The 45,605-nt window shown below is 71.9% G+C and carries 47 protein-coding genes, 1 tRNA gene and 1 riboswitch; of the genes, 25 read left to right on the plus strand and 23 right to left on the minus strand.

The features are described from left to right. Window positions 1-47: 47 nt before the first annotated feature. Genes ACFCY7_RS22050 through ACFCY7_RS22060 form a run of 3 tightly spaced genes read right to left on the minus strand, consistent with a single transcriptional unit; the run spans window position 48 to window position 1,388 of the window. A complete protein-coding gene (locus tag ACFCY7_RS22050) occupies window positions 48-482 on the minus strand; it encodes a DUF6304 family protein (RefSeq protein WP_376487561.1) in 435 nt (144 codons plus the stop codon). Window positions 483-524: 42 nt separating this feature from the next. Then, window positions 525-764, minus strand: a complete 240-nt coding sequence (locus ACFCY7_RS22055) for a hypothetical protein (protein ID WP_376487562.1) — start codon at window positions 762-764, stop codon at window positions 525-527. 42 nt (window positions 765-806) lie between these two features. Further along, window positions 807-1,388, minus strand: coding sequence for a dihydrofolate reductase family protein (locus ACFCY7_RS22060; protein ID WP_376487564.1), 582 nt, complete (start codon window positions 1,386-1,388; stop codon window positions 807-809). 126 nt (window positions 1,389-1,514) lie between these two features. Here ACFCY7_RS22060 and ACFCY7_RS22065 point away from each other — a divergent pair, with 126 nt between their 5' ends. After that, window positions 1,515-2,090: a TetR/AcrR family transcriptional regulator gene (locus tag ACFCY7_RS22065; protein ID WP_376487565.1), complete on the plus strand. Its 576-nt coding sequence runs from the start codon at window positions 1,515-1,517 to the stop codon at window positions 2,088-2,090. A 16-nt stretch (window positions 2,091-2,106) separates the two neighbouring features. Here ACFCY7_RS22065 and ACFCY7_RS22070 read toward each other — a convergent pair whose 3' ends face one another. Both ACFCY7_RS22070 and ACFCY7_RS22075 read right to left on the minus strand, forming a co-directional pair. Further along, window positions 2,107-3,150, minus strand: a complete 1,044-nt coding sequence (locus ACFCY7_RS22070; RefSeq protein ID WP_376487627.1) for a family 2 encapsulin nanocompartment cargo protein polyprenyl transferase — start codon at window positions 3,148-3,150, stop codon at window positions 2,107-2,109. A 93-nt stretch (window positions 3,151-3,243) separates the two neighbouring features. After that, on the minus strand, window positions 3,244-4,659 hold the full coding sequence (locus ACFCY7_RS22075; protein WP_376487567.1) for a family 2B encapsulin nanocompartment shell protein: 1,416 nt from the start codon (window positions 4,657-4,659) through the stop codon (window positions 3,244-3,246). Between the two features lie 254 nt (window positions 4,660-4,913). Here ACFCY7_RS22075 and ACFCY7_RS22080 point away from each other — a divergent pair, with 254 nt between their 5' ends. Together ACFCY7_RS22080 and ACFCY7_RS22085 are read left to right on the plus strand one after the other, a co-directional pair. Further along, window positions 4,914-5,504, plus strand: coding sequence for an N-acetylmuramoyl-L-alanine amidase (locus ACFCY7_RS22080; protein ID WP_376487569.1), 591 nt, complete (start codon window positions 4,914-4,916; stop codon window positions 5,502-5,504). A gap of 28 nt (window positions 5,505-5,532) precedes the next feature. Further along, the gene (locus ACFCY7_RS22085) at window positions 5,533-6,423 is read left to right on the plus strand and encodes a 1-aminocyclopropane-1-carboxylate deaminase/D-cysteine desulfhydrase (RefSeq protein WP_376487571.1); all 891 of its coding nucleotides are present in this window, start codon (window positions 5,533-5,535) and stop codon (window positions 6,421-6,423) included. Between the two features lie 91 nt (window positions 6,424-6,514). On the opposite strand, the gene ACFCY7_RS22090 is transcribed toward ACFCY7_RS22085, so the two are convergent. Further along, window positions 6,515-8,107: a Na+/H+ antiporter gene (locus tag ACFCY7_RS22090; RefSeq protein ID WP_376487573.1), complete on the minus strand. Its 1,593-nt coding sequence runs from the start codon at window positions 8,105-8,107 to the stop codon at window positions 6,515-6,517. 39 nt (window positions 8,108-8,146) lie between these two features. On the opposite strand from ACFCY7_RS22090, the gene ACFCY7_RS22095 reads away from it, so the two are divergent. The 3 genes from ACFCY7_RS22095 (at window position 8,147) to ACFCY7_RS22105 (ending at window position 10,171) form a co-directional block, all read left to right on the plus strand. Beyond that, window positions 8,147-8,407, plus strand: a complete 261-nt coding sequence (locus ACFCY7_RS22095; RefSeq protein ID WP_376487575.1) for a UBP-type zinc finger domain-containing protein — start codon at window positions 8,147-8,149, stop codon at window positions 8,405-8,407. Between the two features lie 325 nt (window positions 8,408-8,732). Continuing rightward, window positions 8,733-9,146, plus strand: coding sequence for an anti-sigma regulatory factor (locus tag ACFCY7_RS22100; RefSeq protein ID WP_019889334.1), 414 nt, complete (start codon window positions 8,733-8,735; stop codon window positions 9,144-9,146). Next, window positions 9,143-10,171, plus strand: coding sequence for an RNA polymerase sigma factor SigF (locus tag ACFCY7_RS22105; RefSeq protein ID WP_376487577.1), 1,029 nt, complete (start codon window positions 9,143-9,145; stop codon window positions 10,169-10,171). Before ACFCY7_RS22100 ends, ACFCY7_RS22105 begins: the two co-directional genes overlap by 4 nt. A gap of 10 nt (window positions 10,172-10,181) precedes the next feature. Here ACFCY7_RS22105 and ACFCY7_RS22110 read toward each other — a convergent pair whose 3' ends face one another. Continuing rightward, a complete protein-coding gene (locus ACFCY7_RS22110; RefSeq protein ID WP_376487578.1) occupies window positions 10,182-10,601 on the minus strand; it encodes a hypothetical protein in 420 nt (139 codons plus the stop codon). Between the two features lie 178 nt (window positions 10,602-10,779). On the opposite strand from ACFCY7_RS22110, the gene ACFCY7_RS22115 reads away from it, so the two are divergent. Next, the gene (locus ACFCY7_RS22115) at window positions 10,780-11,748 is read left to right on the plus strand and encodes a diacylglycerol/lipid kinase family protein (RefSeq protein ID WP_376487580.1); all 969 of its coding nucleotides are present in this window, start codon (window positions 10,780-10,782) and stop codon (window positions 11,746-11,748) included. A 317-nt stretch (window positions 11,749-12,065) separates the two neighbouring features. Further along, complete coding sequence (locus tag ACFCY7_RS22120) at window positions 12,066-12,323, plus strand: WhiB family transcriptional regulator (protein WP_003953983.1); 258 nt, start codon at window positions 12,066-12,068, stop codon at window positions 12,321-12,323. A 150-nt stretch (window positions 12,324-12,473) separates the two neighbouring features. Here the strand turns inward: ACFCY7_RS22120 and ACFCY7_RS22125 are convergent, their stop codons facing one another. Next, complete coding sequence (locus ACFCY7_RS22125; protein ID WP_376487582.1) at window positions 12,474-13,940, minus strand: sensor histidine kinase; 1,467 nt, start codon at window positions 13,938-13,940, stop codon at window positions 12,474-12,476. A gap of 570 nt (window positions 13,941-14,510) precedes the next feature. Between ACFCY7_RS22125 and nagB the strand changes: the two genes are divergently transcribed. Next, complete coding sequence (nagB, locus tag ACFCY7_RS22130) at window positions 14,511-15,296, plus strand: glucosamine-6-phosphate deaminase (RefSeq protein ID WP_376487583.1); 786 nt, start codon at window positions 14,511-14,513, stop codon at window positions 15,294-15,296. A gap of 87 nt (window positions 15,297-15,383) precedes the next feature. Here nagB and ACFCY7_RS22135 read toward each other — a convergent pair whose 3' ends face one another. The 4 genes from ACFCY7_RS22135 to ACFCY7_RS22150 all read right to left on the minus strand — a co-directional run bounded on the left by ACFCY7_RS22135 (window position 15,384) and on the right by ACFCY7_RS22150 (window position 20,143). Beyond that, entirely contained in the window at window positions 15,384-16,913 is a 1,530-nt protein-coding gene (locus ACFCY7_RS22135) for a glycoside hydrolase family 3 protein (RefSeq protein WP_376487585.1), read from the minus strand. Window positions 16,914-16,922: 9 nt separating this feature from the next. Further along, complete coding sequence (locus ACFCY7_RS22140) at window positions 16,923-17,801, minus strand: carbohydrate ABC transporter permease (protein WP_376487587.1); 879 nt, start codon at window positions 17,799-17,801, stop codon at window positions 16,923-16,925. Beyond that, window positions 17,798-18,790 (minus strand): carbohydrate ABC transporter permease, encoded by a 993-nt coding sequence (locus ACFCY7_RS22145; RefSeq protein ID WP_376487589.1) that lies wholly within the window; start codon window positions 18,788-18,790, stop codon window positions 17,798-17,800. The genes ACFCY7_RS22140 and ACFCY7_RS22145 overlap by 4 nt, the downstream gene beginning before the upstream one ends. Before the next feature lie 75 nt (window positions 18,791-18,865). Then, window positions 18,866-20,143, minus strand: a complete 1,278-nt coding sequence (locus ACFCY7_RS22150; protein ID WP_376487591.1) for an extracellular solute-binding protein — start codon at window positions 20,141-20,143, stop codon at window positions 18,866-18,868. Window positions 20,144-20,595: 452 nt separating this feature from the next. Between ACFCY7_RS22150 and ACFCY7_RS22155 the strand changes: the two genes are divergently transcribed. The 9 genes from ACFCY7_RS22155 (at window position 20,596) to ACFCY7_RS22195 (ending at window position 30,391) form a co-directional block, all read left to right on the plus strand. Further along, complete coding sequence (locus ACFCY7_RS22155; RefSeq protein ID WP_033201233.1) at window positions 20,596-21,360, plus strand: GntR family transcriptional regulator; 765 nt, start codon at window positions 20,596-20,598, stop codon at window positions 21,358-21,360. Between the two features lie 185 nt (window positions 21,361-21,545). Next, window positions 21,546-22,511: an aldo/keto reductase gene (locus ACFCY7_RS22160; RefSeq protein WP_376487593.1), complete on the plus strand. Its 966-nt coding sequence runs from the start codon at window positions 21,546-21,548 to the stop codon at window positions 22,509-22,511. 91 nt (window positions 22,512-22,602) lie between these two features. Next, complete coding sequence (locus ACFCY7_RS22165; RefSeq protein WP_376487595.1) at window positions 22,603-23,586, plus strand: LuxR C-terminal-related transcriptional regulator; 984 nt, start codon at window positions 22,603-22,605, stop codon at window positions 23,584-23,586. Window positions 23,587-23,712: 126 nt separating this feature from the next. Next, window positions 23,713-23,967, plus strand: a complete 255-nt coding sequence (locus tag ACFCY7_RS22170) for a DUF3311 domain-containing protein (protein WP_376487597.1) — start codon at window positions 23,713-23,715, stop codon at window positions 23,965-23,967. Then, on the plus strand, window positions 23,964-25,592 hold the full coding sequence (gene mctP / locus ACFCY7_RS22175; RefSeq protein ID WP_376487598.1) for a monocarboxylate uptake permease MctP: 1,629 nt from the start codon (window positions 23,964-23,966) through the stop codon (window positions 25,590-25,592). Before ACFCY7_RS22170 ends, mctP begins: the two co-directional genes overlap by 4 nt. 74 nt (window positions 25,593-25,666) lie before the next feature. Continuing rightward, window positions 25,667-26,167: a GNAT family N-acetyltransferase gene (locus tag ACFCY7_RS22180; RefSeq protein ID WP_376487600.1), complete on the plus strand. Its 501-nt coding sequence runs from the start codon at window positions 25,667-25,669 to the stop codon at window positions 26,165-26,167. Between the two features lie 17 nt (window positions 26,168-26,184). Next, window positions 26,185-26,345: riboswitch (cobalamin riboswitch) on the plus strand. Between the two features lie 132 nt (window positions 26,346-26,477). After that, window positions 26,478-28,856 (plus strand): ribonucleoside-diphosphate reductase subunit alpha, encoded by a 2,379-nt coding sequence (locus tag ACFCY7_RS22185; protein ID WP_376487601.1) that lies wholly within the window; start codon window positions 26,478-26,480, stop codon window positions 28,854-28,856. Beyond that, window positions 28,856-29,872 carry a ribonucleotide-diphosphate reductase subunit beta gene (locus ACFCY7_RS22190; protein WP_376487603.1) on the plus strand — a complete coding sequence of 339 codons (1,017 nt, stop codon included), beginning with the start codon at window positions 28,856-28,858 and terminating at the stop codon, window positions 29,870-29,872. The genes ACFCY7_RS22185 and ACFCY7_RS22190 overlap by 1 nt, the downstream gene beginning before the upstream one ends. 105 nt (window positions 29,873-29,977) lie before the next feature. Continuing rightward, window positions 29,978-30,391 carry a DUF2809 domain-containing protein gene (locus ACFCY7_RS22195; protein ID WP_376487605.1) on the plus strand — a complete coding sequence of 138 codons (414 nt, stop codon included), beginning with the start codon at window positions 29,978-29,980 and terminating at the stop codon, window positions 30,389-30,391. Here ACFCY7_RS22195 and def read toward each other — a convergent pair. The 8 genes from def to ACFCY7_RS22235 all read right to left on the minus strand — a co-directional run bounded on the left by def (window position 30,367) and on the right by ACFCY7_RS22235 (window position 37,660). After that, the gene (gene def / locus ACFCY7_RS22200) at window positions 30,367-31,002 is read right to left on the minus strand and encodes a peptide deformylase (RefSeq protein ID WP_376487607.1); all 636 of its coding nucleotides are present in this window, start codon (window positions 31,000-31,002) and stop codon (window positions 30,367-30,369) included. The genes ACFCY7_RS22195 and def overlap by 25 nt on opposite strands. A 67-nt stretch (window positions 31,003-31,069) precedes the next feature. After that, window positions 31,070-32,050: a tetratricopeptide repeat protein gene (locus ACFCY7_RS22205; protein ID WP_367827445.1), complete on the minus strand. Its 981-nt coding sequence runs from the start codon at window positions 32,048-32,050 to the stop codon at window positions 31,070-31,072. A gap of 79 nt (window positions 32,051-32,129) precedes the next feature. Continuing rightward, window positions 32,130-33,419: an HD-GYP domain-containing protein gene (locus tag ACFCY7_RS22210; RefSeq protein ID WP_376487608.1), complete on the minus strand. Its 1,290-nt coding sequence runs from the start codon at window positions 33,417-33,419 to the stop codon at window positions 32,130-32,132. Next, entirely contained in the window at window positions 33,416-34,795 is a 1,380-nt protein-coding gene (locus ACFCY7_RS22215; RefSeq protein WP_376487629.1) for an HD-GYP domain-containing protein, read from the minus strand. The genes ACFCY7_RS22210 and ACFCY7_RS22215 overlap by 4 nt, the downstream gene beginning before the upstream one ends. Before the next feature lie 145 nt (window positions 34,796-34,940). Next, a complete protein-coding gene (gene rsrA, locus ACFCY7_RS22220) occupies window positions 34,941-35,258 on the minus strand; it encodes a mycothiol system anti-sigma-R factor (protein WP_376487610.1) in 318 nt (105 codons plus the stop codon). After that, the gene (locus ACFCY7_RS22225; protein ID WP_352186978.1) at window positions 35,255-35,911 is read right to left on the minus strand and encodes a sigma-70 family RNA polymerase sigma factor; all 657 of its coding nucleotides are present in this window, start codon (window positions 35,909-35,911) and stop codon (window positions 35,255-35,257) included. The genes rsrA and ACFCY7_RS22225 overlap by 4 nt, the downstream gene beginning before the upstream one ends. A 251-nt stretch (window positions 35,912-36,162) precedes the next feature. Beyond that, entirely contained in the window at window positions 36,163-36,807 is a 645-nt protein-coding gene (locus tag ACFCY7_RS22230; protein WP_376487612.1) for an alpha/beta family hydrolase, read from the minus strand. A gap of 37 nt (window positions 36,808-36,844) precedes the next feature. Continuing rightward, window positions 36,845-37,660, minus strand: a complete 816-nt coding sequence (locus ACFCY7_RS22235) for an SOS response-associated peptidase (RefSeq protein ID WP_376487613.1) — start codon at window positions 37,658-37,660, stop codon at window positions 36,845-36,847. A gap of 50 nt (window positions 37,661-37,710) precedes the next feature. On the opposite strand from ACFCY7_RS22235, the gene ACFCY7_RS22240 reads away from it, so the two are divergent. The 4 genes from ACFCY7_RS22240 (at window position 37,711) to ACFCY7_RS22255 (ending at window position 41,182) form a co-directional block, all read left to right on the plus strand. Then, entirely contained in the window at window positions 37,711-38,397 is a 687-nt protein-coding gene (locus ACFCY7_RS22240; protein ID WP_376487614.1) for a M50 family metallopeptidase, read from the plus strand. Window positions 38,398-38,417: 20 nt separating this feature from the next. Then, window positions 38,418-39,749 carry a 3-phosphoshikimate 1-carboxyvinyltransferase gene (gene aroA, locus ACFCY7_RS22245; RefSeq protein ID WP_376487615.1) on the plus strand — a complete coding sequence of 444 codons (1,332 nt, stop codon included), beginning with the start codon at window positions 38,418-38,420 and terminating at the stop codon, window positions 39,747-39,749. 3 nt (window positions 39,750-39,752) lie between these two features. Further along, window positions 39,753-40,766 (plus strand): ribosome small subunit-dependent GTPase A, encoded by a 1,014-nt coding sequence (rsgA, locus tag ACFCY7_RS22250; protein ID WP_376487616.1) that lies wholly within the window; start codon window positions 39,753-39,755, stop codon window positions 40,764-40,766. A gap of 92 nt (window positions 40,767-40,858) precedes the next feature. Then, a complete protein-coding gene (locus ACFCY7_RS22255; RefSeq protein WP_017236286.1) occupies window positions 40,859-41,182 on the plus strand; it encodes a multidrug efflux SMR transporter in 324 nt (107 codons plus the stop codon). Here ACFCY7_RS22255 and ACFCY7_RS22260 read toward each other — a convergent pair. After that, window positions 41,074-41,727 (minus strand): TetR/AcrR family transcriptional regulator, encoded by a 654-nt coding sequence (locus ACFCY7_RS22260; RefSeq protein ID WP_376487618.1) that lies wholly within the window; start codon window positions 41,725-41,727, stop codon window positions 41,074-41,076. The two genes, ACFCY7_RS22255 and ACFCY7_RS22260, sit on opposite strands and share 109 nt — an antisense overlap. A 139-nt stretch (window positions 41,728-41,866) precedes the next feature. Here ACFCY7_RS22260 and hisN point away from each other — a divergent pair, with 139 nt between their 5' ends. Both hisN and ACFCY7_RS22270 read left to right on the plus strand, forming a co-directional pair. Next, entirely contained in the window at window positions 41,867-42,676 is an 810-nt protein-coding gene (gene hisN / locus ACFCY7_RS22265; RefSeq protein WP_376487620.1) for a histidinol-phosphatase, read from the plus strand. A 182-nt stretch (window positions 42,677-42,858) separates the two neighbouring features. Continuing rightward, a complete protein-coding gene (locus tag ACFCY7_RS22270) occupies window positions 42,859-43,248 on the plus strand; it encodes a cyclic nucleotide-binding/CBS domain-containing protein (RefSeq protein ID WP_376487623.1) in 390 nt (129 codons plus the stop codon). Window positions 43,249-43,328: 80 nt separating this feature from the next. Here ACFCY7_RS22270 and ACFCY7_RS22275 read toward each other — a convergent pair whose 3' ends face one another. Further along, window positions 43,329-44,798, minus strand: coding sequence for a catalase (locus ACFCY7_RS22275; protein ID WP_376487624.1), 1,470 nt, complete (start codon window positions 44,796-44,798; stop codon window positions 43,329-43,331). Window positions 44,799-44,949: 151 nt separating this feature from the next. Between ACFCY7_RS22275 and ACFCY7_RS22280 the strand changes: the two genes are divergently transcribed. Continuing rightward, window positions 44,950-45,369, plus strand: coding sequence for a Fur family transcriptional regulator (locus ACFCY7_RS22280; RefSeq protein ID WP_033201249.1), 420 nt, complete (start codon window positions 44,950-44,952; stop codon window positions 45,367-45,369). Between the two features lie 159 nt (window positions 45,370-45,528). On the opposite strand, the gene ACFCY7_RS22285 is transcribed toward ACFCY7_RS22280, so the two are convergent. Continuing rightward, a tRNA-Ile gene (locus ACFCY7_RS22285) sits at window positions 45,529-45,600 on the minus strand. Between the last annotated feature and the right edge of the window lie 5 nt (window positions 45,601-45,605).

Consider the following 45,605-nt stretch of genomic DNA (forward strand, 5'->3'; position numbering starts at 1 on the left):
AGGGGGCGCCGCCGTTCCGTCCGTTCTTCCGCCGTGTACCGGCGCCGTCAGGCCGTCTGGAGGAGCCGGCGGCCGAAGTCCGCACCGGGCGGCAGCTGGCGCTTGACCCGGTCGAGCGCCCCGTCGAAGTCGCCTCCGGCGACGCACGCCTCGAAGGCGGCTCCACCGTAGTGCAGCGTCAGGCTGAGGTCCGCGCGCTCACCGAGCGTCAGGAGGCAGGCGAGGGTGGCCTGCTGGGTGGCGCCGTCCAGGAGGACGGGGAGCGGAAGGTCCCACTCCAGGACGCACCCGGTGAGGGCGTGCCCGCTCCGGCCGGCCGCGCCCTCGCCGGCGGCGCTCAGCACGGCGAAGCTCTCGCCGGTGTACTCGACCCCCCTGATCCGGGTGGCGACGTGCCGCCCGTCGGCCGTGATGACGATCGCTTCCGCGCCGCTGCGGTCCCGGTACCAGCCGGTCCAGACTTCTGTCGACTCCGATGACATGCGCGGACTGTAGCTGTCCGACCGGCTCCGGCGCGCGTCCGGTCACCCGGTGGCCGGACTTCTCCCGATCTCGCCGTTCTTGCCGGTCACGTGCGTGCTCGCGGCTTCCGCACCCTCGTACAGCACGCAGTCGGGGTTGCGGCAGGGCTGCACTTCCCATTCCGGCACCCAGGCCCCGAGGACCTTGTGCCGGGTGGCCATGACGGCACGCGTCCGACCGCAGGCCGGGCACTTCGGCTCGGACCGGGGGTCCCGCGTCGTGCGAGGCACCTCGTCACCCATGCCTCCAGGGTAGGTCGCCCCGCGCCGGAGCGCTTCCCGCCGTCAGCGCTTCCTGGTGTACGTACGGACGAGCACGCCGTTCTCGAAGGCGCGGACGTCGCCGAGTTCGAAGTCGCGGGGCTCGAAGCCGGCGCCGAACATCGGCATGCCGCTGCCGTAGACCTGCGGGTACGTCTTGATGACCAGTTCGTCGATCTCCTCGATGAGCTCGCCGGCGATGGTGGAGCCGCCGCAGAGGTAGATGCCCAGGGGGCTGTCCTCGGCCTTGAGCTCGCGGACGCGGCCGACGAGGTCGTCGGCGATCAGCTCGACGTCGGGGTGGGGCGTCTCGGTCAGCGAGCGGGTGGCGACGAACTCGCGCAGGTGGCTGTACGGGCTGGTGACGCCGATGTCCAGGGCGAGCTGGTACGACGCCCTGCCCTGCACGATGGTGTCGAAGTGCCTGTTCTCACTGTCGATCCCGAGCATCTCGCGCCCCTGCGTCGGGATGGTCTCGGGGTACTCGGTGCCCATCCACTGCATGTACGGGCCCTCGGTGAACTTGTACATCGACGTGGCGTCGCCCTCGGGGTCGCCGATGAAGCCGTCGATGGTGCAGGCGATGTAGTACGTGAGCTTGCGCAAACCGGTCCTCTTCGGGTGGATGACGTGGCCGCGTCTGCAACCACGACAGTTATAGTGCTTCACCTGTAGTGGTTGCGCAAGGCCTATTTTCGAAGAGAACGCATTCAGGACACGAGGGAGCCCGACGTGGCGAGAAACCCGGAACGCCGTACGGCACTGCTCGACGCCGCGATCGAGGTGCTGGCGGACGAAGGTGCCCGCGGGCTGACCTTCCGGGCGGTCGACGCCCGGGCGGGGGTCCCCACGGGCACCTCGTCCAACTACTTCCCCGACCGGGACCAGCTGCTCTCCCAGGTCGGCGACCGGATCTTCGTCCGACTGACCCCGGCCCCGGGCGACGCCGAGGCCGCCATGCGGCCCGCGCCCAGCCGGGAACTGGTGCTCGAACTGATGCGCTGGATCGCCCGGCGCCTCGCCGCCGAGCGCACCTGCTACCTCGGGCTCTTCGAGCTCCGGCTCGAAGCCGTCCGCCGCCCCGAGCTGCGGACCCAACTCACCAAGGTGCTCCGCTCCGACCTCGACGAGAACATCCGCGGGCACCTCGCCGCCGGGATGCCCGGGGACGCGGACACGGTCCGGCTGCTCTACTTCGCGCTCACCGGGCTGCTGCTCGACCACTTCACGGTCCCCGAACTCCACGGCGACCGGGACCTGGACGACCTGATCGAGACCGTGGTCACCCGGATCGTCCCCGCGGCCTGACCGGCCGCGCCCGGGATCAGCGCGTGCGCCGCGTGACGAACTCCGCGAGGGCGAGCAGGTCCCCGGCGGCCGCCAGGTCCGGCACCGCCTGGGCCAGGTACTCGACCGCGCGGCCCATCCGCTCGGCCGCCTGGGCCTGCGCCCAGTCGCGCCCGCCGGCCCGCTCCACCGCGTCCGCCGCGGCCCGTACCGCCGCCGCGTCCAGGGTCGGACGGGAGTAGAGCTCGGCCAGCTCGTCCCCGGCCGGGGTGCCCGAAGTCAGCGCCGCCACCACGGGAAGCGACTTCTTGTGGGCGGCGAGGTCGGCGCCGGCCGGCTTGCCCGTGCGGTCCGGGTCGCCCCAGATGCCGATGAGGTCGTCGATCAGCTGGAAGGCGAGCCCGGCCTCCCGGCCGAAGGCGTCCATCGCCGCGACCTCCTCCTCGCCCGCGCCCGCGTAGAGCGCGCCGAGGGCGCAGGAGCAGCCGAGCAGGGCACCGGTCTTGGCGGTGGCCATGGCCAGGCACTCGTCGAGGGAGACCTCGCGGGGGCCGCGCTGCTCGAAGGCGCAGTCCGCCTGCTGGCCGGCGCAGAGTTCGATGATGCAGGCGGCGAGCCGCGCGGACGCGGCCGCGGAGGCGGGGTGCGGGTCCTCGGCGAGCAGCCGCAGGGCCAGCGCGCTCATCGCGTCCCCGGCCATGAGGGCGTCCGGGATCCCGAAGACGGTCCACGCGGTGGGCCGGTGCCTGCGGGTGGGGTCCTCGTCGACGATGTCGTCGTGGAGCAGGGTGAAGTTGTGCGCGAGCTCCACCGCGGCCGCGGCCTTCACGGCCTGGGCCGTCTCGGCGCCGAGGGCGCGCGCCGCGGCGAGGACGAGCGCGGGCCTGATCGCCTTGCCCGCCTGCCCCGCGTCCGGGGTGCCGTCGGCCCGCTCCCAGCCGAAGTGGTACATCGCCACCCGCCGTATGGACCCCGGCAGGGACTCGACGGTCGAGCGCAGTTGGGGATGGACAGCGGTACGCGTCTGGTCCAGGAGCCGCACGGCCCCCTGACCGTCGGTGACGGCATCCGCGCTGGTCATGGTCACGGTCTCCTCCTTCGCATCCTTCGCGGCGGCGGGCCCGGAACGCCCGGGGGCGGGAGGGTTCGGTCCCCGCCCCCGGGCGTCGCCGGCTCACCGCCAGCGGCTGACCTCGACGTTCTCCAGGACGCCGAGCGCGTCCGGGACGAGGACCGCGGCCGAGTAGTAGGCCGTTACCAGGTACGAGATGATCGCCTGCTCGTCGATGCCCATGAAGCGGACGGACAGGCTGGGCTCGATCTCGTCGGGGAGGCCGGTCTGGTGCAGACCGATCACGCCCTGGTCGGCCTCGCCCGTACGCATGCAGATGATCGAGGTGGTGCGGGCGTCGGACACCGGGATCTTGTTGCACGGGTAGATCGGGACGCCGCGCCAGGTCGGGATCCGGTTGCCGTTGACGTCGATGGTCTCCGGCACCAGGCCGCGCTTGTTGAGCTCGCGGCCGAAGGCGGCGATGGCGCGCGGGTGGGCGAGGAAGAGCTTGGAGCCCCGGCGGCGGGAGAGCAGCTCGTCCATGTCGTCGGGGCTGGGGACTCCGTCGTGCGGCTGGATCCGCTGCTCGTAGTCGCAGTTGGAGAGGAGGCCGAACTCCTTGTGGTTGACGAGCTCGTACTCCTGGCGCTCGCGGAGCGCCTCGACCGTGAGCCGCAACTGCTGCTCGGTCTGGTTCATCGGCTGGTTGTACAGGTCGGCGACGCGGCTGTGGACCTTCAGCACGGTCTGGGCGACGCTCAGTTCGTACTCGCGGGGCGAGGCGTCGTAGTCGACGTACGTGTGCGGGACGACGGCCTCGCCGACGTGGCCGGCGGAGAGGTCGATGGCCGCCTCGCCGTAGGTGTTGGTGCGCTGGTCGGGCAGGGCGGCGACGGTCGCGAGGTGCGCGGCGAGGGAGACGGCGCGGTCGGCGAGGTTGCGCACGTCGTCCCGGGTGAGTTCGAGGACCGTGCAGGCCGTGGCGGCGCGGGCGGTCCACTCCCAGGTGGCGTCCTCGTCGATCAGCGAGGCCTCGCCGAGGTAGGCGCCGTCGGCGAGGACGCCGAGGACGGCCTCGTCGCCGTACGGCCCCTCGCCGATCTGCTCGATCCGGCCGTGCGCGAGGAGGTGCACGCGGTCGGTGGGGGCGCCGGCGGTGGCGATGACCTCGCCCGCCGCGTACTCCCGCTGGGTGCAGCGGGCCGCCAGTTCGGTGAGGGCTGCCTCGTCCTCGTAGCCGCGCAGGGCCGGGAGTTCGCCGAGTTCGGCGGGGATGACCGCGACGCGCTCTCCGGTCTGGACGAAGGTGACGCGGCCGTCACCCACGGAGTAGCTGAGCCTCCGGTTCACCCGGTACGTGCCGCCCTGCACCTGGACCCACGGCAGCGCGCGCAGGAGCCACCGGGAGGTGATCTCCTGCATCTGCGGGGCCGACTTGGTGGTCGTGGCGAGGTTCCGCGCGGCGGCGGTGCCGAGACTCTGCTGCGGCGCCTGCTGCTCCGCGCGGACGTCGTCGCCAACCGAACCAACGGACATGGAACTCCCTCTCGTATGACTGAGTTGCGAGACGAAGCCTTTCAGCACGGAGCGTGTCGGCGCCATTACACATTCGGGTGGGACTGTTCGACGATCTTCGGGGCATGTCACGTGATTTCCATCCGAACAGCGGAGCCCCACGGGCCTCCTGACGCACTGTCCGGATCGGCTCGCACACGGCCCGAACGGGGTGGCCACGGAGTGGCGGAGTCCGGTATTCCGGAAGTTCACCCGTCCCCCGAAGGGAGTCCGTCATGGCCTCACCCATGACCGCGAACAGGTTCCTCGGCGCGCTGCGCCACGAGGGCCTGACGGTCGTCCAGGTCGGCGACTGGTCCACCCACAACCGCAACCACAAGGGCCCCTGGGGCCCGGTGCACGGCGTGATGATCCACCACACCGTGACCCGGGGCACCGCCGCGACCGTACGGATCTGCCGGGACGGCCACCAGGCCCTGCCGGGACCGCTCTGCCACGGCGTCATCGCCAAGGACGGCACGGTCCACCTCGTCGGCTACGGGCGCGCCAACCACGCCGGGCTCGGCGACGACGAGGTGCTCCGGGCGGTCATCGCGGAGCGGCGGCTGCCCCCGGACGACGAGGCCACCACGGACGGCAACCGCCACTTCTACGGCTTCGAGTGCGAGAACCTCGGGGACGGCGTGGACCCGTGGCCGAAGGTCCAGCTGGAGGCCATCGCCAAGGCGGCGGCGGCCGTGTGCCGGGCGCACGGCTGGACGCACCGCTCGGTCATCGGGCACCTGGAGTGGCAGCCGGGGAAGGTCGACCCGCGCGGCTTCACGATGGCCTCGATGCGGGAGCGGATCGCCGACCTGCTGCGCTGACCCCGCAGGGGGCGGCGAGAATGGCCGGGTGAACGCGTTCGACCTCTCCCGCCTGCGGCCCCGGCTCCCCTCGCCCCTGGAGCCGGTGGAGGACGAGCGCTTCGCCCGGCACGGGGTGACGCTGCTGCTCAAGCGCGACGACCTGATCCACCCCGACCTGCCGGGCAACAAGTGGCGCAAGCTCGCGCTCAACCTGCGCGCGGCGGACGGGCGGCCCGTGCTGACCTTCGGCGGCGCGTACTCCAACCACCTGCGGGCGACGGCCGCCGCCGGCCGGCTGCTCGGCTTCCCCACGGTCGGCGTCGTGCGCGGCGACGAGCTGGCCGGGCGCCCGCTCAACCCGTCCCTCGCGCGGTGCGCGGCGGACGGGATGCGGCTGGAGTTCGTGGACCGGTCCACGTACCGCGCGAAGAACGACCCGGCGACCCTCGCGGCGCTCCTGGAGCGTGCCCCCGCGGGCGCGTACGTGGTCCCGGAGGGCGGCAGCAACGCGCTGGCCGTCCAGGGGTGCGAGGCGCTCGGGCGGGAGCTCTCCGGGGCGGTGGACGCGGTCGCGGTCGCCTGCGGCACGGGCGGCACCCTGGCCGGGCTCGCGGCCGGGCTCGACCCGGGGCAGCGGGCGCTGGGCGTCCCGGTCCTGAAGGGCGGCTTCCTGGGCGGCGAGGTCGACGCCCTCCAGCGGGCGGCGTTCGGCGGCCCCCGCGGCGACTGGTCCCTCGACGAGCGCTTCCACTGCGGGGGCTACGCGCGCACGTCCCCCGCCCTGGAGGCGTTCGCACAGGACTTCGAGGCGCGGCACGGACTCGCCGTCGAGCGGCTGTATGTGGCCAAAATGCTGTACGGCCTCGTGACGCTCGCGGAAGAGGGCGCGTTCCCCGCGGGCACCCGGCTCGCCGCGGTGGTCACGGGCGCGCCCTGAGGGCGGGTGCCCGGGCAGGACCGGGCAGGGCAGGGCAGGACAGAGCCGGGTCGAGGTCGGACCGGGGTCGGGGTCGGCCGGGTGGGTCCGGCTAGTCCGTCTCCCGGTAGGCGGCCGCCTCCTCCAGGTCGAGGCGGCGGAGCAGGGTCCGCATCATCTCGTCGTCGATGCGGCGTGCGTCGCGCAGCTGTACGAAGACCTCACGCTCGGCGTCGATCATCTCGCGCGAGAGCCGCCGGTAGGTGTCGTCGGCGTTCTCTCCGGTGACCTCGTTGACGGCGCCGAGCCGCTCCCACACGGAGTTGCGGCGCCGTTCGAGGACGGTGCGCAGTCGGTCGGCGAGGGGCTTCGGCAGGGCGTTGCGCTCGTCCTCCAGCAGCTCGTCGAGGCGCTCCTCGGCGGCCCGGGAGGCCTCGCTCTGGGCCTGCGCCTCGGCCAGCGTCTCGGTGTACGTGTCCCGTCCGGGGAGCTTCAGGAGCCGGATGAGGGGCGGCAGGGTGAGGCCCTGCACCACCAGGGTGCCGATGACGGTGGTGAAGGTGAGGAAGAGGACGAGGTTGCGGGCGGGGAACTCCACGCCGTCGGTGACGACGGGGATGGAGAACGCGATGGCGAGGGAGACCACCCCGCGCATGCCGGCCCAGCCGACCACGAGCGGCGCCTTCCAGTCCACCTCCGGCTCCCGCTCCCGGACGCGGTTCGAGAGCCACCGGGGCAGGAAGGTCGCCGGGTAGACCCAGACGAACCGGACGACGACCACGGCCACGAACACCCCGACCGCGTACCAGGCCGCCTCGCCGATGCCGTACTGCCCGAGGCCCTGGACGACGTACGGCAGCTGGAGGCCGATCAGGGCGAAGACGGCGGACTCCAGTACGAAGGCGACCATCTTCCAGACGGCCTCCTCCTGGAGCCGGGTCGCGAAGTCGACCTGGTACGCCCGGTGGCCGAGGAAGAGGCCGACCACGACGACCGCGAGGACCCCGGAGGCGCCGACCTCCTCGGCCGCCGCGTAGGCGACGAAGGGGATGAGGAGGGACAGGGTGTTCTGGAGCAGGGCCTCGCCGAGCCGGCAGCGGAGCCAGTGGATCGGCACCATGAGGACCAGGCCGACGCTGATGCCGCCGATCGCCGCCAGGGCGAACTCCCCGAGGCCGCCCGCCCAGCTGATGCCCTCGCCGACGGCCGCCGCGAGGGCGACCTTGTACGCGGTGATCGCGGTGGCGTCGTTCACCAGGGACTCGCCCTGGAGGATCGTGGTGATCCGGTGCGGCAGGCCGAGCCGGCGGGCGATGGCGGTGGCGGCCACCGCGTCCGGCGGGGCGATCACCGCGCCGAGCACCAGCGCCGCGGTCAGCGGCAGGTCGGGCACGAGGACGTACGCGAGCCAGCCCACGGCCACGGTGGCGAAGAGGACGTAACCGACCGAGAGCAGGGCGACCGGCCGGATGTTGGCCCGCAGGTCGAGGTACGAGGAGTCCAGCGCGGCCGTGTAGAGCAGCGGGGGCAGGATCAGCGGCAGCACGATGTGCGGGTCGAGCGTGTAGTCCGGCATCCCGGGGACGTAGGAGGCGACGAGGCCGACCGCGACCAGGAGCAGCGGGGCGGGCACGGGGGTCCTGCGGGCGAACCCCGCGATGGCGGTGCTCGCCGCCACCAGTGCGACCAGCTGCAGTGCGTCCATGCCCGACCCCGTCCCGTGCCTCGTCGTAACCTGGCCATCATGAGCGAGTGCCCGCACGTTGCCGAAATGCCGCGCCCCGAGCCGGTGCCCCTGGCCGAGACCTGCCCCGAGTGCCTGGCGGACGGCACGCACCCGGTCCAGCTGCGGCTCTGTCTGAGCTGCGGCCACGTCGGCTGCTGCGACTCCTCGGCGGGGCAGCACGCGACGGGGCACTTCTCCTCGACCGGCCACCCGGTCATGCGGACCTTCGAGCCGGGCGAGGCCTGGCGCTGGTGCTTCGTCGACGGATCGATCGTCTGACGGCCCGTCCGGGTCGCGAGGCGCCGCCGCACACGGCCCGTCCGGGGACACGGTTCGGGCCGGACGCGGTTCGACCGCCCCGCGGGTGGGTACGACCTCCCTCCGCCGGTCGCTCGCTTTCGGCCCCCGCAGACCTCTGCCCACCGTCCGCGCCCATGGCCCTACCATGGGTGACGGGCGTGATCGGGGGCAGGGGGCTCACGGCGACACGGCGGGACCGATCGCGATAGCGTCACGGCGGACCGCGCAGCCCCCTGCGCACCGCCCGGTTCGGGGGCTTCTCCCCCCGGACCCCGAATGAGCTTGTGCCACCTTGGAGGTGAGGGTGTCCCAGATCGCAGGCGAGCCCGGGACCCAGGACTTCGTGGAAGTCCGGCTGCCCGCTGCGGGTGCCTATCTGTCCGTGCTGCGTACGGCCACGGCCGGCCTCGCGGCGCGCTTGGACTTCACCCTCGACGAGATCGAGGACTTGCGGATCGCGGTCGACGAGGCCTGCGCCATTCTGCTCCAGCAGGCCGTGCCGGGGTCCGTCCTCAGCTGCGTCTTCCGGCTGGTCGACGACTCCCTGGACGTGACGGTGTCCGCCCCCACCACGGACGGCCGGGCGCCCGAGCGGGACACCTTCGCCTGGACGGTGCTGTCGGCACTGGCCGGAAAGGTGGAGTCGTCGGTGGCCGATGACCGTACGGTCTCGATCAGCCTCTACAAACAGCGCGGCGCGGGGCCAGGCCCGGCGTGAGGAGCGGGGACGCGACGGCCGGCATCCCTGAGCAGCAGGCGCGGCCGCATGAGGTCGCTATGGAGCGGGCGGACCAGATGAGCGAGCACGAGCAGCACCACGAGGTTCCCGGGACCCCGGGCGTCCCGGAGGCCCCCGGGACGCCCGCGGCGCCCAGCAGCGAGCAGGCCGGCGGTGCGACCGAGGTCGCGGAGAAGGCCGAGCAGGCCGCCGACGCGGACGAGGCGGACGAGGCCGACGACCTCCCGGACGCCCCGGCCGTCCCCGACCCGCACGACCGGAGCGGCGCCCGCGCCCTCTTCTTCGAGCTCCGCGAGCTGCCGGAGGGCTCCCCCGAGAAGGCGGAGCTCCGCAACCGCCTGGTGCGGATGCACCTGCCGCTGGTGGAGCACCTGGCCCGGCGCTTCCGCAACCGCGGCGAGCCCCTGGACGACCTGACCCAGGTGGCGACCATCGGCCTGATCAAGTCGGTCGACCGGTTCGACCCGGACCGCGGGGTCGAGTTCTCGACGTACGCGACGCCCACGGTCGTCGGCGAGATCAAGCGCCATTTCCGCGACAAGGGCTGGGCGGTCCGGGTGCCGCGCCGGCTCCAGGAGCTGCGCCTCTCGCTGACCACGGCGACGGCGGAGCTGTCCCAGCAGCACGGCCGCTCACCGACCGTGCACGAGCTGGCCGAGCGGCTCGGGATCTCGGAGGAGGAGGTCCTGGAGGGGCTGGAGTCGGCGAACGCCTACTCGACGCTCTCCCTGGACGTCCCCGACACGGACGACGAGTCGCCGGCGGTGGCGGACACCCTGGGCGCCGAGGACGAGGCCCTCGAAGGGGTCGAGTACCGCGAGTCGCTCAAGCCGCTCCTCGAGGACCTGCCGCCCCGGGAGAAGCGGATCCTGCTGCTGCGCTTCTTCGGGAACATGACCCAGTCGCAGATCGCGCAGGAGGTCGGCATCTCCCAGATGCACGTGTCCCGGCTGCTGGCCCGGACCCTGGCGTCGCTTCGGGAGAAGCTCCTGGTGGAGGAGTAGGGCCGAGGCCCTACGGAGTGTCCTGGCCGGGGCGCCGGATGCCGAGCGCCTCGGTCGTGGCCGGGTTCACCAGGAGGACGAGCCCGGTGACGGCCAGGACGGCGAGGACGGCGCCGACCGGGATCATCGCGCTGTCCGCCTGGAGCATCTGCCAGGCGACCGGCAGCGCCAGGATCTGGGTGATGACGGCCGGGCCGCGGCTCCAGGAGCGGCGCAGCCAGAGCCCGCGGGCCGCGGCGAGCGGGATCAGGCCGAGTGCGGCGAGGGTCACCGCGCCGGTCAGCGCCCCGGTGAGGTCGCCGGTCTTCTCGGTCAGGGCGTGCACCAGCATGTACACGCCCCCTGCGAGGAGCCCGAGGGCCTCGATGCCGGCCACGGCCGCCGCGGCGGCGAGACGGGTGGGGCGGGGGGTCTGCTCCGTACTGCTCATGGAAGGCAGGGTAGCCGGGGCGGGCACGACGTCGGACGGGCCGGGTGCACGCGCCTCCGGACGGCCCCGGGCCGGGCCCGGATGCCGACGGTGAGGCACGGCTGGGCCGGGCCCGGATGCCGACGGCGAGGCACGGCTGGGCTGGGCCCGGTACCGCCGGGTAGGTACGCTGGCGGTCATGCGCGCACTTCTCGTGGTCAACCCGGCAGCCACCACCACCAGTGCCCGCACCCGTGACGTGCTCATCCACGCGCTGGCGAGCGAGATGAAGCTGGAGGCGGTCACCACCGAGTACCGCGGGCACGCGCGGGACCTGGGCAGGCAGGCCGCCGACGCGGGGAACATCGACCTGGTCGTGGCCCTCGGCGGCGACGGCACGGTGAACGAGGTGGTGAACGGGCTGCTGCACGGCGGGCCCGACCCCGACCGGCTGCCGGGTCTCGCGGTCGTCCCGGGCGGCTCGACGAACGTGTTCGCCCGCGCGCTCGGACTGCCGAACGACGCCGTGGAGGCGACCGGCGCCCTGCTCGACGCGCTGCGCGAGCGCCGGGCACGCACGGTGAGCCTCGGTCTGGCCTCGGGAACGCCGGGCACCGAGGACGAGGCGGTGCCGTCCCGCTGGTTCACCTTCTGCGCCGGGCTCGGTTTCGACGCGGGCGTGGTCGGCCGGGTCGAACAGCAGCGGGAGCGCGGGAAGAGATCCACGCACGCGCTCTATCTGCGTCAGGTGGCGCGCCAGTTCCTTGAGGAGCCGCACCGCCGGCACGGGACGATCACCCTGGAGCGGCCCGGCGCGGAGCCGGTCGAGGACCTGGTCCTCTCCATAATCTGCAACACCTCCCCCTGGACCTACCTGGGCAATCGTCCGGTGTACGCGTCCCCGGAGGCTTCCTTCGAGACCGCGCTCGACGTGCTCGGACTGAGCCGTCTGTCCACTCCGGCGGTGGCCCGGTACGCCACTCAGCTGCTCACCTCGACCCCGGAACGGGGTCCGCGGGGCAAGCACGCCGTGACTCTGCACGACCTGACCGACTTCACCTTGCATTCGAAGGTCCCCCTCCCCCTGCAGATGGACGGAGACCACCTGGGACTGCGTACGAGCGTGACGTTCACAGGCGTACGCCGTGCACTGCGTGTGATTGTGTGAGTGGAAGGGCCCAAAGTCCTTTCACTCGAACGTTTAGGCGCGCATCCACCCCTTAGAAGTACGGCTGTGACCTAGCCGACACCGAGGAATCAAAAAAAACTTTCCGGAAGGGGTTGTATCCGTTGCCGGGGTTTGGGAGTCTCTTCTTGGCGATCGGGACGGCCCGCAAGACCGGCCTCCACTGAGAGCCAGAACCCCTCCTCAGCAACAGGACCACACCAGTTCACCTGGCAGTCGGCCCTTCCCTTGCGGGGGGATTCGTGAAAGCGTTCACATTCACAAGCAACTGGCACGTAACACTGAGAGAGGTAGCAGCCATGGACTGGCGTCACAACGCCGTTTGTCGTGAGGAAGACCCCGAGCTGTTCTTCCCCATCGGCAACACCGGTCCTGCGCTGCTGCAGATCGAGGAAGCCAAGGCCGTCTGCCGCCGCTGCCCCGTCATGGAGCAGTGCCTGCAGTGGGCGCTCGAGTCCGGCCAGGACTCCGGCGTCTGGGGTGGCCTCAGCGAGGACGAGCGCCGCGCGATGAAGCGCCGTGCCGCTCGCAACCGGGCGCGTAACGCCAGCGCCTGACGCCCACCGACAGCCTGAGGCAGGCGGCGCATACATCGCGTATGCAATCACCGCCCTTGAGCCGCAGCGCGCAGCAGTAACCCACAGCATTCGAGCCCCGGATCGATTCCCTTCGGTCCGGGGCTCGCTGCTGTTCGCGGGCGCGTACGGCTACTTCTGCGGCTGCACGGGAATGTCGAGGACCACCTTCGTGCCGCGCTCGGCACCCGGGAGCATGTCGAAGGAACCGCCCAACTCCCCTTCCACCAGGGTCCGTACGATCTGGAGGCCGAGGTTGCCGGCCCGCTGCGGGTCGAAGCCCTCGGGCAGACCGCAGCCGTCGTCCTGGACCGTGATGAGGAGCCGGGCGTCGGCCCTGGGCTCGCCGCGCACGGCGGCCACCTCGACGGTGCCCTGCTCACCCTGTGCGAAGGCGTGCTCCAGCGCGTTCTGCAGGACCTCGGTGAGGACCATCGAGAGCGGGGTCGCGACCTCGGCGTCGAGGATGCCGAAGCGGCCGGTGCGCCGGCAGGTGACCTTGCCCGGGGAGATCTCGGCGACCATCGCGATCACCCGGTCGGCGATCTCGTCGAACTCCACGCGCTCGTCCAGGTTCTGGGACAGCGTCTCATGGACGATGGCGATCGAACCGACGCGCCGCACGGCCTCGTTGAGCGCCTCGCGGCCGCTTTCCGAGTCCATCCGGCGGGACTGGAGCCGCAGCAGGGCGGCCACCGTCTGGAGGTTGTTCTTCACCCGGTGGTGGATCTCCCGGATGGTGGCGTCCTTGGTGATCAACTCGCGCTCGCGGCGGCGCAGTTCCGTGACGTCGCGGAGCAGGACGAGCGAACCGATGCGGGTGCCCTTGGGCTTGAGGGGGATGGCCCGCAGCTGGATCACCCCGCCGTTGCCCTCGACCTCGAACTCGCGCGGCGCGTAGCCGGAGGCCAGGGTGACCAGGGCCTCGTCCACCGGACCCCGGGAAGGGGCGAGTTCGGCGGTGATCTGGCCGAGGTGCTGGCCGACGAGGTCGGCGGCGAGACCGAGCCGGTGGTACGCGGAGAGGGCGTTGGGCGAGGCGTACTGGACGATGCCCTCCGCGTCGAGGCGGACGAGGCCGTCGCCGGCCCGGGGCGAGGAGTCCATGTCGACCTGCTCGCCCGGGAAGGGGAAGGTCCCGGCCGCGATCATCTGGGCGAGGTCGGAGGCCGACTGGAGGTAGGTGAGCTCCAGGCGGGAGGGGGTGCGGACGGTCAGCAGGTTGGTGTTGCGGGCGATGACGCCGAGGACCCTGCCCTCGCGGCGCACGGGGATGGACTCGACCCGCACCGGGACCTCCTCCCGCCACTCGGGGTCGCCCTCGCGGACGATCCGGCCCTCGTCGAGCGCGGCGTCGAGCAGCGGGCGGCGGCCGCGCGGGACCAGGTGGCCGACCATGTCGTCCTGGTAGGAGGTGGGGCCGGTGTTCGGCCGCATCTGCGCGACGGAGACGTACCGCGTGCCGTCGAGGGTCGGAACCCAGAGGACGAGGTCGGCGAAGGAGAGGTCGGAGAGCAGCTGCCACTCCGACACCAGCAGGTGGAGCCACTCGAGGTCGGAGTCGCTCAGGGCGGTGTGCTGGCGCACGAGGTCGTTCATGGAGGGCACGATGCGAGCGTACCCGCGGAATTCAGGGGCGGTGAACCTGGATCTCCGGGGCTTCGTATTGGAGGATGGCCCCGGAAGCACCGCGTTCCCATGGATGGACAGACAAGAATGGTCTAGTCCACAATGAACGCAACAGAGCCTCCATCCTCCCCGCACAGGAGGGTGGAACGAGGTACCCGACGCTCTCTGCCCTGACTGCGTCGAGACCTCCCACAACGGCCGAGGGACCGCACACCCCCGGCCGGGCAACTCCGGGCTGCGGTGCCGGACGGGCTGAGGGTCCCGTCAGGCGCCGCGGCCCGCGGGTGTTTCCGGGGCCGTTTCCGGGGCTGTTTCCGCCCCCGTCCCCCGCCCCCCGGTCCCCGCCATCCCCCACCCCCCGCGGCGCGCGCCGGCATCCGAGTGGCCGGTGGGTCGGGTGCGGTCGACGATGAAGGCGGTGGGCGTCCGCGGGGCGGAACGGCATGAGGAGAAGGGCCCTCCTCTGCTAGATTTGGCCTTAGATTGGTCTATACCACACGGCTCCTCACCAGCGCCCCTCACCAGATCGGCAGGCACAGCGTGGAAGTTGTCATCGTCAAGGACGCCAAGGCGGGCGGCGAGCTCATCGCGGACGGCATCGCCGACCTCCTGCGCCGCAAGCCCGACGCGCTGCTCGGCGTGGCCACGGGTTCGACTCCGATCCCGATCTACGACGCCCTTGTCGCCCAGGTCGCGGCCGGTTCCGTGGACCCCTCGCGGGCCCGGATCGCCCAGCTGGACGAGTACGTCGGCCTGCCCGCCGGGCACCCGGAGTCGTACCGCTCCACCGTGCTCCGCCAGGTCGTCGAGCCGCTCGGCCTCTCCCAGGACGCCTTCATGGGCCCCGACGGCTCCGCCGAGGACGTCCAGGCGGCCTGCGAGGCCTACGACAAGGCGCTGGCCGAGGCCGGCGGCGTGGACCTGCAGATCCTCGGGATCGGCACCGACGGGCACATCGGCTTCAACGAGCCGTGCTCCTCGCTCGCCTCCCGCACCCGGATCAAGACGCTCACCGAGCAGACCCGGGTGGACAACGCGCGCTTCTTCGACGACGACATCGAGCAGGTGCCGCACCACGTCATCACCCAGGGCATCGGCACCATCCTGGAGGCCCGCCACCTGGTGCTGCTCGCCACCGGCGAGGGCAAGGCCGAGGCCGTCGCGCAGACCGTCGAGGGACCGGTGTCGGCGCTCGTGCCGGCCTCCGCCCTCCAGCTGCACCCGCACGCCACGGTCGTCGTCGACGAGGCCGCCGCGTCCAAGCTGAAGCTCGCGGAGTACTTCCGCCAGACGTTCGCCGCCAAGCCCGACTGGCAGGGCATCTGAGCCTCCCGGCTCCCCGGTCGTGCGAAAGGGGCCCGGCACCTGGTCAGGTGCCGGGCCCCTTTCACGTCAGGGCATCGGAGCCGGCGGTCAGCTGCCGGTCCCCACGACGGCCTCGGCGGCCGCGCGGCCGCAGACCCGGGCCGCCCCGTGCGTGGCGATGTGCAGCGCCCCGCGGGGCTCCGCCTCGTTGAGTCCCATCTCGACCACGACGGTGTCGGGCCGGGCCGCGAGGAGGCCGTCCAGGGCCGCGGTCATCCACGGGTACCGGTGGACGTCCCGGACGACCGCCACGATCCGCCGCTCCCCCGCGGCGGCGAGGACCTCGTCCACGGCGCGGGACTCGTCGTACGAGCCGGTCTCCGTGCCGGGCAGCAGCCGCTCCAGCTCCGCCGCGATGCCCCAGGGCGTCTCGTCGCCGACCGCGAAGTTCGCGACGGGCGTGAAGGAGGCCACGAAGGGAGCGCTGGTCATCGGCGTGTGAGGCCGCTCCCCCCGGGTCACCTTGAGGGCCCGGCGGGCCGCGACGAGTCCGATGTCGGTGCCGGGCGCGGTCCCCTCCTGCACTGCCGCGCCCGACACCGTCTCAGCCCCGCCCCTCGCCCGGTGCGCCTGGGTCCAGGCCGCCAGGGCGCGCACGCGCGCCGCGGCGTCGGCCAGCCGCTCCTCGGGCAGTTCACCGGTCCGTACCGCACCGACCAGCGCGTCGCGCAGTCGCAGCACGGTGTCCTCGTCGCACAGCCCGCCGCCGACGCAGATGGCGTCGGCGCCCGCGGCGATCGCGAGGACGGATCCACGCTCGATGCCGTACGTCGCGGCGACGGCCTGCATCTCCATGCCGTCGGTGACGATCAGCCCCTCGAAGCCCAGCTCCTGGCGCAGCAGACCGGTGAGGATCTGCGGGCTCAGGGTGGCCGGACGGTTCGGGTCGAGCGCGGACAGCAGGATATGCGCACTCATGACCGCTTTGGTACCCGCGGCGATGGCGGCGCGGAAAGGTACCAGCTCACGGACGTGCAGTGTGGCGAGGTCCACATCGATCCGGGGCAGGGCGTCGTGGGAATCCACGTTCGTGTCGCCGTGTCCGGGGAAGTGCTTCGTGCAGGCCGCGACCCCGACGCCCTGGAGGCCGTCGACGTACGCCACGGTGTGCCGGGCCACCAGGTCGGGGTCCGGCCCGAAGGACCGGACGCCGATGACCGGGTTCTCGACGTTGGAGTTGACGTCCGCCGAGGGCGCCCAGTTGAGGTCGACGCCGCACCGGGCGAGCCTGCGGCCCAGCTCGCGGGCGACGGCCCGGGTGAGCTCGACGTCGTCGACGCTGCCCAGGGCGTAGTTGCCGGGGAAGGACGAGCCTTCCTTGACCTCCAGGCGGGTGACGTCCCCGCCCTCCTCGTCGATGGCGACGAGGACGTCGTCCCGCTCGGCCCTCAGCTGCGCGGTGAGCGCCGCGAGCTGCCCGGGGCTGACGATGTTCCGGCCGAAGAGGCCGACCGACGACAGGCCCTCGCCGATGCGGCGGAGCAGCCAGTCGGGTGCGGTGGTGCCGACGAAGCCGGGCTGGAGGACCGTGAGCGCGTCACGCGTCAGGGTGTCCGAGCCGTGTACGAGAGTGGTCATGGGGCTCGGTTATCCCTTCACCGCGCCGGCCGTCAGGCCGGCGGCCATCTTGCGCTGGACGAGCAGGAAGAGGATCACGATGGGGACGGCCATCATCGTGGAGCCGGCCATCATCGGGGCGTACTCGGTGCCGTTCTTGGTGATGAAGTTGCTGAGCCAGACGGTGGCCGTCTGGTTCTGCTGGCTCATCAGCATCAGGGCGTAGAGGTACTCGTTCCACGCCTGGATGAAGCCGTAGACGGAGGTGGCCACCATGCCGGGCGCGAGCAGCGGGAAGACGACCCGGATGAAGGCGCCGGTGCGGGTGCAGCCGTCGACCATGGCCGCCTCCTCCAGCTCCTTCGGGATGTTGACGATGAAGCCGCGCAGCGTCCACACCGTGAAGGGGAGGATGAAGGTCAGGTAGGTGATGATCAGGCCGCTGAGCCGGTCGTACTGGCCGAGGTCGTTGAGCAGCAGGAAGACCGGGATGATCATGGCGACCAGCGGGACCATCTGGACCGCGAGGATGCCGACGATCACGATCTTGCGGCCGCGGAAGGCGAAGCGGGAGATCGCGAGGGCGGCGAGCAGGCCGACCGCGATGCCGATGACGACCACGACGAGCGAGACGACGAGGCTGCGGAGGACCGGGCCCCAGAAGTCGGCGATCTCCAGGGCGCGCTTGAAGTTCTCGAGCGTGAAGGTCGACGGGAAGAAGTGCGGGTCCGGGTCGATCGCGTCCTTGGCCGGCTTGAAGGCCGTGTTGATCATCCAGTAGACCGGGAAACCGGCCGTGAAGACGACGAGCAGGCCGAGGAGGTTCCAGCCGAGCTTGGACTTGCGGCGGTGGGTGACGGCCGGCGCCGGCGACTTGGCCGGGGCTGCCGTGGCGTTGGCGGCGCTCACTCCACATCTCCGATCTTGAGCATCTGGCGCATGTAGACGGCGACGACGCCGAGCAGCAGCAGGACCGTGACGAGCGCGATCGCGGAGCCGGTGCCGTAGTCGTTGACGACGAACGCCCGGTCGAAGGAGTACGTGGTGAGCAGCTGGAACTCGGGTTCCGGGTGGCCGTTGCGCATCACGTAGACCTGCGGGAAGACACCCATGTCCCAGATCACCGACAGCGTGGTCAGCATGACGATGATGGGCTTGAGGATGGGCAGGGTGACGAAGCGGAAGACGCCCCAGGCGCCGGCTCCGTCGAGACGGGCGGCCTCTTCGAGCTCCTTGGGGACCTGCGTGAGGCCGGCGCTCAGGGTGATCACCACGAAGGGGACGGCGCCCCAGACGACGAGCAGCATGATCACGGCGAGGCCCTGCGGGCCGCTGGCGAACCAGTTGTGGCCGATCATGTCGACGCCGGGTATGCGGCTGAGCAGCCAGTTCAGCACGCCGTAGTCGGCGTCGAAGAGCCACTTGAAGATGGCGGTGGCGACGATGATGGGCATGCCCCAGCTCGCCACGAGCACGATGTTGATCAGCGCCTTGACCCAGCCGGAGACGCGCTGCAGCAGCAGGGCGATCATCATGCCGAGGACCATGGTGACGATCACGGCGCCGGCCGCGAAGATCACGGTGCGCAGGACGACGGCCCAGAACTCGCCGTCACCGAGGATCTTGGTGAAGTTGTCGAAGCCGGCCGACTCCGCTTCCTGGAAGCCCCACAGCTGGGGCTGGCCGAACTTCTGGAACGAGAGGGCGACCAGGCGGACCAGCGGATAGCCCAGCACCAGGAGCAGGACGAGGAGGCATGGCGCGAGCAGCAGCCATGGGACGCCCGCCCCGCCGTTCGACTTCTTGCCGGGCTTCCCCGGGCCACCGGCTGTGGAGCCGGAGGGTGGCGATTGCCGCACCGGCGGCACCTTCGCGGTGGTTGTGTCTGCGGCACTCATCCCGTGCTCCTCAGCGATCCCTCTCGTGGTACGGGCGGCAGGGCCCCGTCGTGGCGACGGGGCCCTGCCCGTAGGTCACTTGGTGTTGATGACCTTGTCGATCGCGGTGTCGGCGGCCTTGGCGGCCTCCTCGACGGACTTGCCCTTGGCGATGTCGATGAGCATCGTCTTGAGGATCTGGGCCTTCTCGACCTGGCCCCAGCCCGGAGCGGTCGGGACGAAGTAGCTCGACTCGGCGGCGGTGGCCGCGACGGCGGTGGCCGGGTCGGTCTTCAGCGGGGCGAGGTCTGCCTTGTTGTTCGGCAGGTTGCCCTTGGCGATGAGGCCCTTCTGGCCCTCGGCGCCGGTGAAGGCGGCGATCCACTCGCCGGCGACGCCCTGCGCCTTGGACTTGACCGGGATGGCCAGGTCGGAGCCGCCGAGGAAGACCGGGAGGGGCTTGCCGTTCGGGCCGGGCATCACGAAGTTCTCGAGCTTGTCCTTCAGCCCGCCGACCTTGTCGGACTTCGGGTCGGCGGCGGTGGCGCCCTCCCAGCCGGCGGCGAAGATCGTGGCGGACTTGCCCTGGCCGAAGACGACGGGACGGTCGGACTCGTCCTTCGTCTTGTCGCCGTGCATGTACTTGTCGAGGATGTTCTTGTACTCGGTGAGGCCCTTGACGGACTCGGGCGAGGAGAGGTTCGCCTTCCAGGTCTCGCCGTCCTGCTTGGCGATGGAGCCGCCGGCGTCGAAGACGAAGGACATCGCGGCGTACCAGTCGGGCGACGGCTGGTACCAGGCGCTGAACTTGTCGCCCTTCTTCGCCTGGATGGCGTCGAGGGCGGCGGTCAGCTCGGCCCAGGTCTTCGGGGCGGCCTTGACGCCCGCCTCGGCGGCGACGTCCTTGCGCCAGGTGCCGACGCGGCCACCGGCGTAGTAGGGGACGCCGTAGGTCTTGCCGTTGTAGGTGACCGAGTCCTTGAGGGCGTCGAGCCACTTGTCGGAGTTCGCGAACTTCGACGCGTCGACCTCGGCGAAGGCACCCTTGGCCATGTAGCTGATCATCTCGGTGTTGCCCATTTCGACAACATCCGGGGCCTTGTCCGTGGCGAGCACCGCGTCGAGCTTGGTGTTCTTGTCCGGCCAGCCGTAGTACTCGTGCTTGATCTTGATGCCCGGGTGCTTCTTGGTCACCGCGTCGTCGGCGGCCTTGACCAGCTCGGGCCAGTTGTTCTGGGCGTCGACCGTCAGCCAGACGGTGAGCTCCTTGGCGTCTCCGCCGGCGTTGTCTCCGGACTTGTCGGAGCCCCCACACGCCGCGATCGAAACCATCATGCCCGCGACGCCGATCGCCGCGATGAGCTTGCGCTTCACGCCACCCTCCTCAGGGATGCCTGCAACCCCTGCCCACCGCGCGAAGACATACGTCGGGTAGTGCTCGTGGGGCTGGGACCTGGTCTTTAATGGTTTAGACCAGTACCCGGAGCTTGGCCTAGACCTTTTGGGGTGTCAAGAGTGTGTAAGACGGGTAGTGGCGTCCGTTATCGGACCGACACCTCACCCCCGGCGCGGCGCGCGGGAGACCCGGGACGGCACGCGGGAGGCGGGTGGAGGACCCTGGAAAGAGGCCCCCACCTCTCGGCCTGAATGGCCTAGACCAACGAGGGACTCCTCGGTGTATAAGAGGCAGGGAACGACTCCTCCTCGCCGAACCGGCACATATCGGCAGGAGAAACAGTGAGGGCACACGAAGCGTGCCACCATGTGAGCCGCGACAGACGGAGGAGCCGGTGACGGCAGCAGCACAGGAGTCGGGAAGGCAGGCCATGGCCACGGACGCGGGCGGCACAGAGACAGAGGGCGGGGCAGTCACCCGCACCGCGCGCGTGCCCAAGTACTACCGGCTGAAGCGTCACCTGCTCGACATGACGGAGACCCTCCCGCCCGGCACGCCGGTGCCGCCGGAGCGCACCTTGGCCGCCGAGTTCGACACCTCGCGGACCACCGTGCGCCAGGCCCTTCAGGAGCTGGTCGTCGAAGGGCGCCTGGAGCGCATCCAGGGCAAGGGCACCTTCGTCGCCAAGCCCAAGGTCTCCCAGGCCCTTCAACTCACCTCGTACACCGAGGACATGCGGGCCCAGGGCCTGGAGCCGACCTCGCAGCTCCTCGACATCGGGTACGTGACCGCGGACGACACGCTCGCCGGCCTGCTCGACATCTCCACCGGCGGCCGCGTCCTGCGCATCGAGCGGCTGCGGCTGGCGAGCGGCGAGCCGATGGCCATCGAGACCACCCACCTGTCGGCGAAGCGCTTCCCCGCGCTGCGCCGGTCCCTGGTGAAGTACACCTCCCTCTACACCGCGCTCGCCGAGGTGTACGACGTGCACCTCGCCGAGGCGGAGGAGACCATCGAGACCTCCCTCGCCACCCCGCGCGAGGCCGGACTGCTCGGCACGGACGTCGGACTGCCGATGCTGATGCTCTCCCGCCACTCCCTCGACGGCCAGGGCGAGCCGGTGGAGTGGGTGCGCTCGGTGTACCGCGGCGACCGGTACAAGTTCGTCGCCCGCCTCCAGCGCCCCAACGGCTGAGTCCGGGCCCTGGCAGCTTCCGCCCGGCCGGAACGTGACACCTCCGCCGCGCCGCAGGTCAGCCCGCCGCCCCGGTCCACCGGGGCGGCGGCACCAAACGACCGGGCGGAGCGTGCCACCCGCTCCTCGATGACAGCGCGGGCTCGACGGCGACAGCCTTGAGCTCCGCACACGAGGAGACGACCATGGAGTACACCACCCTCGGGGGCCCGTCCGGCCCGCGAGTGAGCGCCCTCTGCCTGGGCACCCTGCCGTTCGGCACCCGGATCGACGAGGCCGCGGCCTTCGCCGTCCTCGACCGCTTCCGCGAGGCCGGCGGGACGTTCATCGACACCGCGAACACGTACGCCTTCTGGGAGCCCGGCGCGACCGGCGCCGAGAGCGAACGCGTCATCGGCCGGTGGCTCGCCAGTCGGGGCGTACGGGACGAGATGGTGCTCGCCACCAAGGTCGGCGCGCTGCCGGACCCGCCGGGATCGGCCTGGCCGGAGTGCGCGGAGGGGCTCTCCGCGCCGGTGCTCCGCCGCCAGGTGGAGGAGAGCCTGCGGAACCTGGGCACGGACCGGATCGACCTCTACTACGCGCACATCGACGACCGGACGACGCCGGTCGCGGAGACGATGGGCGCCTTCGGCGAGCTGGTGGCGGCCGGGAAGGTCGGCCGGGCGGGCTGCTCCAACTTCGCGGCCTGGCGGATCGAGGAGTCGCGGGGCGCGGCGGTGGCGTCCGGGGTGCCGGACTACGCGGCCGTGCAGCAGCGGTACACGTACCTGCGGCCGCGCCCGGGGGCGGAGTTCGGGGTGAACCCGCACGCGTCGGAGGAGCTCCTCGACTATCTGGGGACCCGGCCCGAGCTGAGCTTCGTGGCGTACACGACGCAGCTGACCGGGGCGTACACCGATCCGCGCAAGGAGATACCCGAGCAGTACCGGCACGAGGGTTCGGGGCGGCGGCTCGCGGTGCTGGCCGAGGTGGCGAAGGAGCTGGGCCTGACCGCGAACCAGGTGGTGCTGGCCTGGGCGCTGGGCGGCGGGCTCCCGGTGCTGCCGGTGGTCGGGGCGAGCTCGGTGGGCCAGCTGGACGAGTCGCTGGACGCGGTGGGCGTTCGGCTCGACGACGCGGTCAGGCGGCGGCTCGACGGGGTCGACTGACCACCACCGCACCGGCATTGGTCTAGACCTCGACGCCTGTCCCCCTCTACGATCACTCGCGGCACGGCCAGCGACGAGGGGGAGGCGCCGGATGCTGGAGGCGCTCGGCATACAGGAGCCGGCGGAGGCCGTCTACCGGCTGCTCCTGGAGCGGCCCGGGTGCGGCGCGCCGGAACTCGCGGACGGTCTCGGCCGCCCCGAACCCGAGGTGCGCGAGGCGCTCGACCGGCTCGCGGAACTCAAGCTCGTCCGCGTCGACGACGCCTCCGGCACGGCCGAACCCCTCACCCCGGACGTCGGCTTCTCGTTCCTGCTCTCCCGCGCCGAGGCCGAACTGGGCCGCAGCAGGCGGCGGTTCGAGCAGGCGGGCCGCGCGGTCGCCGGCATCCTCGCCTCGTACGGCGAAGGCCCCGCGGCCGGCGTCCGGCACGACCTGGTGGACCGCATCACCGGCCTCGACACCGTCCGCGAGCGCCTGGAGGACCTGGCCGCCAACGCCCGCTCCGAATGCCTCTCGCTGCTCGCCGGCGGGGCCCAACTCCCCGACACGATGGACGCGAGCCGCCCCCTCGACCAACTCGCCCTGGAACGCGGGGTGCGGATCCGGTCGATCTACCAGGAGAGCTTCCGCAACGACCCGCCGACCGTCGAGTACGTGCGCTGGTACAGCGACCTCGGCGGCGAGGCCAGGACCGTCCCCGTCGTCCCGATGCTCATGGTGATCGTCGACCGCGAGGCCGCGCTCGTCCCGGTCGACCCGCGGGACGGGCGCGCCGGAGCCCTCGAAGTGCGCAGCCCCGGCCTGGTCCACGCGCTCGTGGTGCTCTTCGACCGGCTGTGGGAGTCGGGCACCCCGTTCGGCGAGGCCCCGCGCCGCGACGCGCACGACCTCTCCCCGCAGGAGCGGGAGTTGCTGCTGCTCCTCGGCATCGGCTGCACCGACGACGTCGCGGCCCGGCGGCTCGGGATCTCGCTGCGGACCGTGCGCCGGATGAGCTCGGACCTGATGAACCGGCTCGGCGCGCGCAGCCGTTTCGAGGCGGGCGTCCGGGCGGCCAAGGAGGGATGGCTGTGAGGACGGCCCTCCGTGCGGGATTCCGAAGAGTCAATTCCGTTATGCGGACAGGGGTTCCCTGCGGCGAAACCGTCCCCTAGATTTCCCCACCATTACCGAGGTGGTCAGCGAGGGGACGGAATCGCCGTGTCAGAAGCGACACAAGGGAAACAACCGACCATCACCCCCCTGCGGGTGGTGATCGCGCTCTGCCTGTTCGCCCCGTTCGTGGCGATGCTCTGGGTGAGTTCGTACGCGAAGGTCGAACCGGTCTTCGCCGGCATCCCGTTCTTCTACTGGTACCAGATGCTCTGGGTCCTGGTCTCCACCGCGCTCACCATGGTCGCGTACCAGCTGTGGCAGCGGGACCAGCGCGCCCGCAAGGGGGGTGACGCGCGATGAAGGACGGCGTGAACGGCGTGGCGCTCGGCGTCTTCGTCTTCTTCTTCGTGGCCGTCACGGTCATGGGCTTCCTGGCCGCGCGCTGGCGCAAGGCCGAGAACGAGCACAGCCTGGACGAATGGGGCCTGGGCGGCCGGTCGTTCGGCACCTGGGTGACCTGGTTCCTGCTCGGCGGCGACCTCTACACCGCGTACACCTTCGTCGCCGTCCCGGCGGCCATCTACGCGGCGGGCGCGGCCGGCTTCTTCGCCGTGCCGTACACGATCCTGGTCTACCCGCTGATCTTCACCTTCCTGCCGCGCCTGTGGTCGGTCTCGCACAAGCACGGGTACGTGACCACGTCCGACTTCGTCCGGGGCCGCTTCGGCTCCAAGGGCCTGTCGCTGGCGGTCGCGGTCACCGGCATCCTCGCCACCATGCCGTACATCGCGCTCCAGCTCGTCGGCATCCAGGCCGTCCTGGACGTGATGGGCGTCGGCGGCGGCGAGAACACCCACTGGTTCGTCAAGGACCTGCCGCTGCTGCTCGCGTTCGGCGTCCTCGCGGCGTACACGTACTCCTCCGGCCTGCGCGCCCCGGCGCTCATCGCCTTCGTCAAGGACACCCTGATCTACATCGTGATCGCGGTGGCCATCATCTACATCCCGATCAAGCTGGGCGGCTTCGACGAGATCTTCGCCAAGGCCGGCGAGGCCTACGCGCAGACCAACCCGGCGACCGGCAAGCCGCGCGGCGCGCTCGTCCCCGGCGAGGCCGGCCAGTGGACGTACGCGACGCTCGCGCTCGGCTCGGCGCTCGCGCTCTTCATGTACCCGCACTCCATCACGGCGACGCTGTCGTCCCGGAGCCGCGAGGTCATCCGCCGCAACACCACGATCCTGCCGCTGTACTCCCTGATGCTGGGCCTGCTCGCGCTGCTCGGCTTCATGGCCATCGCCGCCGGGATCAAGGTCAAGAACGGCCAGCTCGCCATCCCGCAGCTCTTCGAGACCATGTTCCCGGACTGGTTCGCGGGCGTGGCCTTCGCCGCGATCGGCATCGGCGCGCTCGTCCCGGCCGCGATCATGTCGATCGCCGCGGCCAACCTGTTCACCAGGAACATCTACAAGGACTTCATCAAACCGGACGCGACCCCGGCGCAGGAGACCAAGGTCTCCAAGCTGGTCTCGCTCCTGGTGAAGGTCGGCGCGCTGGTCTTCGTCCTCACCATGGACAAGACGGTCGCGATCAACTTCCAGCTGCTCGGCGGCATCTGGATCCTGCAGACCTTCCCGGCCCTCGTCGGCGGTCTGTTCACCCGCTGGTTCCACCGCTGGGCGCTGCTCGCCGGCTGGGCCGTCGGCATGGTCTACGGCACGTTCGCCGCGTACGGCGTCGCCAGCCCGACCCAGAAGCACTTCGGCGGCTCGTCCGCCGAGATCCCCGGCATCGGCGAGATCGGCTACATCGGTCTCACCGCCTTCGTCCTCAACCTCGTCGTCACGGTCGTCCTGACCTTCGTCCTCAAGGCCGTCAAGGCCCCCGAGGGCGTCGACGAGACCTCGCCCGAGGACTACACGGCGGACGCCGGCGACGCCACGGCCGGCTCGTCGGACCGCGCGAAGGTCGGCGCCTCGGTGCACTGACCCGCGGAAGCGCACAGTGAGGGGCCCGGGAAATCCCGGGCCCCTTTCGCGCGCGGTGGAGGCAGACTTCCCTCATGGACATCGTGATCAGGGCGGTACGGCCCGAGGAATACGAGGAGCTCGGCGAGCTCACCGGACTGACCTATCTGAACGACGGGCTGCTGCTCCACGGCGAGGACGACTTCTATCTGGCCGTGCTCCGCGACACGGCCCGGCGGGCCCGCGAGAGCGAGGTGCTCGTCGCCGCCGACCCGGAGGGCGGCATCATCGGCGGGGTGACCTTCGCCGCCGGCGGCACCACCTGGGCGGACATCGCGGTCGCCGGCGAGGCCGAGTTCCGGATGCTGGTGGTCGCGCCCGCGGCCCGCGGCAGGGGCGTCGGAGAGGCGCTCGTACGCGCCTGCGCGGACCGGGCGCGGGCCCTCCCCGGGTGCGCGCGGCTGGTGCTCTCCACGGACGCGAAGATGGCCGCGGCGCACCGGATCTACGAGCGGCTCGGCTTCGTCCGCACCCCCGATCGGGACTGGGAGCCGATCCCCGGCCACGCGCTGCGGACGTACGCGCTGGAGCTGTAGCCCCACGACCGACACAACATGTGGGGGGTGCCGTCAGCGGCGCCCCCCACATGTATGCTCATCCTCGCTGTCGACGCAGGGGAATCCGGCGCGAATCCGGAACTGTCCCGCAACGGTGTGCTTCGTGCGGTTTCGTACGGAGTGAGTCCGAAGACCTGCCGCCAGCGCGCCCGGTCCTTCCGTTCCGGGTGCCACTGACTTCCGGGCCTCGCGGAGTGGGCCGGTGGACACGGCGCGTCCGGCGTGACGGACGCCCTCCTGCCCGCCTTCCCCCGTCGCGGCCCCGAGCCGAGCGAGGGAGAGCCCCCACGTGACCATCGCGCCCGCCGATCCGGCTTCGGCCGAGGCTTCCGCGGTCGAGAGCGACGGCCCCGGGACCGTGCTGCTGCGGACCCTGACCGACCTCACCGCCGATCTCCCCGACACCGACCCCGGCAAGATCGCCGCCGCCGCCCTGCGCGGCCGCAGCGCCGCGTCGGACGAGGCGGAACTGCGCGAGCTGGCCACCGAGGCGGCCGCGGGCCTGATCGCCGAGGACCCGGCGTACTCCCGGCTCGCCGCCCGGCTCCTGACGATCACCATCGCCGACGAGGCGGCCGACCAGGGCGCGGTCTCCTTCTCCGCCTCCGTCTCCGTCGGTCACCGCGAGGGCCTGATCGCCGACCGCACCGCCGCCTTCGTCGCGCTGCACGCGGACCGGCTCGACACCCTGATCGACCGGGACGCCGACGACCGCTTCGGCTACTTCGGCCTGCGCACCCTCTACTCGCGCTACCTGCTGCGCCACCCGATCACCCGCAAGGTGATCGAGACCCCGCAGCACTTCATGCTGCGCGTCGCCTGCGGCCTGGCCGAGGACGACAGCGTCCGCGCGCTCGACGAGGTCGCCGCGCTGTACGGGCTGATGAGCCGCCTGGACTACCTGCCGTCCTCCCCCACGCTCTTCAACTCCGGTACCCGCCACCCGCAGATGTCCTCCTGCTACCTCCTGGACTCCCCGCAGGACGAGCTGGACTCCATCTACGGCCGCTACCACCAGGTCGCGCGCCTGTCGAAGCACGCCGGCGGCATCGGGCTCTCCTACTCCCGCATCCGCGCCCGCGGTTCGCTGATCCGCGGCACCAACGGCCACTCCAACGGCATCGTTCCGTTCCTGAAGACCCTCGACGCCTCCGTCGCCGCGGTGAACCAGGGCGGCCGCCGCAAGGGCGCCGCCGCCGTCTACCTGGAGACCTGGCACGCGGACATCGAGGAGTTCCTGGAGCTCCGCGACAACACGGGCGAGGACCAGCGCCGTACGCACAACCTGAACCTGGCGCACTGGATCCCGGACGAGTTCATGCGCCGCGTCAACGCGGACGCCGACTGGTCCCTCTTCTCGCCGTCGGACGTGCCCGAGCTCGTCGACCTGTACGGCGACGAGTTCGACGCCGCCTACCGCGCCGCCGAGGCGAAGGGCCTGGCCCGCAAGACGATGCCGGCCCGCGACCTGTACGGCCGGATGATGCGGACCCTGGCCCAGACCGGCAACGGCTGGATGACCTTCAAGGACGCGTCCAACCGGACCGCGAACCAGACCGCCGAGCCCGGCACCGTCGTCCACTCCTCGAACCTCTGCACCGAGATCATCGAGGTCACGAACGACGGCGAGACCGCCGTCTGCAACCTCGGTTCGGTGAACCTGGGCGCGTTCGTCACCGGCGGCGACATCGACTGGGAGCGCCTCGACGAGACCGTCCGCACGGCCGTCACCTTCCTCGACCGGGTCGTCGACATCAACTTCTACCCGACCGAGCAGGCCGGGCGTTCCAACGCCCGCTGGCGGCCGGTCGGCCTGGGCGCGATGGGCCTCCAGGACGTCTTCTTCCAGCTGCGGCTGCCGTTCGACTCCGCCGAGGCGCGCGCGCTGTCCACCCGTATCGCCGAGCGGATCATGCTCGCCGCGTACGAGGCCTCCGCCGACCTCGCCGAGCGCAGCGGCCCGCTCCCGGCCTGGGAGCAGACCCGCACCGCCCGCGGCGTGCTGCACCCGGACCACTACGACGTGGAGCTCAACTGGCCGGAGCGCTGGGCCGCGCTGCGCGAGCGGATCGCCGCCGTCGGCATGCGCAACAGCCTGCTCCTGGCCATCGCGCCGACCGCGACGATCGCCTCGATCGCCGGCGTGTACGAGTGCATCGAGCCGCAGGTCTCGAACCTCTTCAAGCGCGAGACGCTGTCGGGCGAGTTCCTCCAGGTCAACTCGTACCTCGTCGACGAGCTGAAGAAGCTCGGCGTGTGGGACGCGCAGACCCGGGACGCGCTCCGCGACGCCAGCGGTTCGGTCGCCGGCTTCGGCTGGATCCCGGCCGAGGTCCGCGAGCTGTACCGCACGGCCTGGGAGATCCCGCAGCGCGGCCTGATCGACATGGCGGCGGCCCGCACGCCGTTCCTGGACCAGTCGCAGTCGCTGAACCTGTTCATGGAGACGCCGACGATCGGCAAGCTGTCGTCGATGTACGCGTACGCCTGGAAGCAGGGGCTGAAGACGACGTACTACCTGCGCTCCCGCCCGGCGACCCGGATCGCCCGCGCCGCCCAGGCGTCGACGACGGCCACCGCCCCCATCCCCGTCCAGCAGGCGGTCTCCGACGCGGACGCCCTCGCCTGCTCCCTGGAAAACCCCGAGTCCTGCGAGGCCTGCCAGTAATGAGCTCCACCGAACAGAAGAACCTCCTCGACCCGGGCTTCGAGCTGACCCTCCGTCCGATGCGCTACCCGGACTTCTACGAGCGGTACCGGGACGCGATCAAGAACACCTGGACGGTGGAGGAGGTCGACCTGCACTCCGACGTCGCCGACCTCGCCAAGCTGACCCCGGCCGAGCAGCACATGATCGGCCGTCTGGTCGCGTTCTTCGCGACGGGCGACTCGATCGTCTCGAACAACCTGGTGCTGACGCTCTACAAGCACATCAACTCCCCGGAGGCGCGCCTGTACCTGTCGCGCCAGCTGTTCGAGGAGGCCGTGCACGTCCAGTTCTACCTGACGCTGCTCGACACCTACCTGCCCGACCCGGACGACCGCGCCGCCGCGTTCGACGCGGTCGAGGAGATCCCCTCCATCCGCGAGAAGGCGCAGTTCTGCTTCAAGTGGATGGACTCGGTCGAGAAGATCGAGAAGCTGGAGACGGCCGCCGACCGCCGCCGCTTCCTGCTCAACCTCATCTGCTTCGCGGCATGCATCGAGGGCCTGTTCTTCTACGGCGCCTTCGCGTACGTGTACTGGTTCCGGTCCCGCGGTCTGCTGCACGGCCTGGCCACCGGCACCAACTGGGTCTTCCGCGACGAGACGATGCACATGAACTTCGCCTTCGAGGTCGTGGACACCGTCCGCAAGGAGGAGCCGGAGCTCTTCGACGACGCCCTCCAGCAGCAGGTCACCGACATGCTCAGGGAAGCCGTCGAGGCGGAGCTGCAGTTCGGCCGCGACCTCTGCGGCGACGGCCTGCCCGGCATGAACACCGAGTCCATGCGCGAGTACCTCCAGTGCGTCGCCGACCAGCGCCTCCAGCGCCTCGGCTTCGCCCCGGTGTACGGCTCCGAGAACCCCTTCGCGTTCATGGAGCTCCAGGGCGTCCAGGAACTCACCAACTTCTTCGAACGCCGCCCCTCCGCCTACCAGGTGGCGGTCGAGGGCTCGGTGGACCTCGACGAGGACTTCTAGGCCACGGCCGTACGAGGAAGGGCCCCGCACTCCTGGAGTGCGGGGCCCTTCCCGTATCGCAGGCACCGCGCCCCATCCGGCGCAGGACCGCATAGGGTGCCTGGCATGGGCGATCTCGTGCGGGTGCGTGTCCTGGCCGGGGGCGCCGCCCTGGCGACCCTCGGGGCGGGGCTGGGGATCAGGGCGATCGGGTCCGGGGACCTCGTCAAATACGCGGGGGACGCGCTCTACACGGTGCTGATCGTGGCCCTGGTCGTGCTGGTCGCGCCCCGGGTGCGGCCGACGGTCGCGGCGGGGGTCGCCCTCGGGTTCAGCTGTGGCATGGAGCTGTTCCAGCTGACGGGCGTACCGGCCGAGCTGGCCGCGCGCAGCACGATGGCGCGGCTGGTGTTCGGTACGACGTTCAACGCGCCGGACCTGTTCTGGTACGCGATCGGCGCGGCGGTCGGCTGGGCCGGCCACCGCGCCGTGTGCGCGAGAAGCGACGAGCGTCGTCAGGCGTTCGGCACCGTCTCGTAGCGCGGGGTGCCCTCTTCCATCTGGCGGAGGGCGTCCTTGCGGTCGCGCTTGGAGAGGCGGTCGATGTACAGGTAGCCGTACAGGTGGTCCGTCTCGTGCTGGAGGCAGCGGGCGAAGTAGCCGGTGCCGCGCACCTTGATGGGGTTGCCCTGGGCGTCCTGGCCGTGGACCTCGGCGTAGTCGGGGCGGGCCAGCTCGGCGTAGGCGGTCGGCACGGACAGGCAGCCCTCGTTGGACTCGTCCAGGACGCGCAGCTCGGCCGGGAGCTCCTGGAGGACCGGGTTGACCACGACACCGGTGTGGCGGACGCCCTCGTCGTCGGGGCAGTCGTAGACGAAGACCTTGAGGTCCACGCCGATCTGGTTCGCGGCCAGGCCCACGCCCTCGGCGGCCTTCTGGCTGGCGAACATGTCGTCGATCAGCTGCGCGAGCCCGGCGTCGAACTCGGTGACGTCCTTGCACTCCTTGTGGAGCACCGGGTTGCCGACGACCGTGATCGGGCGGGCCGTGCCGCGCTCGCGGTAGGCGAGCTCGCGCGCCTCGCAGTCCTCCGTGTCCACGACGAACCCGTCGTTGATCTGCGTCTGCTCGTCCGTCTCCTGCTGCGCCATGTCCGGCCGCGCCCTTCTGAAAACCCGATTCCGTCGGAGGACAGCCTACGGGCCCGTGGCCGTGACCTCAGCAGACCTCTTCGAGATCCCGCCACTCACGGCTGTCGGGACTGTCCGCCACCCAGCCGTCGAGGAGCCCGCGCACGAGGCCCGCAGGGGCGGCGATGCCGCATTCGCGCTCCGGCACCCACAGCTCGCCGGGCGAGCGGTGGCCGAGCGGCCCGGGGTGCCCCGGCTCGCTGTGGTCGTGCGGGTCGGAGTGCTCGCCCTCGCCCTCGGCGCTCGGCATGGTCGACTCGGAGCAGGCGCGGCAGAGCAGCCGCACGGACGACGACCAGTCCTCGGCCGCGAAGCCCGCCTCGGCGGCGAGCTGCTCCAGGGCGTCCCGGTCGTCCTCGGTGGCGGCCTCCAGGAGGACCACCCAGGTGGGGACGGGGGACGGCGCCCACAGCTCGATCTCGTCGAAGACCGGGTAGGACGGGCCGGCGGTGGTGGTCCGCTCGCCGTTCGGCACCCCGTCGTGGAGGACGACCTCGCCCCAGCGGCGCCCGGAGGACGGCAGCGGGATGGAGAGGACCTCGATCCGGGCCGGGTCGAGCCTGCGGCCCCACACGACCTCGGCCTCGCCCTCGGGCGAGAGGCGGACGGCGGCGCTGCCCAGCTCCATGCCGGCGGGCTCGCCGGTGCCGGCGGCGGCTCCGGGCACCTTGAGGCCGTAGGCCTGCCAGGCCCGGCGGGCCAGCGGCCAGTCCTGGAGCGCGGTGGCGGCGATGCCGACGTTCCACCAGTCGGGGGCGCCGGTCTCCTTGTCGAGCAGCGCGACGGCGCGCAGCCCGGCCGCCCGCGCCTGCTCCCAGTCGTGGCGGAACTTGTGCAGCAGCGCCAGGTTGAACCAGGACTCGGAGAGCCAGGGCTCCAGATCCGCCGCGCGCGTCAGGAGCGCACCCGCGTCCTCGTACCGGCCGTCGCCGATCAGCGTGAACGCCCGGTCGGTGGCCTGCCGCCACGAGGCGGAGGGCCGATGCCGTACCTTCCCGAAGATCTTCACGATTCCCGCCTGCCGGTCGCTTCACCCTCTTGTTCGCATCCAACCATGCCCGGTCGGACGCGCGCTCATTACCCATGGGTTACCCCGGGGGGACGGAGGTCACCCCAGCGGCTCCACCCCGCGCCAGGACCCTGGCCAGGCATTCGACGACATCCGGGTGATAGTCGCGGGCGGTGCCGAGCCTGAGGCGTTCAAGCGCTCCCAGGGCCGCGCCCGCCCCGTCGCCGGCGAGATCGTCGTAGGCGTTCACGGCGCGGACGATCCGGGCGGGCACCGGCTGCTCGCGGTAGGGGTCGGCCTGGCGCTCGACGATCACGGCGACGGAGGCGGCGACCCCGGTCCTGCGGACCACCTCGCCGCCCAGGAGGGCGATCCGGCGCTGCTCCTCGGCGGACAGCAGGGCGGTGGCGCCGCCCGCGACCGGGTCGACGAGCGAGAGCTGTCCGATGTCGTGCATGAGCGCCGCGTGTTCGAGGACGGTCAGCTCGGGCCCGGAGAGGCCCAGCTCGCGCCCGACGGCGGTGCTGAGGGCGGCGACCCGGCGGGCGTGCCCGGGCGGGGTGCAGCCGGCGATCTCGGTGGCGCGGGCGAGGGAGGCGATGGTCTGCCGGTTGACGGTCCGCACGGCCGCGTACCGCCGGAAGGAGACCTGGGTGAGCAGCAGGGGCACGGCGAGCACGGGCAGCGCCCACAGCCCGGCTGCGGCGACGCCGAGCGCCATGACGGCGCCGGTGGCGCAGACGGCGGATCCGATGCCGAGGAGGGCGCGCAGTTCGTCGCGGAGGAGGGGGCCGTACGGGAATCCGGTGCGGGCGCGGAGCACGAGGGCGGCGAGGACGGCGTCGCACAGGGCGGTGAGGACGAGCAGGAGGACCAGGAAGAGGGCGTACCAGGGGCCCTGGCCGAGGCGGTCGACGACGGCGCCCGAGTTGTAGAGGGGCTGGAAGCAGAGGGCTGCGAAGCCGACGGTGAGGACGCGGCGGGCGAGGTGGTCGAGGCCGGGGTCGTGGCCCCGGGCGAGGTGGGGGACGATCCCGGCGAGGCCGGCGGCGACGACGACGGCGGTGATCTGGAAGACGCCGTGGGTGGTGGCGGTGCCGGCGCTCTGCCCGAGCAGGGCGTACGCGAGGGCTCCGGCGGCGGCGAGCGGCGCGGGCTCCCGCTCCCGGGTCTCGTCGGCCGCGGAGGGTGTCCCGGGAGCGGGGGCGGAGCCCCAGCGGGCGAGCTCGCCGAGGGCGACGAGGGCGCCGAAGGCGAGGGCGTTGCCGGGTTCGTCGACGCCGTACCAGAGCGTGGAGGCGAGGCCGGCGAGGCTCAGCAGCAGCGCCGCCCCGTACAGGGCGCCGACGGTGGCGGCGCCCGGCCTCACGCGCGCTCCCTCGGCCGGTCGGTGACGGGGGCGTCCGCCTCGCGGGGCGGCGGGACCCGGTCCGGCTGCGGGGCCTCGTCGGCGGTGACGGCGGGCTGCCAGCCGTGCCGGTCGAGGGCGCGGACGAGGGCGGCGACCATCCGGGGGTCGAACTGGGTGCCGGCGCACCGCTCCAGTTCGGCGACGGCGGTCGGCACCGGCCGGGCCCTGCTGTAGGAGCGGGTGGAGGTCATGGCGTCGAAGGCGTCGGCGACGGCGACCACTCGGGCGAATTCGGGAATCCGGTCGCCGTGCAGGCCGTACGGGTAACCGCTGCCGTCCATGCGTTCGTGGTGGTGGAGGATCGCGGCCCGGGCCTCGCCGAGGAAGCCGATGCCCCGGACCATCTCGTGGCCGTACTCCGGGTGCAGTTCGATGACCCGCCGCTCCTCGGGGGTGAGGGGGCCGTCCTTGCGGAGGACGCGGGTGGGCACGCCGAGCTTCCCGACGTCGTGCAGGATGCCGGCGAAGCGGACGACGTCGAGCCGTTCCTCGGCCAGGCCGAGTTCACGGGCGATCAGGACGGAGGCGTGGCCGACCCGTTCGCTGTGGCCGCGGGTGTACCGGTCCTTGATGTCGACGGCCTGCACGAGGGCGCGGATGGTGGCCTGGTGGGCGGCGCGCTCGCGGTGGTACTGGGCGAAGACCCAGCACGAGATGTACATCGGGAGCAGCACGAACAGCGCCGCGACCGCCCCGTAGGTGCTGCGCCAGAGGACGGCCATCATCAGCCCGGCGAGCCCGTGCACGAGGTGCGGGGCGAGCGCCCGGCCGAGGAGGCCGCGCCAGGCGGCCCGGAGGGGCAGTCCGTCGGCCGTGGCCCTGATGCCGCCGTCGAGGGCGGTGAGGGTCAGGCAGAAGGCGAGCGCGGCGGCGGCCGCGGGCAGCAGCGCGTACGGCAGGTCGGGGGCGTCCGGGCCGCGGCCGAGGGCGGCCGGGCCGCCGAGGAGGCCGGCGGTGGCTGCAGCGGCCCAGGCGGCGAGGGCGGTGGCGGCGGCCCGCCAGGCGCGGCGCGGCGCGGCGGGGGGTTCCTCGACGCGGGCGAGGAGGCTGCCGGGCAGCGCGGTGAGCGCCGCGGCGGCGGGCGGCAGGAGGAGCGCGGCGGCGAGGAGCACAGGGAAGAAGGAGCCGGTGCCCATGGGGACGGAGCCGCCGAGGGCGCGGCCGAGGAACCGGCAGCGGGCGGGCAGCTCGCAGAGCGCGTACAGGGCGGCGAGGAGCGCGGCCGTGCCCCAGGGGACGGCCGCGCCGGGGCGCAGGGCGGGCAGGGCGCACGCCCCGGCGCCGAGCAGGGCGCAGCCGATGTACACGCGGGCCGCTCGCGGAATGACCTTCACGCCCATCACGCCTGTCACGCTAGCGAGTCGAGCGGCGCCGGACTGCGCGGTACGAGTGATTCGCACCATCGGGTGATACAAGCTGATGTATGCGTGGGGCCGCCGCGAGCGTGTCGCGACGGCCTTCGTCCCCGGTGCGGGAGCGCTACTCCTGCGGGGCCGGTGTCGCCGGGGCGCTCGCCGTGACGTCCTGCTCGGGCACCAGGTGCCCGGCGCGGATCAGGTCGATGCGGCCCATGACCTTGGCGCGCAGGTCGGTGGGGACGTCGTCACTGCCGCAGCAGCGCTTGACGAGCTTCTTCACCGCCTGCTCCAGGCCGTACTTCTCCAGGCACGGGGAGCACTCCTCGAAGTGCACCTCGAACTTGGTGCAGTCGCTGTCGGGCATCTCGTTGTCGAGGAACTCGTAGAGATGATCCAGGACCTCTGAGCAATCCGTCTCGTGCGGCTCTCCGCAGCTCATGAGCCCGAGCCTTTCAGATCGTTCGACGACTCTCCGGCGCCCGCGGGTACGAGCCCGCGGTCGCGAGCGTAGTCCTCGAGCATGCCGCGCAGCTGGCGGCGTCCCCGGTGCAGTCGGGACATCACCGTACCGATGGGTGTCCCCATGATGTCCGCGATCTCCTTGTACGCAAACCCCTCGACATCGGCGAGATAGACGGCGATGCGGAACTCCTCGGGAATCGCCTGGAGCGCTTCCTTCACGTCGGAGTCGGGCAGGTGGTCGAGCGCCTGCGACTCGGCGGAGCGCAGACCGGTCGACATGTGCGACTCGGCGCGGGCGAGCTGCCAGTCCTCGATCTCCTCGGCGGCGCTGCGCTGGGGCTCACGCTGCTTCTTGCGGTACGAGTTGATGAAGGTGTTCGTGAGGATCCGGTAGAGCCACGCCTTGAGGTTCGTGCCCTCACGGAACTGGTGGAAGGATCCGTACGCCTTGGCGTAGGTCTCCTGCACCAGGTCCTCCGCGTCCGCGGGGTTGCGCGTCATGCGCAGCGCGGCCGAGTACATCTGGTCGAGGTAGCCGAGGGCGTCCCGCTCGAAGCGCGCGTTGCGCTCCGCGGTCGTCTCCTCGGGGCCGTCGTCGGTCCCTGTGTCGGTCCCAGTGACCGGACCCACCTCCTCCAGCGCGGCGGCGAGCCCGGGGGCGGACCCGCTCGTTTCGGAGGATAGACGAGGAAGCACTCCGCCCGCCGCCCGAATAGGGGCGGCCTTGGGCGCGGGCAGCACTGTCCAGTCGAGGTCAGCGGCCTGCGCGCGCTCCGGGCAGATGGTCGAACCCATGCGACGGACTCCCTCTTCCTTGCTCTCACACCGACGCACCGAACAACCACGGCCCCCCGCTCGGCATTCCCGGTTCCGGGCGGCGGTCAGCGGAGTCCCGCGATCCACCCGGCGACCCCGTCCACCAGGAGGGCGAGCGCCTCCTCCTGGCCGAGCGGCGCCCGCTTGGGCAGCGCGAAGCCGTGGTCCCCGTACGGGATCTCCACGAGCTCGTACGGGCCGTCCGGGTACTCCTCGGGCCGTCCGAAGGGGTCGTTGCCGCCCTGGACGACGAGGGTGGGCAGTCCGGTGCCGAGGAGCTCGTCGGCGCGGGAGCGCTCCGGCCTGCCCGGCGGGTGCAGCGGGAAGCTCAGCGCGAGGACGGCCGTCGCGCCCAGCTCCCGCCCGGTCCGGCAGGCGACCCGGGCGCCGGCGCTGCGGCCGCCCGCGATCACCGGGAGGCCGGGCCCGGCGAGGGCGGGCCAGAGGCCGCGCCAACCCGTGTCGAGGGTCTTCGGCGCGGGAGCGACCTTCTTGCCGGCGACCCGCCACGGCTGCTCGACGAGGGCGACGGTCACCCCGTGCGCGGGCAGCGCGCCCGCCAGCGCCTGGAGGTCGCGGGCCTCGACGCCGCCGCCGGCGCCGTGGCCGAGGGCGAGGACGACCCACGGCCGCGTCCCCTCGTACCAGGTGACGCGTGCCTCCCCGGCGTCGGTGGAAACGGTCTCGTACTGTGTCACGTCCTTGGTCACGCCCCCATCCTGCCGCCCGGGGGCCTCCCGAGGGCCCTCAGAACAGCGTGCCGACCTCGGGACCCGACAGCTCCTCCAGGAGCTCGGGGCCGTTGTTGCGGACGTTGCTGACGGCCGTGGCGACCGGGTAGGCCCGCATCAGGCCCTCCGGCGGCGGGGCGAGCAGGCTCCGCAGCTCCTCCGGGTCCGTGCGCGCCGGGTCGAGCCAGGCGTCCCAGCGCTCCTCCGTCAGCATGAGCGGCATCCGGGGGTGGATGTCGTGGAGCGAGCGCGGGCCCTCGGCCGGCGCCACGCCCAGCGGTCCGGTCTCGGCCTCGGTGGTGATCACCGAGCAGGTCGCCCACCAGGCGGACGGGTGCTCGGCCGGCAGCGAACCGTCCCGCCAGAACTCGTAGAGCCCCGCCATCGCGAAGACCGAGCCGTCGGCCGGGGTCACGAAGTACGGCTGCTTGCGCGGCCGCTTCTTCTTCCCCTCCACCTCCAGGTCGCGCTCGGCCACGCCGGTCACCCACTCGTAGTAGCCGTCGGCGGGCAGGATGCACCGGCGGGACGTGAACGCGCGCCTGAAGGACGGCTTCTCGTGGACGGTCTCCGCCCGCGCGTTGATCATCCGGGCCGCGCCCTCCGGCGACTTCGCCCAGGACGGCACGAGCCCCCATCTCAGCGCGCGCAGCTGGCGAACCGGACGCGGGGATCCCGCGTCTTTCACAGGGCGCTCCAGGACCGCCCAGACCTCCTTGGTGGGCGCCACGTTCCAGTCGGGCGCCAGGGTCTCCTCCGGCTCCCACTTCTCCACCCCGAAGAGCCCGACGAGGTCCTCGGGCCGCCGACTCGCTGCAAACCGTCCGCACATACCTGCCACACTGCCACGATCCCGAACACCACCGAGGAGCCGTCCGCGAAATGACCGAAATCCTCGGCACCCAGCCCGCTCCCGACCAGTGGATCGTCTGGGTCACCGCCGCCTGCGCGCTGGCCCTGGTCGTCTTCCGCACCCTGTGGCTGCCGGCCCGCAACGCGATCACGATCGCCCACGAGGGCGGCCACGGGCTCGTCGCGCTCGCCACCGGCCGCCGTCTCGAAGCGATCCGGCTGCACTCGGACACCAGCGGACTGACCGTGACCCGCGGCCGCCCGACCGGCGTCGGCGTGGTCCTCACCCTGGCCGCCGGATACCCGGCGGCCCCGCTGCTCGGCCTCGGCGGCGCCGCCCTGCTCGGCACCGGACACGTCACCCTGCTGCTGTGGGCCGCGACCGCGCTGCTCCTCGCCATGCTGGTGATGGTCCGCAACGCGTACGGCATCCTCACCGTCGTCCTGACGGGCGCCGCCTTCCTCCTCGTCTCCTGGCTCACCGGCCCCGACGTCCAGTCGGTCTTCGCCTACGCGGTGGTGTGGTTCCTGCTCCTCGGCGGCGTCCGACCGGCCTTCGAACTCCAGGCGAAGCGGCGCCGCGGCGGCGCACCCGACTCGGACGCGGACCAGCTCGCGGGCCTCACCCACGTGCCCGCCGGGGTGTGGCTCCTCTTCTTCCACACGGTCTCGATCTGCTGCCTGATCGGCGGCTGCCGCTGGCTCGTGCGGTTCTGACACCCCCGTACAGTGAGGACATGACCGCAGCAGCTTCCGCGCACACCGACCCGCCCACCGACCTCTGGCCCGCCCCGTACGCCCGCGGCGCCGTCGACGCGACCGTCACCGTGCCCGGATCGAAGTCGGTCACCAACCGGGCCCTGGTGCTCGCCGCGCTCGCCTCCGAGCCCGGCTGGCTGCGCCGCCCGCTGCGCTCCCGCGACACCCTCCTGATGGCCGAGGCGCTCCGCACCCTCGGCGTGAAGATCGAGGAAGGAGTGGGCCCCGACGGGTCGGGCGAGGCCTGGCGGATCATCCCCTCGCCGCTGCGCGGCCCCGCGGCCGTCGACGTCGGCAACGCCGGCACGGTCATGCGCTTCCTGCCCCCGGTCGCGGCGCTCGCCGACGGCCCGGTGCGCTTCGACGGCGACCCCCGCTCCCACGAGCGCCCGCTGCACGGCGTGATCGACGCCCTCCGCGGGCTCGGCGCCCGGATCGACGACGACGGCCGGGGCGCGCTGCCCCTGACCGTGCACGGCGCCGGCGGCCTGGACGGCGGCACGGTCGAGATCGACGCCTCCTCGTCCTCCCAGTTCGTCAGCGCGCTGCTGCTGTCCGCGCCCCGCTTCAACCAGGGCGTCGAGGTACGGCACGTGGGCGACAGGCTCCCCTCGCTCCCGCACATCCGGATGACCGTCGACATGCTGCGCGCGGTCGGCGCCAAGGTCGACGAGCCGGAGCACGGCGGCACCCCGAACGTGTGGCGGGTGGCGTCCTCCGCGCTGCGCGGCCGGGACCTGGTCGTCGAGCCGGACCTGTCGAACGCGCAGCCGTTCCTGGCGGCCGCGCTGGTCACCGGCGGCCGGGTGACGATCCCCGACTGGCCGGAGCGGACCACCCAGCCGGGTGACGAGCTGCGCCGGATCTTCACCGAGATGGGTGGCTCCTGCGAGCTGACCGACGCGGGCCTGACCTTCACCGGCACGGGCCGGATCCACGGCATCGACGTCGACCTCGGCGAGGTCGGCGAGCTGACCCCGGGCATCGCGGCGCTGGCGGCCCTCGCGGACTCCCCCTCCACCCTGCGCGGCGTGGCCCACCTGCGGCTCCACGAGACGGACCGCCTGGCGGCGCTCACCAAGGAGATCAACGAGCTGGGCGGCGACGTGACCGAGACCGAGGACGGTCTCCACATCCGCCCGCGCCCGCTGCACGGCGGCGTCTTCCACACGTACCACGACCACCGCATGGCGACGGCGGGCGCGCTCATCGGCCTCGCCGTCGAGGGCGTGCTGATCGAGGACGTGGCGACGACGGCGAAGACCTTGCCGGACTTCCCGGGGATGTGGACCGAAATGCTCGGGGCCTGAGTCATGCGGCGTTACGGCAAGCACACCGACGAGGACGACATCCGCCAGCGGCCCAACCGCAAGGGCACCCGTCCCCGCACGACCATCCGTCCCAAGCACGAGGACGCCGTCGAGGGCATGGTCCTCACCGTCGACCGCGGCCGGCTGACCTGCCTGGTCGACGACCGGATCGTGACGGCCATGAAGGCGCGCGAACTGGGCCGCAAGGCCGCCGTGGTCGGCGACCGGGTCTCGATCGTCGGCGACCTCTCCGGCGAGAAGGACACCCTGGCCCGGATCGTGCGGATCGGCGAGCGCAGCTCGGTGCTCCGGCGCACGGCCGACGACGACGACCCGTTCGAGCGGGTGGTCGTCGCCAACGCCGACCAGCTGGCGATCGTCACCGCGCTCGCCGACCCCGAGCCGCGGCCCCGGCTGATCGACCGCTGCCTGGTCGCCGCCTACGACGGCGGGCTCTCCCCGCTCCTCGTCCTGACCAAGTCGGACCTGGCGCCGCCGGACACCCTCCTGGAGATGTACGGGGCGCTGGGCGTGCCGTACGTGGTCACCACCCGCGACGAGTTCGTCGACGGGGTGGCCGCCGAGCGGGTCCACGAGCACCTCAAGGGCCGGACGACCGCGTTCGTGGGCCACTCCGGCGTCGGCAAGACGACCCTGGTCAACGCCCTGGTCCCGCCGGAGCGGCGGCGTACCACCGGTGTGGTCAACGCGGTCACCGGCCGCGGCCGGCACACCACCACCTCGGCGCTCGCCCTGCCGCTCAACGACAAGGAGGGCGGCTGGGTCATCGACACCCCGGGCGTGCGCTCCTTCGGTCTGCACCACGTCGACCCGTCGCGGGTCATCCACGCCTTCCCCGACCTGGAGCCGGGCACGGAGAACTGCCCGCGCGCGTGCAGCCACGACGAGCCGGACTGCGCGCTCGACGCGTACGCGGCGGAGGGGCACGCCGATCCGGCGCGGCTGGTGTCGCTGCGGCGGCTGCTCGCGACCCGGGAGCGACGCGAGGGCGACTGAGCCCCCGGCGTTTGCGCCTGCTCGCAGCCGGTAAGTGCATAATCGCACCAAGTGCGACGAAGCAGTCACCGACGGCGTGGGAGGCACTGACGATGGCGTGGCTGCTGGTGGTGATCGCGGGAATCCTGGAGACGGGTTTCGCGGTCTGCCTGAAGCTCTCGCACGGTTTCACCCGGCTGTGGCCGACGATCGCCTTCGCGGCGTTCGCCCTCGGCAGCTTCGGCCTCCTCACCCTCGCACTGCGGAAGCTGGACGTGGGCCCGGCGTACGCGGTGTGGACGGGGATCGGCGCCGCCGGCACGGCGATCTACGGCATGGTCTTCCTGGGCGACGTGGTCTCCACGCTCAAGATCGTCTCGATCAGCCTGGTCATCGCGGGGGTCATCGGACTCCAGCTCTCCGGCTCGGCGCACTGACCCGGCCCGGCGCCCCCGGGGGTCACCGGCGGGGGCGGTGCGACGACGTGGCTGAGCGCGATCCGTACGGCGAGTTCGCAGCCGGCGGCCCAGCGCTCCCCGGCGCAGGCCGCGGTCTGCGCCACGAGTTCGCCGGGCGCGGGCGGCCCTGCGTCGGCGCGCCGCTGGGCCGGTACGGGGGCGGGCCGGGCGCCGGACCTGGCCGGCCTGGGTTCGGGCAGCCGCTCGTTCCAGGCGCCGGTGAGCAGGGCCCGCAGTATCGGGCGGACGGCGGCCCTGGCGACGATCCACTCGGCGACGGCGACGACGTTCCGGCCGGGCGGGGCCGGGGCGGCGAGCAGCGCGCGGACGCCCTGGAGGTAGGTGTCGGCCTCCCGGCGCACCAGCGCGCGGGCCAGCCCCTCCTTGCTGCCGAACTCGTTGTAGAGCGTCTGCCGGGAGACCCGCGCGACGGCGGCGAGGTCGGCCATGCGAATCGCGGACCAGGGCCGGTGGGTGAGCGCGGCGAGCGCGGCGTCGAGCAGGGCGTCGCGGGCGTGCGCCATCGCCACCTCCGGGAGGGAACGGTTCCCCGCCCAGCGTCGACAGCCGCCCGCACCCTGTCAAGGGGGTCGGGAGGGCCGGGCGCGGAGCCCCCGTGGACGGTTCTCCGCGCGTTCCCGCCGCGGGGATAGAGTGCCGACCATGGCCGATTACCACGATGATCTGCGTCTCGCCCACGTCCTCGCGGATGCCGCCGACGCGGCCACCATGGACCGATTCCAGGCACTCGACCTCCAGGTCGAGACCAAGCCGGACATGACCCCGGTGAGCGAGGCCGACAAGGCCGCGGAGGAGCTGATCCGCGGCCAGCTCCAGCGCGCCAGGCCCCGTGACGCGATCCTGGGCGAGGAGTACGGCGTGGAGGGCTCGGGCCCGCGCCGCTGGGTGATCGACCCGATCGACGGCACGAAGAACTACGTGCGCGGGGTGCCGGTCTGGGCGACCCTGATCGCGCTGATGGAGGCCGGGGAGACCGGCTTCCAGCCCGTCGTCGGCGTGGTGTCGGCCCCGGCGCTCGGCCGGCGCTGGTGGGCCGCGAAGGGCAGCGGCGCGTACACGGGCCGCAGCCTCGCCTCGGCGACCCGGCTCGGGGTGTCGAAGGTCGCGTCCCTGGAGGACGCCTCCTTCGCGTACTCCTCGATCAGCGGCTGGGAGGAGCAGGGCCGGCTCGACGGCTTCCTCGACCTCACGCGCGCGTGCTGGCGGACCCGCGCGTACGGCGACTTCTGGCCGTACATGATGGTCGCCGAGGGCTCCGTGGACATCTGCGCCGAGCCGGAGCTCTCCCTGTGGGACATGGCCGCGGTGGCGATCGTGGTCCAGGAGGCCGGCGGCACCTACACCGGCCTGGACGGCCGGCACGGCCCCCACAGCGGCAACGCCGCCGCGTCCAACGGCCTCCTCCACGGCGAGCTCCTGAGCTACCTCAACCAGCAGGCCGCGCAGGACTGATCGGGCCACCGCATCCCCCCGGGGGCGCCCACCGCGTCGGCGGGGGCGCCCACCGCACCGGCGCGGGTACCTCGCGCGCCCTCTTGTCGCCCTTCTCCCCCGGTGCCACTCTGAGAGTCCCCCCACTTGTGAACTTGTGAATTCCTTCTTCTTGAAGGTTCACCAAGGAGGTGGCTCCGTCCATGCTCGTCCGTGACGCCATGAGCACCGTGGTCCTCACCATCGGCCCCGCACACACCCTGCGACAGGCGGCCCGGCTGATGTCGGCGCGCCGCGTCGGCGCGGCCGTCGTCCTCGACACCGACGCCGGCGGGCTCGGGATCCTCACCGAGCGCGACATCCTCAACTCCCTCGCCCGGGACCAGGATCCCGACCTCGAGACCGCGGGCTCCCACACCACCCGCGACGTCGTCTTCGCCGCGCCGACCTGGACCCTGGCCGAGGCCGCCGAGGCCATGACGCACGGCGGCTTCCGCCACCTGGTGGTCCTCGACGACCGGGGGCCCGTCGGCATCGTCTCCGTGCGCGACATCATCCGCTGCTGGATCCCGGTGCACAGCGTGGCCGGGTGAGCGGGCCCGCCGGGTGAAACGAAAGCGGGCCGGGCCTCCGTACGGAGACCCGGCCCGCCCTCTTCCTACGGCAAGCGCCCTCAGCCGCGCAGGGCCTGGACCGCGGCGTCGAGCCGCTTGCCGAAGTCACCGTCCGCCTGGCGGAAGTTGTCGATCGCCCGCTCGGCGATGTCGTCGCGGGAGACCTTGGCGATGAAGCCGGCCAGGTTCGCGACCAGACGGCCCTTCTCGTCCTCCGACATCAGGCGGTAGAGGTTGCCCGCCTGGACGAAGTCGCTGTCCTCGGCGTGCGAGGGAGCGACGTGGTCGCCGGTGACACCGGAGACGGCGGTCGGCTGCCACAGCGGCCGGTCCGTCTGGTACGGGCCGCCGAAGCTGTTCGGCTCGTAGTTCTTCGCGCCCTTGTGGCGGCCGTCGTAGAGGTAGCCGTCACGGGAGTTGGTGCGCGCCTCGGTGGCGTGCGGGCGGTTCACCGGCAGGTGGTCGGCGTTGATGCCGACGCGGTAGCGGTGGGCGTCGCCGTAGGCGAAGAGGCGGCCCTGGAGCATCTTGTCCGGGGACGGGCCGATGCCCGGCACGAAGTGCGCCGGGGAGAAGATGGACTGCTCGACCTCGGCGAAGATGTTCTCCGGGTTGCGGTTGAGCTCCAGCTTGCCGATCTCGATCGGCGGGTAGTCCTCGTGCGGCCACACCTTGGTGAGGTCGAACGGGTTGAAGCGGTACTCCGCCGCGTCCGCCGCGGGCATGATCTGGACCTGCACGGTCCAGGTCGGGAAGTCGCCGCGCTCGATGGCCTCGCGCAGGTCGCGCTGGTGCGAGTCCGGGTCCTCGCCGGCGAGGCGGTTGGCCTCGTCCTGGGTGAGGTTCTTGATGCCCTGGTCGGTCTTGAAGTGGTACTTGACCCAGAAGACCTCGCCGGCCTCGTTGTTCCACTGGAACGTGTGCGAGCCGTAGCCGTTCATGTGGCGGTACGAGGCGGGGATGCCGCGGTCGCCGAAGAGCCACGTGACCTGGTGGGTCGACTCCGGGGAGAGGCCCCAGAAGTCCCAGACGTTGTCCGCCTCCTGCGAGCCCGAGTACGGGTCGCGCTTCTGGGTGTGGATGAAGTCGGGGAACTTGATGGCGTCCTTGATGAAGAACACCGGGGTGTTGTTGCCGACGAGGTCGTAGTTGCCCTCTTCGGTGTAGAACTTCAGCGCCCAGCCGCGGGGGTCGCGCACCGCGTCGGCCGCGCCGAGGTTGCCCGCGACGGTGGAGAAGCGCAGGAAGGTCTCGGTCTCCTTGCCGACCTCGGAGAGGAACTTGGCGCGCGTCCACTGCGAGACGTCACGGGTGAGCGTGAAGGTGCCGTAGGCGCCCGCACCGCGCGCGTGGACCACGCGCTCCGGGATGCGCTCGCGGTTGAAGTGGGCGAGCTTCTCGAGCAGGAGCTGGTCCTGGACGAGGACCGGACCGCCGACGCCCGCCGTCTCGCTGTTCTGGTTGTCGGCGACCGGCGCGCCGGCCTCCGTGGTGAGCGGTCCCTGCGTCACGTGCGCCTCCTGCGTCATTACTGCGAGTCCTGTCCGTCGGCCCGGAGCCCTGTCGAGGCCCTTGGCCAATGCCGGTTTCGATCCTACGATAGACAATGTCTAAGTCAAGTGAACTTCCAAAGTCACACCCGTTCGGGAACCCGTTCCCCCGGCTGTTAGGCTGGCCCTCATGAGTGACCTGTTGGAACGACTGCGCGGACGCGGCTGGCGGATGACCGCGCAGCGGCGTGTCGTGGCCGAAGTCCTCGACGGGGACCATGTGCACCTGACCGCCGACGAGGTCCACGCACGTGCCGTGACGAGACTTCCCGAGATCTCGCGCGCGACCGTCTACAACACGCTGGGCGAGATGGTCACCCTCGGCGAGGTCATCGAGGTCGCGACCGACGGACGCGCCAAGCGGTACGACCCCAACGCCCACCGGCCGCACCAGCACCTGGTCTGCGGCCGGTGCGGTGCCATCCGCGACGTGCACCCGGCCGGCGACCCCATGGCCGACCTCCCGGACACCGAGCGCTTCGGCTTCACGATCTCGAACGTCGAGGTCACCTACCGCGGCATCTGCCCCAGCTGCGCCGCCACCGCCTGACACGCACACGAGAAGGCCCCCGCCCCGGCGGGGGCTTTCTTCATGCCCGCACGCGCACACCGACCCGCTCGGACACCGACACGCGCGGATGCGAAGTGCGCACACGACGAAGGCCCGGATCCGATGTGATCGGATCCGGGCCTTCGTTGCTACAGAGTATCGGGGACAGGATTTTAACCAGCGACCGATGGGTTATTATCCCAGCGAGCTAACCAGCAGCTCCACCCCCCGTCGGT

It is taken from the genome of Streptomyces sp. NPDC056361 (assembly GCF_042262805.1).
Lineage (GTDB): Bacteria > Actinomycetota > Actinomycetes > Streptomycetales > Streptomycetaceae > Streptomyces.

What these genes read in the sequence shown, in the direction of transcription:
- ACFCY7_RS22055 (WP_376487562.1), bottom strand. Translation starts at nt 764, where the DNA reads ATGGGTGACGAGGTGCCTCGCACGACGCGGGACCCCCGGTCCGAGCCG.
- hisN (WP_376487620.1), top strand. Translation starts at nt 41,867, where the DNA reads ATGGCCGATTACCACGATGATCTGCGTCTCGCCCACGTCCTCGCGGAT.
- ACFCY7_RS22275 (WP_376487624.1), bottom strand. Translation starts at nt 44,798, where the DNA reads ATGACGCAGGAGGCGCACGTGACGCAGGGACCGCTCACCACGGAGGCC.
- ACFCY7_RS22255 (WP_017236286.1), top strand. Translation starts at nt 40,859, where the DNA reads ATGGCGTGGCTGCTGGTGGTGATCGCGGGAATCCTGGAGACGGGTTTC.
- ACFCY7_RS22080 (WP_376487569.1), top strand. Translation starts at nt 4,914, where the DNA reads ATGGCCTCACCCATGACCGCGAACAGGTTCCTCGGCGCGCTGCGCCAC.
- ACFCY7_RS22075 (WP_376487567.1), bottom strand. Translation starts at nt 4,659, where the DNA reads ATGTCCGTTGGTTCGGTTGGCGACGACGTCCGCGCGGAGCAGCAGGCG.
- ACFCY7_RS22120 (WP_003953983.1), top strand. Translation starts at nt 12,066, where the DNA reads ATGGACTGGCGTCACAACGCCGTTTGTCGTGAGGAAGACCCCGAGCTG.
- ACFCY7_RS22070 (WP_376487627.1), bottom strand. Translation starts at nt 3,150, where the DNA reads ATGACCAGCGCGGATGCCGTCACCGACGGTCAGGGGGCCGTGCGGCTC.
- ACFCY7_RS22115 (WP_376487580.1), top strand. Translation starts at nt 10,780, where the DNA reads ATGCGCGCACTTCTCGTGGTCAACCCGGCAGCCACCACCACCAGTGCC.
- ACFCY7_RS22280 (WP_033201249.1), top strand. Translation starts at nt 44,950, where the DNA reads ATGAGTGACCTGTTGGAACGACTGCGCGGACGCGGCTGGCGGATGACC.
- def (WP_376487607.1), bottom strand. Translation starts at nt 31,002, where the DNA reads ATGGCGCAGCAGGAGACGGACGAGCAGACGCAGATCAACGACGGGTTC.
- ACFCY7_RS22270 (WP_376487623.1), top strand. Translation starts at nt 42,859, where the DNA reads ATGCTCGTCCGTGACGCCATGAGCACCGTGGTCCTCACCATCGGCCCC.
- rsrA (WP_376487610.1), bottom strand. Translation starts at nt 35,258, where the DNA reads ATGAGCTGCGGAGAGCCGCACGAGACGGATTGCTCAGAGGTCCTGGAT.
- ACFCY7_RS22155 (WP_033201233.1), top strand. Translation starts at nt 20,596, where the DNA reads ATGGCCACGGACGCGGGCGGCACAGAGACAGAGGGCGGGGCAGTCACC.
- rsgA (WP_376487616.1), top strand. Translation starts at nt 39,753, where the DNA reads ATGCGGCGTTACGGCAAGCACACCGACGAGGACGACATCCGCCAGCGG.
- ACFCY7_RS22195 (WP_376487605.1), top strand. Translation starts at nt 29,978, where the DNA reads ATGGGCGATCTCGTGCGGGTGCGTGTCCTGGCCGGGGGCGCCGCCCTG.
- ACFCY7_RS22240 (WP_376487614.1), top strand. Translation starts at nt 37,711, where the DNA reads ATGACCGAAATCCTCGGCACCCAGCCCGCTCCCGACCAGTGGATCGTC.
- ACFCY7_RS22180 (WP_376487600.1), top strand. Translation starts at nt 25,667, where the DNA reads ATGGACATCGTGATCAGGGCGGTACGGCCCGAGGAATACGAGGAGCTC.
- mctP (WP_376487598.1), top strand. Translation starts at nt 23,964, where the DNA reads ATGAAGGACGGCGTGAACGGCGTGGCGCTCGGCGTCTTCGTCTTCTTC.
- ACFCY7_RS22160 (WP_376487593.1), top strand. Translation starts at nt 21,546, where the DNA reads ATGGAGTACACCACCCTCGGGGGCCCGTCCGGCCCGCGAGTGAGCGCC.
- ACFCY7_RS22235 (WP_376487613.1), bottom strand. Translation starts at nt 37,660, where the DNA reads ATGTGCGGACGGTTTGCAGCGAGTCGGCGGCCCGAGGACCTCGTCGGG.
- ACFCY7_RS22050 (WP_376487561.1), bottom strand. Translation starts at nt 482, where the DNA reads ATGTCATCGGAGTCGACAGAAGTCTGGACCGGCTGGTACCGGGACCGC.
- ACFCY7_RS22190 (WP_376487603.1), top strand. Translation starts at nt 28,856, where the DNA reads ATGAGCTCCACCGAACAGAAGAACCTCCTCGACCCGGGCTTCGAGCTG.
- aroA (WP_376487615.1), top strand. Translation starts at nt 38,418, where the DNA reads ATGACCGCAGCAGCTTCCGCGCACACCGACCCGCCCACCGACCTCTGG.
- ACFCY7_RS22165 (WP_376487595.1), top strand. Translation starts at nt 22,603, where the DNA reads ATGCTGGAGGCGCTCGGCATACAGGAGCCGGCGGAGGCCGTCTACCGG.
- ACFCY7_RS22145 (WP_376487589.1), bottom strand. Translation starts at nt 18,790, where the DNA reads ATGAGTGCCGCAGACACAACCACCGCGAAGGTGCCGCCGGTGCGGCAA.
- ACFCY7_RS22090 (WP_376487573.1), bottom strand. Translation starts at nt 8,107, where the DNA reads ATGGACGCACTGCAGCTGGTCGCACTGGTGGCGGCGAGCACCGCCATC.
- ACFCY7_RS22125 (WP_376487582.1), bottom strand. Translation starts at nt 13,940, where the DNA reads ATGAACGACCTCGTGCGCCAGCACACCGCCCTGAGCGACTCCGACCTC.
- ACFCY7_RS22260 (WP_376487618.1), bottom strand. Translation starts at nt 41,727, where the DNA reads ATGGCGCACGCCCGCGACGCCCTGCTCGACGCCGCGCTCGCCGCGCTC.
- ACFCY7_RS22135 (WP_376487585.1), bottom strand. Translation starts at nt 16,913, where the DNA reads ATGACCACTCTCGTACACGGCTCGGACACCCTGACGCGTGACGCGCTC.
- ACFCY7_RS22095 (WP_376487575.1), top strand. Translation starts at nt 8,147, where the DNA reads ATGAGCGAGTGCCCGCACGTTGCCGAAATGCCGCGCCCCGAGCCGGTG.
- ACFCY7_RS22110 (WP_376487578.1), bottom strand. Translation starts at nt 10,601, where the DNA reads ATGAGCAGTACGGAGCAGACCCCCCGCCCCACCCGTCTCGCCGCCGCG.